56 protein-coding genes, 1 rRNA gene and 1 riboswitch (1 of these 58 only partly in view) are annotated in these 55482 nt (G+C 72.4%); of the genes, 36 read left to right on the plus strand and 21 right to left on the minus strand.

The genetic code is table 11. The features are described 5' to 3' along the window. The 11 genes from rrf to IG05_RS0135945 all read left to right on the plus strand — a co-directional run. A 5S ribosomal RNA gene (gene rrf / locus IG05_RS43945) occupies positions 1 to 99 on the plus strand; the annotation flags it as partial. A 107-nt stretch (positions 100 to 206) separates the two neighbouring features. Then, positions 207 to 815 carry a CDP-alcohol phosphatidyltransferase family protein gene (locus IG05_RS0135900; protein ID WP_030348285.1) on the plus strand — a complete coding sequence of 203 codons (609 nt, stop codon included), beginning with the start codon at positions 207 to 209 and terminating at the stop codon, positions 813 to 815. A 113-nt stretch (positions 816 to 928) separates the two neighbouring features. Further along, positions 929 to 3424, plus strand: a complete 2496-nt coding sequence (locus tag IG05_RS0135905) for a mannose-1-phosphate guanyltransferase (protein WP_030348286.1) — start codon at positions 929 to 931, stop codon at positions 3422 to 3424. 192 nt (positions 3425 to 3616) lie between these two features. Beyond that, positions 3617 to 4465: a DUF881 domain-containing protein gene (locus IG05_RS0135910; RefSeq protein ID WP_030348287.1), complete on the plus strand. Its 849-nt coding sequence runs from the start codon at positions 3617 to 3619 to the stop codon at positions 4463 to 4465. Beyond that, entirely contained in the window at positions 4462 to 4794 is a 333-nt protein-coding gene (locus IG05_RS0135915; RefSeq protein ID WP_003988855.1) for a small basic family protein, read from the plus strand. The genes IG05_RS0135910 and IG05_RS0135915 overlap by 4 nt, the downstream gene beginning before the upstream one ends. 5 nt (positions 4795 to 4799) lie before the next feature. Further along, positions 4800 to 5708 (plus strand): DUF881 domain-containing protein, encoded by a 909-nt coding sequence (locus IG05_RS0135920; RefSeq protein ID WP_030348288.1) that lies wholly within the window; start codon positions 4800 to 4802, stop codon positions 5706 to 5708. Positions 5709 to 5898: 190 nt separating this feature from the next. Next, complete coding sequence (locus IG05_RS46070; protein ID WP_199808440.1) at positions 5899 to 6729, plus strand: FHA domain-containing protein; 831 nt, start codon at positions 5899 to 5901, stop codon at positions 6727 to 6729. 45 nt (positions 6730 to 6774) lie between these two features. Beyond that, on the plus strand, positions 6775 to 7512 hold the full coding sequence (locus IG05_RS0135930) for a MerR family transcriptional regulator (RefSeq protein ID WP_030348290.1): 738 nt from the start codon (positions 6775 to 6777) through the stop codon (positions 7510 to 7512). 86 nt (positions 7513 to 7598) lie between these two features. Further along, positions 7599 to 8072, plus strand: a complete 474-nt coding sequence (locus IG05_RS0135935; RefSeq protein WP_026253112.1) for a bifunctional nuclease family protein — start codon at positions 7599 to 7601, stop codon at positions 8070 to 8072. 261 nt (positions 8073 to 8333) lie between these two features. Continuing rightward, complete coding sequence (locus IG05_RS0135940) at positions 8334 to 9017, plus strand: MerR family transcriptional regulator (RefSeq protein ID WP_199808441.1); 684 nt, start codon at positions 8334 to 8336, stop codon at positions 9015 to 9017. Between the two features lie 68 nt (positions 9018 to 9085). Continuing rightward, a complete protein-coding gene (locus IG05_RS0135945) occupies positions 9086 to 10570 on the plus strand; it encodes a DNA polymerase IV (protein ID WP_078894728.1) in 1485 nt (494 codons plus the stop codon). 476 nt (positions 10571 to 11046) lie between these two features. Here IG05_RS0135945 and IG05_RS0135950 read toward each other — a convergent pair whose 3' ends face one another. Next, positions 11047 to 11418 carry a PRC-barrel domain-containing protein gene (locus IG05_RS0135950; protein ID WP_030348293.1) on the minus strand — a complete coding sequence of 124 codons (372 nt, stop codon included), beginning with the start codon at positions 11416 to 11418 and terminating at the stop codon, positions 11047 to 11049. Between the two features lie 119 nt (positions 11419 to 11537). Then, positions 11538 to 11632: riboswitch (glycine riboswitch) on the plus strand. Positions 11633 to 11806: 174 nt separating this feature from the next. On the opposite strand from IG05_RS0135950, the gene gcvP reads away from it, so the two are divergent. Continuing rightward, on the plus strand, positions 11807 to 14692 hold the full coding sequence (gene gcvP / locus IG05_RS0135955) for an aminomethyl-transferring glycine dehydrogenase (RefSeq protein WP_030348294.1): 2886 nt from the start codon (positions 11807 to 11809) through the stop codon (positions 14690 to 14692). Positions 14693 to 14746: 54 nt separating this feature from the next. On the opposite strand, the gene IG05_RS0135960 is transcribed toward gcvP, so the two are convergent. The 8 genes from IG05_RS0135960 to IG05_RS0135995 form a co-directional block, all read right to left on the minus strand. Then, positions 14747 to 15166 carry a TOBE domain-containing protein gene (locus tag IG05_RS0135960; protein ID WP_030348295.1) on the minus strand — a complete coding sequence of 140 codons (420 nt, stop codon included), beginning with the start codon at positions 15164 to 15166 and terminating at the stop codon, positions 14747 to 14749. Positions 15167 to 15194: 28 nt separating this feature from the next. Then, on the minus strand, positions 15195 to 16322 hold the full coding sequence (locus IG05_RS0135965) for an ABC transporter ATP-binding protein (protein WP_078894732.1): 1128 nt from the start codon (positions 16320 to 16322) through the stop codon (positions 15195 to 15197). Continuing rightward, positions 16319 to 17179: a molybdate ABC transporter permease subunit gene (gene modB, locus IG05_RS0135970; RefSeq protein ID WP_030348297.1), complete on the minus strand. Its 861-nt coding sequence runs from the start codon at positions 17177 to 17179 to the stop codon at positions 16319 to 16321. Before modB ends, IG05_RS0135965 begins: the two co-directional genes overlap by 4 nt. Continuing rightward, positions 17176 to 17988: a molybdate ABC transporter substrate-binding protein gene (gene modA, locus IG05_RS0135975; protein WP_030348298.1), complete on the minus strand. Its 813-nt coding sequence runs from the start codon at positions 17986 to 17988 to the stop codon at positions 17176 to 17178. Before modA ends, modB begins: the two co-directional genes overlap by 4 nt. Positions 17989 to 18156: 168 nt before the next feature. Next, complete coding sequence (locus IG05_RS0135980) at positions 18157 to 18552, minus strand: TOBE domain-containing protein (protein ID WP_030348299.1); 396 nt, start codon at positions 18550 to 18552, stop codon at positions 18157 to 18159. A 44-nt stretch (positions 18553 to 18596) separates the two neighbouring features. Further along, complete coding sequence (locus IG05_RS0135985; protein WP_030348300.1) at positions 18597 to 20555, minus strand: APC family permease; 1959 nt, start codon at positions 20553 to 20555, stop codon at positions 18597 to 18599. A 242-nt stretch (positions 20556 to 20797) separates the two neighbouring features. Next, on the minus strand, positions 20798 to 21355 hold the full coding sequence (locus IG05_RS0135990) for a hypothetical protein (protein ID WP_030348301.1): 558 nt from the start codon (positions 21353 to 21355) through the stop codon (positions 20798 to 20800). 115 nt (positions 21356 to 21470) lie between these two features. Next, positions 21471 to 22001 carry a universal stress protein gene (locus IG05_RS0135995; RefSeq protein WP_030348302.1) on the minus strand — a complete coding sequence of 177 codons (531 nt, stop codon included), beginning with the start codon at positions 21999 to 22001 and terminating at the stop codon, positions 21471 to 21473. 375 nt (positions 22002 to 22376) lie between these two features. On the opposite strand from IG05_RS0135995, the gene IG05_RS0136000 reads away from it, so the two are divergent. Genes IG05_RS0136000 through IG05_RS0136015 form a run of 4 tightly spaced genes read left to right on the plus strand, consistent with a single transcriptional unit; the run spans position 22377 to position 26597 of the window. Then, a complete protein-coding gene (locus IG05_RS0136000; protein WP_030348303.1) occupies positions 22377 to 23672 on the plus strand; it encodes an extracellular solute-binding protein in 1296 nt (431 codons plus the stop codon). A gap of 6 nt (positions 23673 to 23678) precedes the next feature. After that, positions 23679 to 24677 (plus strand): carbohydrate ABC transporter permease, encoded by a 999-nt coding sequence (locus tag IG05_RS0136005; protein WP_030348304.1) that lies wholly within the window; start codon positions 23679 to 23681, stop codon positions 24675 to 24677. Then, entirely contained in the window at positions 24674 to 25507 is an 834-nt protein-coding gene (locus IG05_RS0136010; RefSeq protein WP_030348305.1) for a carbohydrate ABC transporter permease, read from the plus strand. The genes IG05_RS0136005 and IG05_RS0136010 overlap by 4 nt, the downstream gene beginning before the upstream one ends. A 37-nt stretch (positions 25508 to 25544) precedes the next feature. Continuing rightward, a complete protein-coding gene (locus IG05_RS0136015) occupies positions 25545 to 26597 on the plus strand; it encodes an endo-1,4-beta-xylanase (protein WP_030348306.1) in 1053 nt (350 codons plus the stop codon). 90 nt (positions 26598 to 26687) lie between these two features. Here the strand turns inward: IG05_RS0136015 and IG05_RS0136020 are convergent, their stop codons facing one another. Both IG05_RS0136020 and IG05_RS0136025 read right to left on the minus strand, forming a co-directional pair. Beyond that, a complete protein-coding gene (locus IG05_RS0136020; protein WP_030348307.1) occupies positions 26688 to 26894 on the minus strand; it encodes a DUF5999 family protein in 207 nt (68 codons plus the stop codon). 311 nt (positions 26895 to 27205) lie between these two features. Further along, on the minus strand, positions 27206 to 27805 hold the full coding sequence (locus IG05_RS0136025) for a hypothetical protein (RefSeq protein WP_030348308.1): 600 nt from the start codon (positions 27803 to 27805) through the stop codon (positions 27206 to 27208). A gap of 571 nt (positions 27806 to 28376) precedes the next feature. Here IG05_RS0136025 and IG05_RS0136030 point away from each other — a divergent pair. Continuing rightward, positions 28377 to 29894 (plus strand): glutamate--cysteine ligase, encoded by a 1518-nt coding sequence (locus IG05_RS0136030; RefSeq protein ID WP_030348309.1) that lies wholly within the window; start codon positions 28377 to 28379, stop codon positions 29892 to 29894. A gap of 475 nt (positions 29895 to 30369) precedes the next feature. Next, positions 30370 to 31170 (plus strand): CPBP family intramembrane glutamic endopeptidase, encoded by an 801-nt coding sequence (locus IG05_RS0136035; RefSeq protein ID WP_030348310.1) that lies wholly within the window; start codon positions 30370 to 30372, stop codon positions 31168 to 31170. A 7-nt stretch (positions 31171 to 31177) separates the two neighbouring features. Here the strand turns inward: IG05_RS0136035 and IG05_RS0136040 are convergent, their stop codons facing one another. Next, a complete protein-coding gene (locus IG05_RS0136040) occupies positions 31178 to 31990 on the minus strand; it encodes a PhzF family phenazine biosynthesis protein (RefSeq protein ID WP_030348311.1) in 813 nt (270 codons plus the stop codon). A 45-nt stretch (positions 31991 to 32035) separates the two neighbouring features. Beyond that, positions 32036 to 32491 carry a hypothetical protein gene (locus tag IG05_RS0136045; RefSeq protein WP_051790628.1) on the minus strand — a complete coding sequence of 152 codons (456 nt, stop codon included), beginning with the start codon at positions 32489 to 32491 and terminating at the stop codon, positions 32036 to 32038. A gap of 91 nt (positions 32492 to 32582) precedes the next feature. Between IG05_RS0136045 and IG05_RS0136050 the strand changes: the two genes are divergently transcribed. Continuing rightward, on the plus strand, positions 32583 to 32948 hold the full coding sequence (locus IG05_RS0136050) for a MerR family transcriptional regulator (protein ID WP_030348313.1): 366 nt from the start codon (positions 32583 to 32585) through the stop codon (positions 32946 to 32948). A gap of 126 nt (positions 32949 to 33074) precedes the next feature. After that, positions 33075 to 33701, plus strand: a complete 627-nt coding sequence (locus IG05_RS0136055) for a PadR family transcriptional regulator (RefSeq protein WP_030348314.1) — start codon at positions 33075 to 33077, stop codon at positions 33699 to 33701. Between the two features lie 82 nt (positions 33702 to 33783). Here IG05_RS0136055 and IG05_RS0136060 read toward each other — a convergent pair whose 3' ends face one another. Next, positions 33784 to 34212, minus strand: coding sequence for an SRPBCC family protein (locus IG05_RS0136060; RefSeq protein ID WP_030348315.1), 429 nt, complete (start codon positions 34210 to 34212; stop codon positions 33784 to 33786). A 243-nt stretch (positions 34213 to 34455) separates the two neighbouring features. Here IG05_RS0136060 and IG05_RS42780 point away from each other — a divergent pair, with 243 nt between their 5' ends. From IG05_RS42780 to IG05_RS0136080, 3 genes are all read left to right on the plus strand, one after another. Then, positions 34456 to 35199 carry a Clp protease N-terminal domain-containing protein gene (locus IG05_RS42780; RefSeq protein WP_420707649.1) on the plus strand — a complete coding sequence of 248 codons (744 nt, stop codon included), beginning with the start codon at positions 34456 to 34458 and terminating at the stop codon, positions 35197 to 35199. 46 nt (positions 35200 to 35245) lie between these two features. Continuing rightward, complete coding sequence (locus tag IG05_RS0136075; RefSeq protein WP_030348317.1) at positions 35246 to 36250, plus strand: EamA family transporter; 1005 nt, start codon at positions 35246 to 35248, stop codon at positions 36248 to 36250. A 194-nt stretch (positions 36251 to 36444) separates the two neighbouring features. After that, positions 36445 to 37392: a DMT family transporter gene (locus IG05_RS0136080; protein ID WP_030348318.1), complete on the plus strand. Its 948-nt coding sequence runs from the start codon at positions 36445 to 36447 to the stop codon at positions 37390 to 37392. A gap of 10 nt (positions 37393 to 37402) precedes the next feature. On the opposite strand, the gene IG05_RS0136085 is transcribed toward IG05_RS0136080, so the two are convergent. After that, on the minus strand, positions 37403 to 38083 hold the full coding sequence (locus IG05_RS0136085) for a pyridoxamine 5'-phosphate oxidase family protein (RefSeq protein WP_030348319.1): 681 nt from the start codon (positions 38081 to 38083) through the stop codon (positions 37403 to 37405). 50 nt (positions 38084 to 38133) lie between these two features. On the opposite strand from IG05_RS0136085, the gene IG05_RS0136090 reads away from it, so the two are divergent. Then, positions 38134 to 39465: an aminotransferase class I/II-fold pyridoxal phosphate-dependent enzyme gene (locus tag IG05_RS0136090; RefSeq protein ID WP_078894734.1), complete on the plus strand. Its 1332-nt coding sequence runs from the start codon at positions 38134 to 38136 to the stop codon at positions 39463 to 39465. Between the two features lie 92 nt (positions 39466 to 39557). On the opposite strand, the gene IG05_RS0136095 is transcribed toward IG05_RS0136090, so the two are convergent. Continuing rightward, entirely contained in the window at positions 39558 to 40493 is a 936-nt protein-coding gene (locus IG05_RS0136095) for a DMT family transporter (RefSeq protein WP_199808442.1), read from the minus strand. Positions 40494 to 40567: 74 nt separating this feature from the next. Here IG05_RS0136095 and IG05_RS0136100 point away from each other — a divergent pair, with 74 nt between their 5' ends. Then, on the plus strand, positions 40568 to 41470 hold the full coding sequence (locus tag IG05_RS0136100; RefSeq protein WP_030348322.1) for a LysR family transcriptional regulator: 903 nt from the start codon (positions 40568 to 40570) through the stop codon (positions 41468 to 41470). Between the two features lie 15 nt (positions 41471 to 41485). Here the strand turns inward: IG05_RS0136100 and IG05_RS0136105 are convergent, their stop codons facing one another. Then, positions 41486 to 41956, minus strand: a complete 471-nt coding sequence (locus IG05_RS0136105) for a pyridoxamine 5'-phosphate oxidase family protein (protein WP_030348323.1) — start codon at positions 41954 to 41956, stop codon at positions 41486 to 41488. Between the two features lie 98 nt (positions 41957 to 42054). On the opposite strand from IG05_RS0136105, the gene IG05_RS0136110 reads away from it, so the two are divergent. Beyond that, a complete protein-coding gene (locus tag IG05_RS0136110) occupies positions 42055 to 42699 on the plus strand; it encodes a cysteine hydrolase family protein (RefSeq protein ID WP_030348324.1) in 645 nt (214 codons plus the stop codon). Positions 42700 to 42705: 6 nt separating this feature from the next. Here IG05_RS0136110 and IG05_RS0136115 read toward each other — a convergent pair whose 3' ends face one another. After that, the gene (locus IG05_RS0136115; RefSeq protein WP_030348325.1) at positions 42706 to 43176 is read right to left on the minus strand and encodes a Rieske (2Fe-2S) protein; all 471 of its coding nucleotides are present in this window, start codon (positions 43174 to 43176) and stop codon (positions 42706 to 42708) included. Positions 43177 to 43301: 125 nt separating this feature from the next. Here IG05_RS0136115 and IG05_RS0136120 point away from each other — a divergent pair, with 125 nt between their 5' ends. The 7 genes from IG05_RS0136120 (at position 43302) to IG05_RS0136150 (ending at position 49503) form a co-directional block, all read left to right on the plus strand. Further along, a complete protein-coding gene (locus IG05_RS0136120) occupies positions 43302 to 44090 on the plus strand; it encodes a HipA family kinase (RefSeq protein ID WP_030348326.1) in 789 nt (262 codons plus the stop codon). Beyond that, complete coding sequence (locus tag IG05_RS0136125; RefSeq protein ID WP_030348327.1) at positions 44087 to 44536, plus strand: DUF3037 domain-containing protein; 450 nt, start codon at positions 44087 to 44089, stop codon at positions 44534 to 44536. The genes IG05_RS0136120 and IG05_RS0136125 overlap by 4 nt, the downstream gene beginning before the upstream one ends. Positions 44537 to 44697: 161 nt before the next feature. Then, a complete protein-coding gene (fabG, locus tag IG05_RS0136130) occupies positions 44698 to 45459 on the plus strand; it encodes a 3-oxoacyl-ACP reductase FabG (protein ID WP_030348328.1) in 762 nt (253 codons plus the stop codon). Between the two features lie 22 nt (positions 45460 to 45481). Continuing rightward, positions 45482 to 46243, plus strand: a complete 762-nt coding sequence (locus IG05_RS0136135; protein ID WP_030348329.1) for an SDR family oxidoreductase — start codon at positions 45482 to 45484, stop codon at positions 46241 to 46243. A 194-nt stretch (positions 46244 to 46437) separates the two neighbouring features. Further along, a complete protein-coding gene (locus tag IG05_RS0136140) occupies positions 46438 to 48015 on the plus strand; it encodes an ABC transporter substrate-binding protein (protein ID WP_030348330.1) in 1578 nt (525 codons plus the stop codon). A 106-nt stretch (positions 48016 to 48121) separates the two neighbouring features. Then, on the plus strand, positions 48122 to 48805 hold the full coding sequence (ung, locus tag IG05_RS0136145; protein WP_030348331.1) for a uracil-DNA glycosylase: 684 nt from the start codon (positions 48122 to 48124) through the stop codon (positions 48803 to 48805). A 185-nt stretch (positions 48806 to 48990) separates the two neighbouring features. Further along, positions 48991 to 49503 (plus strand): tetratricopeptide repeat protein, encoded by a 513-nt coding sequence (locus IG05_RS0136150; protein ID WP_030348332.1) that lies wholly within the window; start codon positions 48991 to 48993, stop codon positions 49501 to 49503. A gap of 548 nt (positions 49504 to 50051) precedes the next feature. On the opposite strand, the gene IG05_RS0136155 is transcribed toward IG05_RS0136150, so the two are convergent. Continuing rightward, on the minus strand, positions 50052 to 50657 hold the full coding sequence (locus tag IG05_RS0136155; protein WP_030348333.1) for a TetR/AcrR family transcriptional regulator: 606 nt from the start codon (positions 50655 to 50657) through the stop codon (positions 50052 to 50054). A gap of 73 nt (positions 50658 to 50730) precedes the next feature. Between IG05_RS0136155 and IG05_RS0136160 the strand changes: the two genes are divergently transcribed. Continuing rightward, a complete protein-coding gene (locus IG05_RS0136160; protein ID WP_030348334.1) occupies positions 50731 to 51906 on the plus strand; it encodes an FAD-dependent monooxygenase in 1176 nt (391 codons plus the stop codon). A gap of 10 nt (positions 51907 to 51916) precedes the next feature. Next, a complete protein-coding gene (locus tag IG05_RS0136165; protein ID WP_030348335.1) occupies positions 51917 to 52828 on the plus strand; it encodes a Gfo/Idh/MocA family protein in 912 nt (303 codons plus the stop codon). Here the strand turns inward: IG05_RS0136165 and lnt are convergent. Together lnt and IG05_RS0136175 are read right to left on the minus strand one after the other, a co-directional pair. Beyond that, the gene (lnt, locus tag IG05_RS0136170) at positions 52746 to 54320 is read right to left on the minus strand and encodes an apolipoprotein N-acyltransferase (RefSeq protein ID WP_030348336.1); all 1575 of its coding nucleotides are present in this window, start codon (positions 54318 to 54320) and stop codon (positions 52746 to 52748) included. The genes IG05_RS0136165 and lnt overlap by 83 nt on opposite strands. Before the next feature lie 69 nt (positions 54321 to 54389). Then, positions 54390 to 54866, minus strand: a complete 477-nt coding sequence (locus IG05_RS0136175) for a nuclear transport factor 2 family protein (protein ID WP_030348337.1) — start codon at positions 54864 to 54866, stop codon at positions 54390 to 54392. 95 nt (positions 54867 to 54961) lie between these two features. Here IG05_RS0136175 and IG05_RS0136180 point away from each other — a divergent pair, with 95 nt between their 5' ends. Beyond that, positions 54962 to 55482 carry the 5' portion of a DUF4291 domain-containing protein gene (locus tag IG05_RS0136180; RefSeq protein WP_030348338.1) on the plus strand. It continues 91 nt past the right edge of the window, so only the first 521 of its 612 coding nucleotides appear in the window; the start codon lies at positions 54962 to 54964; its stop codon lies beyond the right edge, outside the window.

Raw genomic sequence — 55482 nt, forward strand, 5'->3', positions numbered from 1 at the left:
AGGGAAACGCCCGGTTACATTCCGAACCCGGAAGCTAAGCCTCACAGCGCCGATGGTACTGCAGGGGGGACCCTGTGGGAGAGTAGGACACCGCCGAACTCCTTTTACAGCTCCGGCTCTTGGGCACTGCCCAGGGGCCGGAGCTTTTTTGCGTTGAGGTAAGGTCAGGGGGCATCGTCGGCTCGTTTCGCACAGGAGGCCCCCGGGTGGAGGTCCAGGAGACCCGTGTCCAGACAGACCGGGTCCTCACCATCCCCAACATCCTCAGCATGGCGCGGCTCGTCGGCGTACCCCTCTTCCTGTGGCTGATCCTCAGGCCGGAGTTCGGCGGCCCCAAGAGCGATGGCTGGGCCCTCCTCGTCCTCGCGTTCAGCGGGGTCAGCGACTACCTGGACGGCAAGCTCGCCCGGCGCTGGAACCAGATCAGCAGCCTCGGCCGGCTGCTCGACCCCGCCGCCGACCGGCTCTACGTCCTCTCCACGCTGCTCGGGCTGACCTGGCGGGGAATCCTCCCGCTCTGGCTCACCGCCCTCCTGCTGGCCCGCGAGCTGGTCCTCCTGGTCATGGTGGGCATCCTCCGCCGGCACGGCTATCCGCCGCCGCAGGTGAACTTCCTCGGCAAGGCCGCCACGTTCAACCTCATGTACGCCTTCCCGCTCCTGCTCCTCAGCGACGGAAACGGATGGATCGCGTCACTCGCCGCAGTTTTCGGGTGGGCTTTCGCCGGATGGGGTACAACCCTCTATTGGTGGGCAGGAGTGCTGTACGTAGTACAAGTCCGCCGTCTGGTGCGCGCGGACGCCGAGGCCGATTGAGCCCGTTCCTTGTCTGGACAAAGTCGTCCGATGGCCGCCCGCCACGAAATGCGGGACACTTTGGACGGGTGAAGTCGGCTAGACAGTCATCTCTTTAGGAGGACGCTTCCGACATGAAGGCCGTCGTGATGGCCGGCGGCGAAGGCACGCGCCTTCGCCCAATGACCTCCAGCATGCCCAAGCCGCTCCTGCCCGTGGCGAATCGCCCGATCATGGAGCACGTGCTGCGACTGCTCAAAAAGCACGGGCTCAACGAGACCGTGGTCACTGTGCAGTTCCTGGCGTCCCTCGTAAAGAACTACTTCGGTGACGGTGAAGAGCTCGGTATGGAGCTCACGTACGCCAACGAGGAGAAGCCACTCGGTACCGCCGGAAGCGTCAAGAACGCCGAGGAGGCGTTGAAGGACGATGCCTTCCTCGTCATCTCCGGCGATGCGCTGACCGACTTCGACCTCACCGAACTGATCAATTTCCACAAGGAGAAGGGTGCGCTGGTCACGGTCTGCCTGACCCGCGTGCCGAATCCGCTGGAGTTCGGTATCACCATCGTCGACGAGGAAGGCAAGGTCGAACGCTTCCTGGAGAAGCCGACCTGGGGACAGGTCTTCTCCGACACGGTCAACACGGGCATCTACGTCATGGAGCCCGAGGTCTTCAACTACGTCGAAGCCGACGTGCCCGTCGACTGGTCCGGTGACGTCTTCCCGCAGCTGATGAAGGAAGGCAAGCCGATCTACGGCTATGTCGCCGAGGGCTACTGGGAGGACGTCGGCACGCACGAGAGCTACGTGAAGGCCCAGGCGGACGTCCTCGAAGGCAAGGTCAACGTCGACATCGACGGCTTCGAGATCTCCCCGGGTGTGTGGGTCGCGGAGGGCGCCGAGGTGCACCCCGACGCCGAACTGCGCGGACCGCTGTACATCGGCGACTACGCGAAGGTCGAGGCCGGCGCGGAGATCCGCGAGCACACCGTCGTCGGGTCCAACGTGGTCGTCAAGAGCGGCGCCTTCCTGCACAGGGCCGTCGTGCACGACAACGTGTACGTCGGGCAGCACAGCAATCTGCGCGGCTGCGTCGTCGGCAAGAACACCGACATCATGCGGGCCGCCCGGATCGAGGACGGCGCGGTCATCGGCGACGAGTGCCTGATCGGTGAGGAATCGATCGTTCAGGGCAACGTCCGTGTGTACCCGTTCAAGACCATCGAGGCCGGCGCCTTCGTCAACACCTCGGTGATCTGGGAGTCCCGCGGGCAGGCCCATCTGTTCGGCGCCCGCGGTGTCACCGGCATCCTGAACGTGGAGATCACGCCGGAGCTGGCGGTGCGGCTCGCCGGCGCCTACGCGACGACGCTGAAGAAGGGCTCCACGGTCACCACGGCCCGTGACCACTCCCGCGGCGCCCGGGCGCTCAAGCGGGCGGTGATCTCCGCGCTCCAGGCCAGCGCCATCGACGTACGCGACCTGGAGAACGTGCCGCTGCCCGTGGCCCGGCAGCAGACCGCGCGCGGCAGTGCCGGCGGCATCATGATCCGGACCTCGCCGGGTGTGCCGGACTCGGTCGACATCATGTTCTTCGACGGTCAGGGCGCGGACCTCTCGCAGGGCAGCCAGCGCAAGCTGGACCGTGTCTTCGCGCGCCAGGAGTACCGCCGGGCGTTCCCGGGCGAGATCGGTGACCTGTACTTCCCGGCCAGCGTCTTCGACTCGTACACCGGATCCTTGCTGCGGAACGTCGACACGACCGGGATAGCGGAATCGGGTCTCAAGGTCGTCGTGGACGCCTCGAACGGCAGTGCCGGGCTCGTGCTGCCCAGCCTGCTCGGCAAGCTCGGTGTGGACTCGCTGACCATCAACCCCGGTCTCGACGAGTCCAGGCCGACGGAGACCGAGGAGATGCGTCGGAAGGGCCTGGTGCGCCTCGGTGAGATCGTGGCGTCCTCGGGTGCCGCGTTCGGTGTGCGGTTCGACCCCGTCGGCGAGCGGCTGTCGCTCGTGGACGAGAAGGGCCGGATCATCGAGGACGACCGGGCGCTGCTGGTGATGCTGGACCTGGTGGCCGCCGAGCGGCGCAGCGGACGGGTGGCGCTCCCCGTCACCACGACCCGGATCGCCGAGCAGGTGGCCGCCTACCACGGCACGCAGGTGGAGTGGACGACCACCTCGCCCGACGACCTCACGCGCGTGGGGCGCGAGGAAGGCACCATCTTCGGCGGCGACGGCAAGGGCGGCTTCATCGTCCCCGAGTTCAGCAGCGTCTACGACGGCACAGCGGCCTTCGTACGGCTCATCGGGCTGGTGGCGCGGACGCAGCTCACGCTCAGCCAGATCGACGCCCGGATTCCACGGGCGCACGTCCTCAAGCGCGACCTGGCGACGCCGTGGGCCGTCAAGGGCCTGGTCATGCGCCGGGTGGTCGAGGCCGCCGGGGACCGCTCCGTCGACACGACCGACGGTGTGCGGGTCGTGGAGGCCGACGGCCGCTGGGTGATGGTGCTGCCGGACCCGGCCGAGGCGGTGACCCACCTGTGGGCCGAGGGGCCCGACGACGCCTCCGCGCAGGCCCTGCTGGACGAGTGGGCGGCGGTCGTGGACAGCGCCGGCCGGTAGTCCCGGACGGCTGACAACGGCAGAAGCCGCCGCACGCGCGCGTGCCGGACGAGTGCCCCGCAGGGGGCCTGTCCGGCACGCGCGCGTGGGGCCGTTCGGAGGTACTGCGCGCGACGTGCGACGATGTGCGGCATGCCGCAGCAACCCCCCGTTCGGAGCAGCCCCACGAGGTCGCGGCGCCCGGACGCCTCCATGTCGTTGATCACCAACGTCATGGACCACAGCCTCGACGACGGCTATGCCGAGGCCGCAGCCCGGAGGAAGTCCCAGGGCGAGGGCGGCCTGCCGAAGACGCTCCGGGCCAAGCTGGTGCTGGCCGCGGGTCTCGTCCTGGCGGCGCTGGTCGTGACCGTGGGGGCGGCACAGACCAGGGTGACAGCGCCCGTCGTGGCCAAGGAGCGCCAGGAGCTGATCGACCGCATCGACGCCGAGACGGCGGACGCGGACAAGCTGGAGAGCACCGTCGACACCCTGCGCGACGACGTCAGCGCGCGCCAGCGGGCGGCCCTGAGGTCGAGCGGCGGCAGCGCCGAGGCGGACCTGGTGGGCCTGCTGTCGGGGGCCACCGCGGCGCACGGCCCCGGCGTCCGGCTCGTCGTGAACGACGCCAAGGAGGCCGCCGGCGGCGGGGACGGCACCAATCCCCGAGAGACCTCGGGCTTCTCCGACACCGGCCGGGTACGGGACCGCGACATGCAGCGCGTGGTCAACGGTCTGTGGGCCTCCGGGGCCGAGGCGATCTCCATCAACGGGCAGCGGCTGACCGCCCTGTCCGCGATCAGGGCCGCGGGTGACGCGATACTGGTCGACAACAGGCCGCTGGTGCCGCCGTACACGGTGCTGGCGGTAGGGGACGGAGAACGGTTGAGCACCAGGTTCCAGAACAGCGCCGACGGCCTGTATCTGCATGCCCTGGAGGAGAACTACGGCATCCGCGCCACCATCTCCACGGAGGGCGACGTCCGGTTGCCCGCCGCCCCCAGTGTGATCGTACGTACAGCACAGCCGAAGTCCGAGAAGACCGGGAAGGGCACATCGTGATCGCCGTACTGGGCCTCGTCGTGGGAGTCGTGGCCGGCCTGTTGGTCCGGCCCGAGGTTCCGGCGGTCGTCGAGCCTTATCTGCCGATCGCCGTCGTCGCGGCGCTGGACGCCGTCTTCGGCGGCCTGCGGGCCATGCTGGACGGCATCTTCGACGACAAGGTCTTCGTGGTGTCGTTCCTGTCGAACGTGGTCGTCGCCGCCCTCATCGTGTTCCTCGGCGACAAGTTGGGTGTGGGCGCGCAGCTGTCCACGGGGGTCGTCGTGGTCCTGGGCATCCGGATCTTCTCCAACGCCGCGGCGATCCGGCGGCACGTTTTCCGAGCGTGAGGCCGATGAGCGAGCAGAACGAGCAGAACGAGCAGAGCGACCGGAACGACCGGGACGACCGGGACCGCCGGGACGATCGGGACGGTCGGGACGGCCGGCCGGAGAACCCGTTGCGCAGGGAGCTGCCGGCCGAGGTGCCCGCGCCCGCGCCCCAGACGGTGCAGCAGGGCGAGGAGCAGCCCCAGCAGCCGCTGACGGGCAGGCAGCGGCTCGTCAAGGGCCTGTGGCCGCCGCGTTTCACGCGGGCCCAACTCATCGTCGCGCTGCTGCTGTTCGGCCTGGGCTTCGGCCTGGCCGTGCAGGTGGCGTCCAACAGCGACACCGACGGCGCACTGCGCGGCGCACGTCAAGAAGATCTTGTTCGTATCCTCGATGAACTGGATTCGCGTACTCAGCGTCTTGAGGACGAGAAGCAGGGACTCGAAAAGCAGCGTCAGGAGCTGCAGTCCAGTTCCGACCAGGCCGCCGAGGCCCGCCGGCAGACCGCCGAGAAGGAGAGGCAACTCGGCATCCTGGCGGGGACCGTGGCGGCGCAGGGTCCCGGCATCACCATGACGATCGAGGACACGAAGGGGACGGTCCAGGCGGACATGCTGCTCGACGCGATCCAGGAACTGCGCGCGGCCGGCGCGGAGGCGATCCAGGTCAACGGGGTGCGGGTGGTCGCCGGCACCTACGTCACCGATGCCGGCAAGAGCGTGAGCGTCGACGGGAACAAGATCAACACTCCCTATCGTTTCAAGGTCATCGGCAAGCCGCAGGACCTCGAGCCGGCGCTGAACATCCCGGGAGGCGTGGTGCAGACTCTGGAGAAGGAGCAGGCCACGGTGACCGTCGAGCGGTCGGACAAGATCGTCGTGGACGCCTTGCGACAGGCGAAGCGGCCTGACTACGCTCGGTCGTCCTCCCGGTGAACCGGTGGTGCATGGGGGTCGTCGCGCAGGGGCATGAGGTTGCGGGGGGTCGGCGCATCGAAGGGGTGGTGCGTGGTGGAAACTGTCTGGTGGATACGGACGTTGTGAGAATGTCCGGCTCGGCCGGTGTAGGCAATCAGGGTTCGTCCTGCCCCACGGGCGGGTCTGTTTCGGTCAAGGGGAATCGCCCGTGAAGTTGTTTGCGAAGTTGTTCGGCAAGAGCGCGCGAGAGGGCCGCGACAACGCGACCGCTCGTCATCGCGCACAGCCTGACGCGGAGGGCCAGCGCCCGCTGTTCCGGGACCAGGTCGCTGGTCCGGGCGGTGACATTTCCGGTGGTCAGGGCGCGGCGTCTGTTGACCCTGCCCAGTCCGGCGGCATAGGTTTCGGGCAACCGTCAACCTCAGGTACGGGTGGAGGGTTTGCCTCCGGCCCGTACGCGTCCAACGCCCCGGCGGGGCAGCCGCGGCAGGAGGATCCGTCGATGTCGGTCCTGGTGTGTACGAGGTGCGGTAACCGGAATGCGGAGAACGCCCGGTTCTGCTCCAACTGCGGGGCGCCGCTGCGCCCCGGGGTGGCGCCCGAGCGGGCTTCCGAGACGACGTCCACCATCTCTATCTCCGGCCTGGAGGCGTACGACTCCGAGGCGACGGGCCAGACGCCGCTGCCGATGCTCTCCCCGGAGGCACAGGCCGCGGTGGACGCCCTGCCGGTGGGCTCGGCGCTGCTGGTGGTGCGCCGCGGCCCGAACTCGGGCAGCCGCTTCCTGTTGGACAGCGACCTGACCACGGCCGGCCGCCACCCGCAGAGCGACATCTTCCTGGACGACGTGACGGTCTCCCGGCGGCACGTGGAGTTCCGGCGTTCCCCCGACGGCTCGTTCACCGTGGCCGACGTGGGCAGCCTGAACGGCACGTACGTCAACCGCGAGCGCATCGACCAGGTCGCCCTGTCGAACGGTGACGAGGTGCAGATCGGCAAGTACCGGCTGGTGTTCTACGCGAGCCGGCAGGGCATCTGACCCGCCCCCGGACCGACGTCCGGGGGGAACCCCCAGGGAAGGTCCATGCTTCAAACACCGAGCGGCGGTGCCGGAAGCGGTACCGCCGCCAGGGACAGTGGTCTGATGAGCATCGGCACGGTGCTGAACGTGCTGCGCGACGAGTTCCCCGAAGTCACCATCTCCAAGATCCGCTTCCTGGAGTCGGAGGGGCTCATCGAGCCGCAGCGGACCCCGTCGGGGTACCGCAAGTTCAGCGCCGCGGACGTCGAGCGCCTCGGCCACGTCCTGCGGATGCAGCGGGACCACTACCTGCCGCTCAAGGTGATCCGGGAGCACCTGGACGCCATGGAGCGGGGTGAGGCGGCCCCGCTGCCCGTGGTGGGGCGCCAGCGCACCCCGGACGACGCGCCCGGGCAGCCGGAGGGGCGCACGGTGGCCAGGATCGGCAGGGCCGAGCTGCTGGCCGCGGCGGACATCGGCGAGGACGCGCTCCAGGAGTGGGAGTCCTACGGGCTGCTCGCTCCCCTGGAGGACGGGGCGTACGACGCCGAGGCCGTGACCGTGGCCTCGCTCATCGCCGAACTGGGCCGGTTCGGGATCGAGCCGCGCCACCTCAGGGTGATGAAGGCCGCCGCGGACCGGGAGGCGGGGCTGGTCGACCAGGTGGTGGCCCCCCTCAGGCGCCACCGCAACCCGCAGACCAGGGCGCACGCCGAGGCCCGTACGAAGGAGCTGGCGGCCCTCACGGTCCGGCTGCACGCGGCCCTGGTGCAGACTGCTCTGGGCGTGCGGCTGCCTTGAGACGGCGGCCCCGCGGGACGGCCGGATCGGGCACCTGTTCCCGGCCCGACTACCCAAACGTCCCGGGCACGGCCTAGGGTTGCTGTGTGAACGAGCTCGATGTCGTAGGTGTCCGGGTCGAAATGCCCTCCAACCAGCCGATCGTGCTCCTGCGCGAAGTGGGGGGCGACCGTTACCTCCCCATCTGGATCGGGCCGGGGGAGGCGACGGCGATCGCCTTCGCCCAGCAGGGCATGGCCCCCGCGCGACCGCTGACCCACGACCTGTTCAAGGACGTGCTGGAGGCCGTCGGCCAGGAGCTGACCGAAGTACGCATCACCGATCTGCGGGAAGGCGTCTTCTATGCGGAGCTGGTGTTCGCCAGCGGGGTCGAGGTCAGTGCCCGCCCCTCCGACGCCATAGCGCTCGCCCTGCGCACCGGAACGCCGATCTACGGCAGTGACACGGTGCTGGACGACGCGGGTATCGCGATCCCGGACGAGCAGGAGGACGAGGTGGAGAAGTTCCGCGAGTTCCTCGACCAGATCTCGCCCGAGGACTTCGGCACCAGCAGCCAGTGAGCCGCGGCGCGCGGTCCGCCGGGCCCGGGTTCCACCGGGCCGGCCGGTGGCTCCGCGCGGGCGTCGCCCCGGCATTTGCCTCCGGCCAGTGAGAGCGTCCTACGGCCCGCCGCGAGCGCATTCGGCTAGCCTTTCCCCGCGGTGGGACACGGGAAACCACTCCTAGGGTGATTATCACTCGGCGTGCCGAGTGTGGCGATCGTTGACGCACCCCTGGTGACTGCCTACCGTCGAGAAGGCAGGTCAAGGACGGAGGTCGGCGTGAGAACCAGCGGCGACGGTACGGCTGGGGGTGCCCCCGGACGCAGTTTCGGGGAGAGCGGTCCGTACCCGCCCCCGAACCCGCGACTGCGCTCAGGCGGGGGGCACCCCCAACCGGGCAGCGCGGTGGATCACGCTCCGCAGCTGCCGACGGCGGTGCCGAACGGTGGAGGGGTGGCGGCCATGACGTCCGAAGAGATCGGCTACCGCGGGCCCACGGCCTGCGCCGCGGCCGGCATCACCTACCGGCAACTCGACTACTGGGCTCGCACCGGTCTGGTCGAGCCCAGCGTGCGGCCCGCCTACGGGTCGGGCACCCAGCGGTTGTACAGCTTCCGGGACGTCGTCGTCCTGAAGATCGTGAAGCGGTTCCTGGACACCGGGGTGTCGCTGCAGAACATCCGCACGGCCGTCCAGCACCTCAGGGAACGCGGTTTCCGTGACCTGGAGCGGATGACCCTGATGAGCGACGGCGCGACGGTGTACGAGTGCAGCTCGCCGGACGAGGTCCACGCCCTGCTCCAGGGCGGTCAGGGCATCTTCGGGATCGCCGTCGGCGTGGTGTGGCGCGACGTGGAAAGCGCACTCTCCCAGCTGCACGGCGAACGCATCGACACCGGCGAGACGCTCGTCGGGCACAACCCCGCGGACGAACTGGCGCGGCGCCGCAACCGGGCGGTCTGACCGACGAATCCCCCCAGGGGCGCTCCGGCACCACCGCGATGTCAGTGGCGTGGTGCAGCATCGGACATGTGAGAAACGCGCCCACGATCCTGCATCTCGACATGGATGCCTTCTTCGCCTCGGTGGAGCAGGCGTCCAAGCCGAGCCTGCGCGGGAAGGCGGTCGTCGTGGGCGGCCTCGGACCGCGCGGGGTGGTCGCCACGGCGTCGTACGAGGCACGTGTGTTCGGGGTCCACTCGGCGATGCCCATGGCCCAGGCGCGCCGGCTCGCACCCAACGCCGCGTACCTGGTGCCGCGCTTCGGTCTGTACCGGGCGGTCAGCGAGCAGGTGATGGCGCTGCTGCGGGAGCTGTCACCGCTGGTGGAGCCGCTCAGCCTGGACGAGGCTTTCGTGGATCTGGAGGCCGGGGGAGCGGCCCGGGACGAGGAGTCGGCGCGACGGGCCGGGGAGAGGCTGCGCGCGGACATACGGGCGGTCACCGGGCTCACCGGTTCCGTGGGGCTCGCCGCCTCGAAGATGCTGGCGAAGATCGCCTCCGAGCAGGCGAAGCCGGACGGCCTGGTGCTGATCGAGCCGGGCACCGAGCGGGCGCTGCTGGGGCCGATGTCGGTGCGGACCCTGCCGGGGGTGGGGCCGGCCACCGGGGACCATCTGCGCCGGGCCGGGATCAGCACGGTGCAGGAGCTGGCCGAGGCCGGTGAGGACGAGCTGGTGCGGCTGCTCGGCAAGGCGCACGGGCACGCGCTGTACGCCATGGCCCTGGCTCGGGACGAGCGGCCCGTCGTCGCCGAGCGGGAGACCAAGTCGGTGTCGGTGGAGGACACGTACGACGTGGACATCCACGACCGGCTGCGGGTCGGCCTTGAGGTGCAGCGGCTGGCCGACCGGTGTGTGCGGAGACTGCGCGAGGCGGGGCTGTCCGGGCGCACGATCGTGCTGAAGGTGCGGCGGTACGACTTCTCCACGCTGACCCGCTCCGAGACGCTCAGGGGGCCCACGGACGACCCCGCGGTCATCCGGGAGGCGGCAGCGCGGCTGCTGGACTCCGTGGACACCACGGGCGGGGTGCGGCTGCTCGGGGTGGGGGTGTCCGGGCTGGCCGACTACACGCAGGAGGACCTCTTCGCGCAGGCGATGCCCTCGCCGGCGGTCGCGGAGGTGCAGGAGGAGGCCGCGGCGGAGGGGATCGCGGAGCGGCCGGAGCCGGCGGAACGGCACTGGCGTGCCGGGCAGGACGTCCGGCACGCGGAGTACGGGCCCGGATGGGTGCAGGGGAGCGGGCTGGGGCGGGTCACTGTGCGGTTCGAGACGCCGCTGTCCGAGCCGGGGCGCGTGCGGACGTTCCTCGTCGACGACCCCGCGCTGGAGCCGGCCGAGCCGCTGCCGCTGGTGCCGGGCCCCTCGGACGGGGTTCCGCCCGAGGGACCGGGCGCGGCCCGGGGCGCGGAGCATTCGGGCGGCTTCCGGGCCGGGGGTGCGGGTCTGGAGGTGGAGATGGCTCGGGCCCCGGAGACAGGGCCGGGCTCGGAGGGCGCGGTGGCTCGGGCCTGAGCATGGCCGTGGACAGGGGCGATGGCGCGGGGAAGGGCGGGCCGTGGAGGCGCGGCGGTGTCCTGGGGTGCGGGGCGCAGGAGACGGTATGGGCCGCGCTCCGGACGGGCGCGGGCCGGGCACGCGGATCGAGCGTCGGGTGGCGGGCGGGCCGAGATGCGGGCGAGGGCGTGTAAGCCGGGTCCAGCCGGAGCGGCCAGCCGGCCCGGGGGGCAGGTCCGGAGACGGGGGGGAGCGGGCCCGGGCCTGGCAAGCGGATCGAGTCGCAGGCGTGGGCCGGGACGTGGGCGGGGTCGCGTGTGTGGGGTGGGTTCGCGGGTTCCGGGTCGTTGCCGTTCCCGGTGAAACCCGGCTCCCGCTCCACTACGAGCGCACCGGCTTCCGGGGAGGGGTGTGACGTCGGGTGGGTGCGGGTTGTGCGGGGGAGGTGAGCCGGATTTCGGAGGGGCGGGGATGGGCCGGACGGGGGGAGGCGGTCAGGGTTCTTCCGAGCCGGCCAGTTTGCCGAAGTCGTGGTCCGGGACCGTGGGGGGCGGGGCCACGTCGAGGCCGTAGTGGTGGTAGAGCTGGAGTTCCTGTTCGGGGGAGAGGTGGCGGCCCACGCCGAAGTCGGGAGCGTCCTTGATCAGGGCGCGGTCGAAGGGGACGTGCAGGGTGCCGCCGACGAGTTCGCTGGGCTCCAGGGGCACGAAGGCGTCCCGGGAGAACAGGCCGGTGCGTATGGCCGCCCACTCGGGTACTCCGGTGGCGTCGTCCAGGTACACCTCGTCGATGGTGCCGATCTTGATGCCCTTGCGGTCGAACGCCTTGCGGCCGATCAGGTTGCGCGGATCGATGTCGGTCTGCACGGTCCCTCTCCCTCCACGTGGTCGCAACTCATCCGTAAGCACTACAAAAGAGCACATTGAGTGAGGCGGCCACTCGAAGGCTCCGGCGTTGACCTCGCTGGTAGGCTGACAGCGGCTGCTGACCCCGTGCGGGAGAGTCCTCCGACCACCTCGGAGGCGCCGAAGGAGCAACTCCTCCCCGGAATCTCTCAGGCTCACGTACCGCTCGGACGAGGTCACTCTGGAAAGCAGGGCGGGTGTCGACGGCTCCCGCCCTCACCGACGGTGAAAGCCGGCGCCCTCGGGTGGCCGGTGAAGCTCTCAGGTTGAGATGACAGAGGGGGAGGCCGTCGGGGTATCCGTACCGGGGTGCCCCTCGAAGGTCGTGTCAGACCAGGAGGCCTCCGCAATGACCGCCCATCGCATTCCGCTCTCCGAGCTCGAAGCGGGCATTCCGTTCGAGCAGCGCCACATCGGACCCGACCAGGAGGCGCGGGCCAAGATGCTCGCGCAGGTCGGCTACGGCTCGCTCGACGAGCTGACCGCCGCCGCGGTCCCGGATGTGATCAAGAACGCCGACGCCCTGGACCTGCCGGGCGCCCGCACCGAGGCGGAGGTGCTCGCCGAACTGCGCTCGCTCGCCGACCGCAACCAGGTGCTGGGCTCCATGATCGGCCTCGGGTACTACGGCACGTTCACCCCGCCCGTCATCCTGCGCAACGTCATGGAGAACCCGGCCTGGTACACGGCCTACACGCCGTACCAGCCGGAGATCTCCCAGGGGCGGCTGGAGGCCCTGCTGAACTTCCAGACCGTGGTCGCCGACCTCACCGGGCTGCCCACCTCCGGCGCCTCCCTGCTGGACGAGGGCACGGCCGCGGCCGAGGCCATGGCGCTGTCCCGGCGGATGGGCAAGAACAAGAAGGGCCTGTTCCTGGTCGACGCGGACGTGCTGCCGCAGACCATCGCCGTCATCGAGACCCGCGCCGAACCGACCGGCGTCGAGGTGGTCGTCGCCGACCTCGGCGACGGCATCCCGGCCGAGCTCGCCGGGCGCGAGATCAACGGCGTACTGATCCAGTACCCGGGCGCCTCCGGAGCCGTACGCGACATCAAGCCGGTCATCGACCAGGCGCACGAGCTGGGCGCGCTCGTCACCGTCGCCGCCGACCTGCTGGCACTGACCCTGCTCACCTCGCCCGGCGAGCTCGGCGCGGACATCGCCATCGGCACCACCCAGCGCTTCGGTGTGCCGATGGGCTTCGGCGGCCCGCACGCCGGCTACATGGCCGTACGCGAGAAGTTCGCCCGCAGCCTGCCCGGGCGCCTGGTGGGCGTCTCCGTGGACGCCGACGGGAACAAGGCCTACCGGCTCGCGCTGCAGACCCGTGAGCAGCACATCCGCCGCGAGAAGGCCACCAGCAACATCTGCACCGCGCAGGTGCTGCTCGCCGTGATGGCCGGCATGTACGCCGTCTACCACGGCCCGGAGGGGCTGCGGACCATCGCCCGGCGGACGCACCGGTACGCCACGATCCTCGCCGAGGGGCTGAAGGCCGGCGGCGTGGAGATCGTCCACGGCGCCTACTTCGACACGGTCACCGCGCGCGTGCCCGGCAAGGCCGCCGAGGTCGTCGCCGCCGCCCGGGAGAACGGGGTCAACCTGCGGCTCGTCGACGCCGACCACGTCTCGGCGGCCTGCGACGAGACCACCAACCGGGCGCAGCTGGTCGCCGTCTTCGCCGCCTTCCGCGTGGCGGGCGACATCGAGGCGCTCGACGCGAGCGCCGAGGACACCCTGCCCGAGACGCTGCTGCGCACCGACACCTACCTGGCCCACCCGGTCTTCCACCAGTACCGTTCCGAGACCGCCATGCTGCGCTACCTGCGCAAGCTGGCCGACCGCGACTACGCGCTCGACCGCGGCATGATCCCGCTGGGCTCCTGCACCATGAAGCTCAACGCGACCACCGAGATGGAGCCGGTCACCTGGCCCGAGTTCGGGCAGCTGCACCCGTTCGCCCCCGCCGAGCAGGCGCAGGGCTACCTCACGCTCATCCGCGAGCTGGAGGAACGTCTCGCCGAGGTCACCGGCTACGACAAGGTCTCGCTCCAGCCGAACGCCGGTTCACAGGGCGAGCTGGCCGGTCTGCTCGCCGTACGCGGTTACCACCGGGCCAACGGCGACGAGCAGCGCACCGTGTGTCTCATCCCGTCCTCCGCGCACGGCACCAACGCGGCGAGCGCCGTGATGGCCGGCATGAAGGTCGTCGTCGTGAAGACCGCCGAGGACGGCGAGATCGACGTCGAGGACCTGCGCGCCAAGATCGAGCAGTACCGCGACGAGCTGGCGGTGCTGATGATCACCTACCCGTCGACGCACGGTGTGTTCGAGGAGCACGTCGCCGACATCTGCGCGCAGGTGCACGAGGCCGGCGGCCAGGTGTACGTCGACGGTGCCAACCTCAACGCCCTGGTCGGCCTCGCCAAGCCGGGTCACTTCGGCGGTGACGTCTCCCACCTGAACCTGCACAAGACGTTCTGCATCCCGCACGGCGGCGGCGGTCCCGGCGTCGGCCCGGTCGCGGTCCGCTCGCACCTGGCGCCGTACCTGCCGAACCACCCGCTCCAGCCGGAGGCCGGTCCGGAGACGGGCGTGGGTCCCATCTCGGCGGCCCCGTGGGGCAGCGCGGGCATCCTGCCGATCTCGTGGGCGTACGTCCGCCTGATGGGCGGCGAGGGCCTGAAGCGGGCCACCCAGGTGGCCGTGCTCTCCGCCAACTACGTCGCCAAGCGCCTGGAGCCGCACTACCCGGTGCTGTACACCGGCCCCGGCAACCTGGTCGCGCACGAGTGCATCATCGACCTGCGCCCGCTGACCAAGGCGACGGGCGTGAGCGTGGACGACGTGGCCAAGCGCCTGATCGACTACGGCTTCCACGCGCCGACCATGTCGTTCCCGGTGGCCGGCACGCTGATGATCGAGCCGACCGAGTCGGAGGACCTCACCGAGCTGGACCGTTTCTGCGATGCGATGATCGCCATCCGCGCGGAGATCGAGAAGGTCGGCTCCGGCGAGTGGCCCGCCGAGGACAACCCGCTGCGCAACGCCCCGCACACGTCCGCCGCGCTCGGCGGTGAGTGGACGCACGCCTACGGCCGCGACGAGGCGGTCTTCCCGGCCGGTGTCTCGGCCGCCGACAAGTACTGGCCGCCGGTGCGCCGGATCGACCAGGCCTTCGGCGACCGCAACCTGGTGTGCTCCTGCCCGCCGCTGGACGCGTACGAGGACTGAGCGAGCGCCGGTTCCCAAGGGCCCCGTCCGGTTTCCGGGCGGGGCCCCGCCGTGTCACGCCGTCGCCAGGGACACCTCGGTCGCCTTGATGAGCGCGACCACGTCGGAGCCCACGAAGAGACCCAGGTCGGCGGCGGCGTCCTGGGTGATGACGGCGGTCAGTTCACCGCCGGGCACGGAGATCCGCACGCAGGCCATCGCGGCGCCGGCGGTGAGACCGATGATCGCACCGGGGAGCTGGTTGCGGATCGACAGGCCCTCGACGCGCTGGGTGGCGAGGGAGACCTCGGTCGACTTCACCAGGGCCCGCACGGGCGAGCCGGGAGCCAGGGCCAGGTCCTCGGCGGCCTCCCTGGTGACGGCCGCGGTGAGGTCCTGCCCGCCGTCCAGGCGCAGCTTGACGGTGGCCATGACCTCGCCCGGCTGGATCGCGGTGACCGTGCCGGCGAGCTGGTTGCGGATGCTGAGGGTCATGGGCATCCACGGTAGAGCGCCCGTCCGATCAGGCGGGGTATGCGTGTGTCTGCGCCGCTTTGACCGTCGCCCAGACGGATGCGCCGGGGTGCAGGTCCAGGTCGGCGGCGGCGAGTGTCGTGAGGTCGGCGGCGAGAGCGAGTTCCCCGCCGAGGTCGGCGCGGATCTGGTCGCCGTGCGTCTCCAGCCCGGCCACCTCGCAGCGCCACAGGTTGCGGGCGCTGGCGCCGGAGGGCCGGTCCCGGAACAGGGTCACGGCGGACGGCGGGAACGCCACGAAGACCGGGCCGGACAGCTCCTCCGTGGTCGTGATCGCGGGCCCGGCCTCCAGCCGTACGGTGTGCCCGGCGGCCTGTCCGCGGTAGAGGTTGAGGCCGACGAGCCGGGCGATGTAGTCCGTGCGCGGGTGGCGGGCGATGTCGGCGGGCGTGCCCTGCTGGACGACCCGGCCGTGCTCCACGACCACCAGCCGGTCCGCGAGCACCATGGCGTCCAGCGGGTCGTGGGTGACCAGTACGGAGACGGCCTCGAACTCGGCCAGGTGGCGGCGGAGCTGGACGCGGACCTCCAGCCGGGTACGGGCGTCCAGGGCCGCGAGCGGCTCGTCCAGCAGGAGCAGCCGGGGCCGGGTGGCCAGGGCGCGGGCGAGGGCCACGCGCTGGGCCTGGCCGCCGGAGAGGTGGCGGGGCTTGGCCGCGGCGTGCGGGGTGAGGCCCATGCGCTCCAGCCAGGCCGCCGCCCGGGCGCGGGCCTCGGCCTTGCCCGCGCCCCGGCAGCGGGGGCCGAACGCGACGTTGTCCAGGGCGGACAGGTGCGGGAAGAGCAGGTAGTCCTGGAAGACCACGCCGACCGGGCGGGACTCCGGGGGTGCGTCCTCCAGGGGGGTGCCGTCCAGGCGGAGGTGGCCGTCCGTGAGGGGGGTGAGGCCGGCGAGGGCGCGCAGGGCGGTGGTCTTGCCGGCGCCGTTGGGGCCGAGCAGGGCGACGACGTCGCCGGGGGCGGCGGTGAGGGCCACGTCCAGCCGGAAGCCGGGGCGGTCGACCACGAGACGGGCGTCCAGGCCGGCGGGTGCGGGCGGCCCGGGCGGGGGCTGCGCGGGGCCGGCGGACGCGGCTGTTCCCCGCGTGTTCCGGGTGGATTCGGCGTTGCTCGTCATGACGGTGTCATCCAGCGGTCCCGGAGTCCGGCCAGGACCGTGATCGAGACGGCCAGGAGGACCAGGCTCAGGGAGATGGCTGCCTCGGGGTCGTTCTGGAGGGCGAGGTAGACCGCGAGCGGCATGGTCTGGGTGCGGCCGGGGAAGTTGCCCGCGAACGTGATCGTCGCGCCGAACTCGCCGAGCGCCCGGGCCCAGGCCAGCACCGCGCCGGCCGCGACGCCCGGCGCGATGAGCGGCAGCGTGACCCGGCGGAACGCGGTGAAGCGGGAGGCGCCGAGGGTGGCCGCCGCCTCCTCGTAGCGCGGGTCGGCGGCGCGCAGGGTGCCCTCGACGCTGATGACCAGGAAGGGCATCGCGACGAACGCCTCCGCGACCACGACCCCGGTGGTGGTGAACGGCAGGGTGATCCCGAACCAGGAGTCCAGCCACTGGCCGATGACGCCGTTGCGGCCGAGGGCCAGCAGCAGTGCCACACCGCCGACGACCGGGGGCAGGACGAGGGGCAGGGTGACCAGGGCCCGTACGAACCCCCGCCCGGGGAACTCCGTACGGGCCAGCAGCCAGGCGAGCGGCACGCCCAGGACGAGGCTCACGGCCGTCGCCGCGGTCGCGCTGACCAGGGACAGCTGCAGCGCCTGCCATACCTCGGTACTGGTCAGCTGGTCCGGCAGGCTGCGCCAGGGCGCGCGGATCAGCAGCGCGAGCAGCGGCAGCAGCAGGAACGCCAGGGCCAGCACGCCCGGCAGCAGCAGCGGCAGCGGCACCCCGCGCCGGGCCCCCGTGCCGGCGCGGCGGCGCCGCGGCCGGCCCGTGCGGGGGGCGGTCGCGGCGCCGGGTTCACCGAGCGGGGTCACGGCTTGAGGAACCCGGCCCCGCTCAGCACCCGCTGACCCTCGGCGGACCGCACGAGGGCGATGAACGCCTTGGCGGCCTCGGCGTTCCGGGAGTTCTTCAGCAGGGCGATCGGGTAGTCGTTGATCGCGTGGGCGGACTCGGGGAACTCCACGCCCTGCACCTTGTCACCTGCGGCCTTCACATCGGTCCGGTAGACCACCGCCGCGTCGGCCTCCTTCAGCGCCACCTTGGTCAGGGCGCCCTTGACGTCCTGCTCGTAGGAGACGGGGGTGAGCGTCAGCTTGCCGGCGTCCAGCGCCTTCCGGGCGGCGGCGCCGCAGGGCACGGTCTCGTCGCACAGGACGACCTTGAGACCGGACTTGGTGAGGTCCTTCAGGGAGGCCACCCCATGCGGGTTGCCCGGCACGGTGGCGATCTCCAGCTGGTTGCGGACGAAGGTGGCCGGGGTGCCGGCCGCGTCCTTCTTGTCCGTCACGAGCGCCATGGTCTTGGGGCTGGCCGCGGCGAACACGTCCGCCGGGGCGCCGCCGGTGATGCTCGCGGCGAGGCTGTCGCTGCCGCCGAAGTTGAAGCTGACCTTGGTGCCCGGGTGGTCCCGCTCGAACGTCCGGCCCAGGCTCGTGAAGCTCTCCTTCAGGGAGGCCGCCGCGAACACGGTGACCGTGCCGGAGAGCTTCGGGGACGCCGGCGTGCCGGAGTTGCCGGCGGAGTCCGACGAGGAGGAGCAGGCGCTCAGCGCCATCAGGGCGGCGGCTCCCGCACCGGCCAGCTGCCACATCCGCCGGGTCCGGCGCACGGAACGGGTCATCACGGATCTACTCCTCGGGGTCGGTCACACCAGCGTCGCGCCCTGCGACGATGATACTGCCGCATCTGCGAGGTGTAAGTCCCTTGTCGTATCGCATGAGCCGTGCATTCGCGACTTGTAGCTTGCATGTGCGGTCACGTGACGGCTGCCCGTGAACCGGCGTCCGGGTCAGGTGCGGTCGATGTGCACGTTGGTGGACTTCACGCGGGCGGTGGCCTCCATGCCGACCTCCAGGCCCAGCTCCTCCACGGCCTCGCGGGTCAGCAGTGACACGAGCCGGTGCGGGCCGGCCTGGATCTCCACCTGGGCGGCGACGTCGCCGAGCTTGATCGCGGTGACGATGCCGGGGAAGGCGTTGCGGACGGAGGTGTGCGAGGCCTCCTCCTCGGCGCCGCCGCCCTTGGCCAGTTCGACGGAGAACGCGGCGAGGTCCCTGCCGTCGACGAGCCGGCGCCCGGACTCGTCGCGGTGGGTGGCCACCCGGCCGGCGTCGGCCCAGCGGCGGGCGGTGTCCGGGCTGACGCCGAGCAGCCGCGCGGCCTGGCCGATCGTGTAGGACTGCATGCCGGTCACGATAGGGCCACCCGCCGGGAACCGGGGACCAGGGGTCAGCCCACGTGGACGCGGGGACGGCGGGTGCGGTCGGGTTCCGCCTCGCGGAGTACCTCGCGGGTGACCGGTGCGACCTCGCCCTGTCCGAAGAGGAAGAAGCGCAGGAAGTTGGCGAACGGACTGCCCTCGGTCCACTCGAAGTAGATGTGCGGGATGCAGCCCGTGAGGTCGCGGACGTGCAGCAGCAGCGCGGCCAGGGCGTTCGGGATGGAGGCGGACTCCAGCGTCAGCACCCGGTAGCGGCCGTGCAGCACCTCACCGTGCGCGGTCAGGCCCGCCTCGAACTCGGACGGGTCCGTGACCGTGACCTCCAGGAAGATGAAGTCCTCCTGCTCGGGCAAGTCGTGGTCGGTGCGGATCTGCTCGATCTTGTCGCGGTACTCGGCGTGGTCACGCCGGTCGGGCTCGTTGGCGATGAACCGCATCTTACGGCTGGCCATGTCCCGGACGAATCGTTCCGCCATGGGGTCGAGCGACACACTGGTCACCCGCAGCTCGAAGGCACGGGCCAGCCGGGACAGCAGCGAGACCAGCATGATGCCGGCGATGAAACAGGCACCGATCTTCACACCGTCCGGGCGCTCGATGACGTTCACTACGGTGGTGTAGAGGAACACCGCGGAGATCACCGCGAACACGACGGTCCAGCCGTGCTGCCCCGCCTTGCGCGCGGCGATGGTCACCGCGATCGCGGCCGAGCTGATCAGTACCAGCACACCGGTGGCGTAGGCGCCGCCCTGTTTGTCGACGTTGGCGTCGAAGAGCCAGGTCACCAGGAAGGCGATCAGCGTGAAGACGAGGACCATCGGGCGCACGGCCCGGGCCCAGTGCGGGGCCATGCCGTAGCGGGGCAGGTAGCGCGGCATCAGGTTGAGCAGGCCGGCCATGGCGGAGGCGCCGGCGAACCACAGGATGGCGATGGTCGAGACGTCGTACACCGTGCCGAAGGCGTTGCCCAGGTACTCGTGCGCGAGGTAGGCGAGCGCGCGGCCGTTGGCCTGGCCGCCCGTCCGGAACTCCTTCTCCGGGATCAGCAGCGTGGTGATGAAGCTGGTGGCGATCAGGAAGCAGCTCATGATGAGCGCGGCGGTGGTCAGGAGCTTCTTGGTGTCCCGGATCCGGCCGGCGGGCCGCTGTTCGGTGTCACCCGGGTCGCCCTGGACGTGCGGCATGACGGCGACACCGGTCTCGAAGCCGGACAGGCCCAGGGCGAGCTTCGGGAAGACGATGAGCGCCACGCCGATCATCATGAAGACGTTGCCGTGCTGCGCGGTCAGCGCCGTGCCCCAGTCGGTGATCACGTGCCCGGCGGTGAAGACGTGCCACAGGCCGGTGATCACGACGACCAGGTTGAGGGCGAGGTACACGCCCACCAGGACGACCGCCACCCCGATGGCCTCCAGGAAGCCCTTGAGGAAGACCGCGCCGAGCAGCGCCACGAGGATCAGCGTGATCAGCATCTGCTTGCCCTCCAGGGCCTGCGTCAGATGCGGGTTCTCCACCAGGTGGGTGGAGGCGTCGGCGGCGGAGAGCGTGATGGTGATCAGGAAGTCGGTCGCCGCGAAGCCCAGCAGGGTGAGCACGAAGAGCTTGCCCTGCCAGAACGACAGCAGGCGCTCCAGCATCGCGATCGAGCCCTCGCCGTGCGGGCTCTCCTCGGCCACCCGGCGGTAGACCGGCAGGGCGCCGGCCAGGGTCACGAGGACGAGCACGATGGTCGCCACGGGTGAGAGCAGACCGGCCGCCAGGGCCGCGATGCCGGGCTGGTAGCCGAGGGTGGAGAAGTAGTCGACACCGGTCAGGCACATCACGCGCCACCAGCGCTGTCCCTGGTGCGGCGGCTCCGGCTCGGCGTGCGGTCCGGTGTGGCCGCCGTTCTTGCCCATGTCGGACAGTCCCTCCAGCATCCAGGCGCGCAGGCGGCTGGTACTGGGAGGGCGCTCGGTCGTGGCCATCGGCGTGCTCCTGGGGTACGGCTCGGCTGTTCTGGGCCATCACGCGGACGGCGGCACCAGCGTAAGCAGAGCGTGACGCCCGGGCCTATGGATCAGGGCTCCGGCGGCGTCAATCTTGCGTTAAGAATGGCCTCCGGAAAGGGCGCCCGCCGGAAGAACAGGAGGCCGGAGGCGGTGTACCGGGGCGCAGCCGGGCGGGTGACCCCCGGCCGGTGGCCGGCTCGGGCGGCGGCCACCGAGCGTCACTCCAGTCCGGATGCCCGGAACACGCCGAGGGCCGTCTCGCTGTCCACGCGGCGGGCCAGGCGGTGCAGGGCGGCCGTGCCGCACAGCAGCGTGCCGGCCGCCTCGGAGGCGCGGGCGCCCTCGTCGAGCCGGTACCACAGCTCCGGGTTGCGGATGAGGACGTCGGGGTCGATCTCGACCCGGTTGCCGAGGGTGTCGCGAAGCACCAGGCGCTGGGCGACACCGTCCAGCGGGCTCGCGGCGGCCAGCAGATCGGTGCGGACGCGGCGGGTGCGCAGCAGCCGGCGGCTCGCCAGCCAGCCCGGACCGGCCGACACGCGCACCGGGACCAGCACGAGGAGCAGGAGCAGGGCCAGCAGGAGCCACAGGGCGGCGCGCCCCCAGGTCAGTGAGCCGGCGGTCCGGTCCACGCCCAGCAGCAGCCCGAACAGCGCACCGGCACACCGGCCCGCGCTGCGTACCTCCCCGGCCCAGCTCCGGTCGTACACGACGGTCCCGGCGCCGGACGGGTACGAGCCGGTCGCCCGGGGGAGGATGCGGTCGCGGTGCTCCATGAGGACGACGGTAGACCGCCGGCGGCGAGGCGCACCTCCCCTTGACGGCGCCCTGACGGCGGAGCGGGCGTTCTTGACGGGATGGCAGCGCGGCGACCGCCGGCCGCCGCCCGGTTCACAGTCCCCGCGTGTCCAGCCGCAGGTGCCAGGTGTTGCGGCGGTGGACGGAGAGCAGCTCCGACTCCAGGGGGGACGGGGGGACCGCCAGGACCGGACAGCGGGCGTGGGACACGCAGTGGCGGGAGACGCGGGCCGCGAAGGGGCGTTGCAGTCCGCGCCGGCCCGTGCCGACGACCAGGACGTCGGTCTCCCGGTCGGCGGTCGCCACCAGGGCCGGGCCCGGGGCGCCGCGCACGACGACGGCGTGCACCGGTACGCCGGGACCGTCCGGGCCGAGGATCTCGTGGAGGACCGAGGCCAGCCGCTGCTTGGCCAGGCGCCGCCACTCCTGGAGCAGCGGGCCGGCGGCGGGGGCGCGGCGCGCGGCGGGATCGCCGCCCGGCGGCTCCCAGGCCAGCACCGGCCACAGCTCGGCTCCCAGCCGCCGGGCCAGCGCGGTGGCCCGGCGCAGGGCCGTGACGCTGTTCAGGGAACCGCTCACGCCGACCACCACGCGGGCGACCGCCGAGGCGTCGTTACCGGACATGGCTCCACCGTCCCGGGCAAGCTCTCGCTCCCTTCCATCCCACTCCCGCGCCGGCGATCCGACCAGCCGGAGGGCCGGTCCGCCCCGCCGGGTCCCCTCGGGCCGGGCCGGATGCGGCGCCGTGGCCGAAACATTCGGCCTTCGCGGGGGACCGCGCCGCCTCCGGCGGGTTCGGTCGTGTGCCCGCCACCTCGTGCAGACACCTTGACGCTCCCAACGCGCCTTCCTAGAGTCGCCGTTCGGAACGTTCGAGGAATAACTCGAATGTTTCGGCCCGCCGGTGGTCGACGAGTGCGTCGGCGGCTCTCGGTGGTGCCCGATCTTCTCAGTCGGGACCCTCTCCGATGCAACTCGAAAGTTTCGAAGGAGCGCATGATGGGCGACCCTGCACTGTCCCGCCGCGGATTTCTGGCGGCCTCCGTCGGCGCCGGCCTGGGGGTGACCGCACTCAGCGGCTGCGGCGGCGACTCGGACGGAGGGTCGTCCTCGGGGACGACCACGATCGAGTGGTGGAACATCTCGACCACGCAACCCACCAAGACCGTGTGGGCGGCCCTGGCCAAGAAGTTCGAGGCCGACAACCCCACGGTCAAGGTGAAGATCGTCCAGCTGGAGAACGACGCCTACAAGTCGAAGATGACCGCGCTGATCGCCTCCGGGAAACTGCCGGACGTCTTCCACACCTGGGGCGGCGGCGTGCTGCGGCAGCAGGTCGACGCCGGACTGGTCGAGGACCTCACCGACCGCACCAAGGGCTGGGCCGACGGCCTGCTGCCGGTGGCGAAGGAGCCGTACCTCCTGGACGGCAAGGCGTACGGCATCCCGTTCGACATCGGCATGATCGGCTTCTGGTACAACAAGGCGCTCTTCAAGAAGGCCGGGATCAGCACACCCCCGACCACCTGGAGCGGCTTCCTGGACGCCGTACGGAAGCTGAAAGCTGCCGGCGTCACGCCGCTCGCCCTGGCGGGCAAGGAGAAGTGGCCCGGCATGTACTACTGGGCGTACCTGGCGATGCGCACCGCCGGTGTCGACGCGCTCCGCGCGGCCAGCGAGAGCAAGGACTTCACCGGTCCCGGCTTCGTCCAGGCCGGACAGCACCTGAAGGAGCTGGTGGACCTCCAGCCGTTCCAGAAGGGCTTCCTCGGCGCCGCCTACTCCACCCCGACGGGTCAGGCCGCCGGCGTCGGCAACGGCAAGGCGGCGATGGAACTCATGGGCCAGTGGGCCCCGGTCGTGGAGGCCGACGCCGGCAAGGGCCTCGGCGCGAACCTGGGCTTCTTCCCGTTCCCGGAGGTCGAGGGCGGCAACGGCAAGATCACCGAAGTGTTCGGCGGAGGCGGCGGACACGCCCTGCGCCGGGGAGCCCCGCAGGCCGCCGTCGACTTCCTGAAGTTCTTCGCCTCACAGACCACCGACTCGGAACTGGTGAAGAAGACCGGGGTGCTGCCGGTCGTCCCGGCCGCCGAGTCCGCGCTCACCGACCCCAACCTCAAGGCCGTGCAAGCCCAGTTGAAGGCCGCCACCGGCTTCCAGCTCTACCTCGACCAGGCCTACGCGCCCGCCGTCGGCCAGGAGATCAACGACAGCGTGGCCGCGCTCATCGCCGGCTCCAAGTCGGCCGAGCAGGTCACGCAGTCGATCACCCGGACCGCCAAGGAAGAGCAGTAGCCGGCGATGACCTCCACCTTCCTCCCGGACCAGCGCAGCGGTCCCGCCGCGGGCCCCCCGGTCCCGGCCGCCGGCGCGGACCGCGCCCGGACCCGGCGGCGCGCGCTGAACTGGCTCACCGCGGTCGGCTTCCAGCTGCCCGCGCTGGTGCTGTTCATCGGGCTGGTGCTGCTGCCGGTGCTGTTCGCGCTGTACGCCGCCTTCTTCCGCTGGGGCGGCTTCGGCATGCCCTCCGACTACGTCGGCGCCGACAACTTCACCCGCCTCTTCCAGGACGACGTCTTCCTCGGCGACCTGTGGCGCTGCCTGGTACTGGTGCTGTTCTCGCTCGTGCTCCAGCTGCCGTTCGCGCTGGCCATGGCGGTGCTGCTGAACCAGCGGCTGCGCGGCCGGGCGGTGTACCGGATGCTGTTCTTCGCGCCGTACGTGCTCTCCGAGGCCATCACCGGCGTGTTGTTCGGCATGGTCTTCGCCCCGGACGACGGACTCGCCGACCATGTCCTGGGCGCCGTCGGCCTGGACGGCCTGGGCGGGGAGTGGTTCGCCGACCCCTCCTCCGTCATGGCGGCCCTCTTCCTCGTCATGACCTGGAAGTACTTCGGCTTCCACATGATGCTGTACCTGGCCGGACTCCAGTCGATCCCGGCCGAGTTGACGGAGGCGGCGCTGATCGACGGCGCCGGGCCCTGGCAGCGGTTCCGCAACGTCACCCTGCCGCTGCTCGCGCCCACCCTGCGCATCAGCGTCTTCCTGTCCGTGATCGGGGCCATCCAGCTGTTCGACCTGGTGTGGGTGATCACCCAGGGCGGCCCCGACCACCACTCCGAGACGATGGCCGTGACCATGTTCCAGTACGGCTTCAAGCGCTACCAGGTCGGCTACGCCAGCGCGATCAGCGTGGTCATGTTCGGCATCTGCCTCGTCTTCGCCCTCGCCTACCAGCGGTTCGTGCTCCGCCGCGACCTCCAGGGAGCCACCACGACGATGAGGGGGGACGGCACGTGACCCGCAGAACCAGGGGCGTCCGCGCGCTGCCGCTGCACCTGATCCTCCTGGTGGTCGGCGCGGTGATGGTCGTGCCGCTGCTGTACGCCGTCCTGTCCGGTTTCAAGTCCACCGACGAGCTGTCCCGCAACCCGTTCGGACTGCCCGAGCACTGGCTGACCGGCAACTACACCGGCATCCTCGGCTCGGGCGGGTTCTGGCGGCTGGTCGGCAACAGCACGCTGATCGCGGTGGGCACGACCGTGCTCGTGGTCGCGGTGTCCGCGCTCGCGGCCTTCTCCTTCGCGCGGTTCGCCTTCCGAGGCCGGGAGGTGCTGTTCACCGTCTTCACGATGGGACTGATGTTCCCCTTCGCGGTGGCCGCCCTGCCGCTGTTCCTGCTGCTGCGCTCCCTGGGCCTGCTGGACAACCCGCTCGGTGTGATCCTCCCGCAGGCCGCGTTCGGACTGCCGATGACGATCATCATCCTGCGCGGCTTCTTCCGGCAGATCCCCGGCGAACTGGAGGAGGCCGCCACGCTCGACGGCTGCAGCGCCTTCGGGTTCTTCTGGCGGGTCCTGCTGCCCATGGCGCGGCCGGCGCTCGGCACCGTCTCCGTCCTCGCGGTGGTCACCAGCTGGAACAACTTCTTCCTGCCGCTGCTGGTGTTCACCGACAGCACCTGGTGGACCCTGCCCATCGGCGTCCAGCAGTTCCAGGGGCAGTACTCGGCCGAGTACGCCCGGGTCTTCGCCTATCTCGTCCTCGCCATGGTCCCCGCCCTCGCCTTCTACTCGGTCGCCGAACGCCAGCTCGTCGGCGGTCTCACCGCCGGCGCCACCAAGGGCTGAACCGCACCTTCCCCGACATCCGGACAGGAGCCCCACCATGCGTTTGAGACTCGCCGGCGCCCTCGCGGCCGTGCTGATGACCGCCGGCCTGGCCACCGGCCCCGCCGCGCAGGCCGCCCCCGACCCGGTACACCGGCCCGCCCCGCCGACCCTCGCCGGCCTCGCCGAGCGCCACGGCCGCTACTTCGGCAGCGCCACCGACAACCCGGAACTCACCGACACCGCCTACACCGGCGTCCTCGGCGGCGAGTTCGACATGATCACGCCCGGCAACGGCATGAAGTGGTACGCCACCGAGCCGCAGCAGGGCGTTTTCGACTGGACCGACGGCGACCAGATCGTCGGCCTGGCCCGCCGCAACCACCAGAAGGTCCGCGCGCACACCCTCGTCTGGCACAGCCAGCTGCCCGACTGGCTCACCTCGAAGCAGTGGACGGCGAGCGAACTGCGCGCCGTGCTGAAGAAGCACATCACCACCGAGGTACGGCACTACCGGGGCAAGGTGTACTCCTGGGACGTCGTCAACGAGGCCTTCAACGAGGACGGCAGCTACCGCGACACCCTCTGGTACCGGACCCTGGGCCCCGGCTACATCGCCGACGCGCTGCGCTGGGCCCACCAGGCCGATCCGCACGCCAGGCTCTACCTGAACGACTACAACATCGAGGCCATCGGCCCCAAGAGCGACGCCTACCACCGGCTGGCCCAGGACCTGCTGGCCCGGGGCGTGCCCCTCGACGGCATCGGCTTCCAGACGCACCTGGCCCTCCAGTACGGCTATCCCACCACTCTGGAGGACAACCTCCGCCGCTTCTCCCGGCTGGGCCTGGACACCGCGCTCACCGAGGTCGACGTACGGATGCAGCTGCCCGCGACCGGGGAGAAGCTCGCCGAGCAGGCGGCCTGGTACCGGGACCTCACCGCTGCCTGTCTGGCCGTGCGGCGCTGTGTGGGCGTGACCATCTGGGACTACACGGACAAGTACTCCTGGATACCGGCGTTCTTCCCGGGGGAGGGCGCGGCCCTGCCGTGGGACGAGGAGCTGCGTCCCAAGCCGGCCTACCGGGCGCTGCGGGAAGCGCTGCGTTAACACCCCGCTGCCCTTCGTAGCCGCCTCCGGACACGCGTCGGGGCCGGTGCGCACCGGGTGCGTGCGGCCGGCCCCTCGGTTCCGTGCCGCTCAGGCGGCGGTCATCACCCGATCCGCACCGAGCGGACGGTGCGGGGCGATGATGCGGCCGTCGGGCAGCAGTTCGCCGGTGTCCTCGAAAAGCAGGACGCCGTTGCACAGCAGGCTCCACCCCTGCTCCGGGTGGTGCGCCACGAGGCGGGCGGACTCCCGGTCGGCGGATTCGGCTGGCGGGCACGACGGCTGGTGCTGGCACATGGGCGGGATCTTTCGCTCTGACGTGATCATGTCCGTCCCCCGTGGTGATGAGTCGGTCGGAGTCCAGTGTTGTCCTCTGGGCGTCTTTCCGCAGGGATTTCACGGCACCGCTTCTCACAGGTTCATGACGCGTCACCCGCGTGGACGGTTCAGTCCAACTGCACGGTCTCTTCGGGTGGTTCGCGGTGACTCTCCGGGTGGTCGGCGGTGGCCGAATGGGACTAGTCCGGATGGCCCGGGACGGAGAAGTCCCCGCACACGACCGTACCCCGCTTCCCTTCCGGGGAGCGGGGTACGCGTGCGGGCGGGGGTCAGGCGGGTGAGCCGAGCACCGGCGAGCCGAGCAGCGGGAGAGGAGTCGCCCGATGGGTCAGCACCGGAAGCAGCTCGGCGACCCGGAACGGACGGTGTGCCGGGATGCCGGGCGGCGCCGGCGCCAGCGGGACGAGCAGGTCGGTGGCGGCCGGATGGCCCTCGGTGCCGTCGCCCGAGCAGTCGCCGTGCAGCCACAGGGTGAGCATGTACAGACCGGGCACGGACAACAGCCGCGCCTGGTACGGCTGTTGCAGCGTCTCGGCCTGTTGCAGGGCGCGCTCGGTGGAGGCGACGTAGGGGCCCTCGAAGAAATGGGAGAAGGCCCAGCCGTCGGGGGTGAGCATGGTCTCGGCCGCGGCCACCGCGCGGTCGCCGCACCGGATCAAAAAGCGCCAGCCGGTCAGCCGCGTCGCGGACAGGCCTTGCGCGGTGATCCGGTCCAGCACGTGGACCGGCAGCGGGAGTTCCGCGGTGGCGGGCCCTTGCGCGGCACACAGGGAGGGGGTGCGGGCCTCACGGACCGCGGTCGGGGAGCCGAGGGCGGTCAGGACGGAGCGCAGGGCAGGCGCGGGGGCAGGGGGTACGTGCAGCGGCATGTGGGTCGCCTCTCGTTCGACAGGCGCGGCGGCGCGAGGAGGGTGGGGCGGACGGCGCTGTCTGCTCACGGGGAAGGCCGGAGAGGTGGGGGCCCTGTTCGGTGTGGAAGAGAGTGCGGCTCGGTCCGCCGCCCGTCAACCGGGACGGCGGGAACACCGCGGAAACCAGGACCGAGGGCGCCAACCTTCCGCCTTGTAGACGGAGTTTATACGACGCGTGTTCAGCCGGTGTTTCGGCTATCCGATTCCGTTCGGCCCGGCAAGGCCGAATTAAGGCGTCGTTTTGCGGAAATAATCCCGATTTCCGGACCGGCCTCGGGGCCCTGACCTCGCCATACGCGCCAGTAGCGGTCGGCCGAATGCCATCGGCGTTTTTCACGAGGCGTTCGGGGCACCCGGAGATGCACCGTGCGGCATGCCCCGTGAATGTGCCGCCGGGAACATTCGTAAGAGTAGCGGGCGACGCGCCCGCGCGGGACGTTATCGATCGCTTCGGCTGGGCATCATCCCACCTGACCCGGGAGCCCGGCGGCCGGATCGTCGGCCCGCCCATCCGAGGAGGGAAGCTTCGATGGGGGAAAAGGTCGCGGCAGGGCAGTTCGACCTGTCCGATCGCCAGCGCTACCGAGAAAAGCTCCAGATGTGCCTGACGGGGCTGGAGCGGCTGCTGCGCGAGAAGCGATTCGATCGGCCGAAGAACCTCATGGGAGTCGAGATCGAACTGAATCTCGCGGGGTCCGACGGTATGCCGAAGATGTTGAACGGGCAGGTACTGGAGCGCATCGCGAGCCGCGACTTCCAGACCGAACTCGCCATGTTCAACCTGGAAGTCAACATAGCCCCGCACCGGTTGGGCGGCCGGGTGTTCGACCGGCTCGCCGAGGAGCTGCGCACCTCGCTCGCCTACGCCGACCGCAAGGCCGGGGAGGTGGACGCGGGCATCGTGATGATCGGCATCCTGCCCACGCTGGACCGGGACGACCTGGTCTCCTCCAACCTCTCCGAGGCAGACCGCTACACCCTGCTCAACAACCAGATCGTCGCGGCGCGCGGGGAGGACTTCCGGCTCGACATCGACGGCGTGGAGCACCTCGTCTGCACCTCCAAGTCGATCGTGCCCGAGGCCGCGTGCACCTCCGTCCAGCTGCACCTGCAGGTCACGCCGGGCCGGTTCGCCGACGTGTGGAACGCGGCGCAGGCGGCCTCCGCCGCGCAGATCGCCGTCGGGGCGAACTCACCGTTCCTCTTCGGTCACGAACTGTGGCGCGAGTCCCGGCCCCCGCTGTTCCTCCAGTCCACCGACACCCGGCCGCCCGAACTCCAGGCCCAGGGCGTACGGCCGCGCACCTGGTTCGGCGAGCGGTGGATCTCCTCCGCGTACGACCTGTTCGAGGAGAACCTGCGCTACTTCCCGGCCCTGCTGCCGATCTGCGACGACGAGGAGCCGCTGGAGGTCGTCGAGGCCGGCGGGGTGCCGACGCTCGCCGAACTCGTCCTGCACAACGGCACGATCTACCGCTGGAACCGGCCGGTGTACGGCATCGCGGACGGTGTCCCGCACCTCCGGGTGGAGAACCGGGTGCTGCCGGCCGGGCCGACCATCACCGACGTGATCGCGAACGCCGCCTTCTACTACGGCCTCGTCCGCGCCCTCGCCGAGGAGCCCCGGCCGGTGTGGACGCGGCTGCCGTTCGCCGCGGCCGAGGCCAACTTCGACGCGGCGTGCCGGTACGGCATCGACGCCCGCTTCGTCTGGCCCCGGCGGGGACGGTACGGCGGCACCGGCGAGGTCGACGCGGTCACGCTGGTCCGCGACGAACTGCTGCCGCTCGCGGCGGCCGGGCTCGACGCGTGGGGCGTGGAGGCCGCCGACCGGGACCTCTACCTGGGTGTGATCGAGGAGCGCTGCCGGCGCCGGGTGAACGGGGCGTCCTGGCAGGCGGCCACCTTCCACCGGGCACTGGAGCAGGGCATGTCCCGCGAGGCAGCCCTGGCGGCGACCACCCGCCGGTACGCCGAGCTGATGCACGTCGGCGAGCCGGTGCACACCTGGCCCGTGGGCCTGCCGGACCCGGTACCCCTGGGCTGACGGTCTCCGGCGACTGCCCCGCGGGCTGAGCACCTGCCCCCGCGGGGCCGGCACCTGCCCGGCGGGGCTGCTCACCTGCCCCAGGGGGCCGGCACCCGACCGGCGGGGCTGAGCATCGAGGGGCCCACCGGAGCGGGCCGCCCGGCTGAGCGCCGTCGCGGTGGGGCGGCCCTGGCCGGCGGAGCGGGAACGGCCGGTGGAGTGGGAACGGCCGGTGGAGCCGGAATGGCCGGTGGGCAGGCAACGGGCGGCGGTAAGGCGGGCGCCGGCGCCGGCGCCCGGTGGGCAAGTAACCGCCCGGTGGGAAAGCGAGGTGCCGGCCGAGGGGTGACGGGCCGGCGGAGGGGAAGAGGCCGGCGCGGAGCAGAAGGAGGCGCCGCAGGGGAAGGGGCCGGTCCGCGGGGGGCGGGACTCTGTCTGCGATCCTTGCCGGGCGAAGGTGGGCCAGGGGCCCGTGAGCCGGCTGGAGGCAGGGGTGCAGGTGGAGGCTGACTCGGTGGCCGATTCCTCGGCGCGGGACCGCGACCCGCGGCGGATCCTGCGGGACGAGACACTGCTCGTCCTCGCGCTCTCGCTCGGCGCGAGCGGGGTCTCCGCGCTGATCAGCTTCATCGGCTCGGTCACCAAGCCGGGCGGTCTCAAGGACCAGGCGGCCACCCTGAACGCCTCGGCCGCCCCGGGCCGCCCCTGGCTGGACCTCGCCTGGCAGCTCTTCGGCATCGCCACCGCGCTGGTCCCCGTCGCGCTCGTCGCCCACCTGCTGCTGCGCGAGGGCGGCAGCCTGCGCACCCTCGGCTTCGACCGCACCCGGCCCTGGCCCGACCTGGCCCGGGGCGCGGGTGTCGCGGCCGTGATCGGCAGCACCGGCATCGCCTTCTACCTCGCCGCCCGCGGCCTCGGCTTCAACCTCACCGTCGTCCCCGAGGCGCTGCCGGACGTCTGGTGGAAGTACCCCGTGCTGGTCCTGTCCGCGCTGCAGAACGCGATCCTCGAAGAGGTGATCGTCGTCGGCTACCTGCTGCGCAGGCTGGGCCAACTGGGCTGGACCCCGGGGACCGCACTGGTGGCCAGCGCGGTCCTGCGCGGGTCGTACCACCTCTACCAGGGCATCGGCGGCTTCCTCGGCAACATGGTGATGGGCGTGGTCTTCGTGTACCTCTACCGCCGCTGGGGCCGGGTCGGGCCGCTGGTCGTCGCGCACTCCCTGCTCGACATCGGCGCCTTCGTCGGGTACGCCCTCCTCGCCGGCAAGGTGGGCTGGCTGCCGACCGCCTAGGCGGGCCTCAGGCGCGCAGCTCGCCGTCGATGACGGTCACCGCGCGGCCCGTCAGCAGGGTCCGCTCGCCCCGCAGCCGGGTGCGGACCAGACCGGTGCGGCGGGAGGCCTGGAGTCCGGTGAGGTCGTCGCGGCCGAGGCGGGCGGACCAGTGCGGGGCGAGCGCGGTGTGGGCGCTGCCGGTGACCGGGTCCTCGTCGATGCCGACGTTCGGGAAGAAGCCGCGGGAGACGAAGTCGTAGCCGCGGGACGGGTCGTCGGCGCGGGCGGTGGCGATGACGCCGCGGGAGGAGTGGGCGCGCAGGGCCCGGTGGTCGGGGGAGAGGCCGAGGACGGTCTTCTCGTCGGCCAGCTCCACCAGCAGGTCGCCGATGTGGGGGCCGGTGTCGAAGACGGCGACCGGCTCCGCTCCCAGCGCCGCGGCGACCCCGTCCGGGATCTCGACCGGGGTGAGCGGGGCGGTCGGGAAGTCCAGGGTGATCGAGCCGTCCGCGGCGGGCGTGGCGATCAGCACCCCGCTGCGGGTGGCGAACCGCACCGGGCCCTCGTGCGCGCCGGTGGTGTGCAGGACGTGGGCCGTGGCGAGGGTGGCGTGCCCGCACATCGCGACCTCGGTGACGGGCGTGAACCAGCGCAGGGCCCAGTCCGCCTCCCCGCCCGCGGGCAGCCGGTGCGCGAACGCCGTCTCGGCGTGGTTGACCTCCATGGCGACGTTCTGGAGCCAGTCGTCGTCGGGGAAGACGTCGTCCAGGAGCAGCACGCCGGCCGGGTTGCCGGCGAAGGGGCGTTCGGCGAAGGCGTCCACGATTCGAATGCGCATGACGCCGACGCTAGCGGCTGCGACGGCCGCCGGCCCAAGGCCAATTCACGAGTGCCGGACTGATTCGGGACGCCGGAGGGATTCCCGGCCGGCCGTGGTCGCCCACGCCCGCAGCCACGGGGCGAGCTGGACGACGCCGAAGGAGACCTCCAGGAGCAGGAAGGGCCAGAGCACCCGGGGCCCGCCGTGGGCCAGCGCGTACGCCTGCCACAGCGAGAACAGCGCGCGTGCGCCCCCGTCGAGGAGACCGTGCAGCGGGAGCGGCCGTATGACGCGCAGGACGGACCAGACCACGACGACCGAGCCCATGAGGTTGGCGTACAGGGTCTGCACCGGGGTGAGCGCGGGCATGGTGCCGAGACCGGCCGCGTCGCCTCCGGCGGACAGGAGACGGTGGAGCAGCGCGTAGGTCCAGGGCGACGCGAAACCGGCGGTGACGACCAGGTCGTACCAGCCGCTGGTCCGGACGACGCGCAGATAGGCGGGGGCGGCGGGGTGCACAGGGCCTCCTCGGAAGGGCTCTCTCGGGCGCCGCCCACGCTAGACAGCGGAGTACGCTCCAAGGTCAAGTCGACCGAGCCGCGGGGGAGCCATGCGCATCGGAGAACTGGCCGCGCGTACCGGGGTGTCCAAGGACACGCTGCGCTTCTACGAGAAGTTCGGCCTGATCGAGGGCGACCGGCTGCCCAACGGCTACCGGGACTTCCCGCCCGAGACGGTGACCTGGCTGGAGTACGTGCGCACCGCGCAGGCGCTCGGGTTCACCCTGGCCGAGATCGGCCGGCACGGCGCGGAACTCCGGGACGCGCCGGACAGCGCCGAGGCCCTGTCCGCCCTGTTCGAGGACAAGATCCGGATCGTCGACGCACGCATGGACGCGCTGGCGGCACTCCGCGCCGACCTCACCGCCCGCGTCGGCACCGGCTGCCCCCTGCGGGCGGCCGAGCGGACCGGCTGACCGGCCACATGCCTCCCCACCCGGGGAAGGGGATTGTCATGCGATCGGTTCCGATATATCGTTGAGGCATCGCGAACGATACGCGATACGAACATGACAGATCGGCGATGAAATGGAGTGATCGCTATGCGCAGCCACGGATTCGAGCGCGGGCACCGGCACGAGGGCCCCGGCCGGCGGGGCATGGGCGGTTTCGAGGGGCGGCGGGCCGCCTTCGGGCCCTTCGGGCCGGGCGGCCCGGGGTTCGGGCCCGGCGGGCCCGGTTTCGGACCGGGGCCCTGGGGGCCGCGCGGCCGGGGAGGTCCGCGGGGGCGGGCGCGGCGGGGTGACGTACGCGCCTCGATCCTGGCCCTGCTCAAGGAACGGCCGATGCACGGCTACGAGATGATCCAGGAGATCGCCGAACGCAGCGGCGGCGCCTGGAAGCCCAGTCCCGGCTCCGTCTACCCGACCCTCCAACTGCTGGAGGACGAGGGTCTGATCGCCAGCGAGAGCGAGGGCGGCAAGAAGCTGTTCGCCCTCACCGAAGGCGGACGCGCCGCCGCCGAGGAGGGCGCCGACGCCCCCTGGGAAGAGGCCTCGCGCGGGGTCGACTGGGAGGCCCTCACCGAGATCCGCCAGGCCGGCTTCGGTCTGATGGAGGCGTTCGGCCAGGTGTGGAAGACCGGCAGCAAGGAACAGCGGGAGAAGGCGCTGGCCGTCATCAACGACGCCCGCAAGAAGCTGTACCTCATCCTCGCCGACGAGCACTGAGCCGTAAGGCGGCCGTCGTCCCGTGCACGACGGCCCGGGCGCCCCGCGTGACCACCGCGCGGGGCGCTTCCGTGCGCCCGGGTCAGCTCACCAGACCGCCCAGCCTGCGCAGCGACTCGTTCAGCGCGGCCGTCGCCGAATCCTTCAGCTTGCCCGCCATCAGCGACACCGCGGCGCCGGTGAACTCGCCGTCGATCCGGACCGTCGTGGCGTCCCCGTCCGGGATCAGCGTGTAGCGGGTGGCGACGGTCACCGCCATCGGCCCCTTGCCCCGGACGGCGAGGACCCGGGCCGGCTCCAGCTCCTCGATGGTCCAGTCGACCTCCGCCGGAAAGCCCATCAGCTTCATGTTCTCCTGGAACGTCCCGCCCACGGCCAGTTCCTCGGGCCCGCCCCGGGGGAAGCTGGTGTGGGTCGCGTTCCACGCCCCGTACGACGGCCAGTCGGTGAGCTGCGCCCACACCTTCCCGGCCGGTGCCTGGATGCGTGCCTCCGCGCTGACTTCGGCCATGCGACCACCCCTTCGGATCGGGCGTACCGGGCTGCGGTGTCGCGGAACGTAGCCCCAGGGGCGTGAACATTCAATACTGATGAACCGTCAGGAACGGTCGGAGTGTGCGCATTCTTGCGCAGGTCGGCCCGGATCTCCTCCGTAAGGATGAGATCCGGGCCGGCGATGTCCACTCCGTGTGGGACGCGAAGATGGTTCCCCTCGTGGATGCCCCGCTCCGCTGGGCCTGATGAGGTAGGGGATGTGCAACCCCGTACAGCCCACCGGACCGCCGATGACGGAGCGGTTCCGCACGCGGACGGCGCTGCCGGGCTCGGTGCCGAGCTGGCGGCGGTGGTCGCCGCTGCCCGCCGCAGGGCCGTCCGGGACAGGGACCGCCAGACCGACACCGCCCATCTGCTCCATGCCCTGCTGGAACACGACCCCGAGGCCCGCGCGGCCGTCGGCGGCCCGCGGCTGGCCCGGCTCCTCGGCTACCTCGTGCAGCGCAGCATCGGCTACGGACTGCGCTGGCAGACGGGCGTGGAGAACTCCGGCGCGCTCCCCCGCGTACCCTCGCCCGCCGGTCCGGCCGACCCGGGCACACAGCTTGCCCTCGGCGCACGGTCCGGCCCCGGCGCAAGGCCCGACCCGAACGCACGGCCCGACCCGGACGCACAGGCCGACCCGGGTGAGTGGTCCGCCCTCGGCGCGCGCCCGGTTCCGGCTGTCGGTCAGGACGGGCCGGCCCGCGGCGTCGAGGGCTGGTCGCCCGCTGCGTCCGCCGCGCTCGCGGACGCCCGGGCGCGGGCCCAGCAGCGGGGCGCGCCGCACGTCAGCGGCACCGACCTGCTCGCGGCGCTCGCCGCGGACCCGGCGTCCCGGGCCGTCGAGGTCCTGGAGCACGCCGGCATCCCCGCGCACGAGCTGTCGGCGCGGATCGAGGCCGGCGCCGCCGGGCGGCCCGAGGGGTCCGGCCCGCCGCCCGCCGTGCCGTCCATCAGCTGAGACAGGTGTCATCCGGAGTGACGCTCCTGTCGGCTCCTGTCATCATGTGCCGGTGCATACGTCTGTGAGCAGTCACCACAACCCCGGCAAGGGCGCCGGGCTCGGCCTCGCACTCGCCTCGGCGCTGGCCTTCGGCGGGTCCGGAGTGGCGGCCAAGCCGCTGATCGAGGCCGGGCTGGATCCGCTGCACGTGGTGTGGCTGCGGGTCGCCGGAGCCGCCCTGGTGATGCTGCCCGTAGCGGTACGGCACCGGGCCCTGCCGCGCCGCCGGCCCGCCCTGCTCGCCGGGTTCGGACTGCTCGCCGTCGCCGGTGTCCAGGCCTGCTACTTCGCCGCGCTCTCCCGGATACCCGTCGGCGTGGCCCTGCTGATCGAGTACCTGGCGCCCGCCCTGGTGCTGGGCTGGGTGCGGTTCGTGCAGCGGCGGCCCGTCACGCGCGCCGCCGCTCTCGGTGTGATCCTCGCGGCCGGCGGCCTCGCCTGCGTGGTCGAGATCTGGTCCGGGCTGAGCTTCGACGCGCTCGGCCTGGTGCTCGCCCTCGGCGCCGCCTGCTGCCAGGTCGGCTACTTCGTCCTGTCCGACCAGGGCAGCGACGCGGGGAAGGCGGCCCCGGACCCGCTCGGCGTCATCGCCTACGGCCTGCTCGTCGGCGCCGCCGTGCTCACCGTCCTGTCCCGCCCCTGGACCATGGACTGGTCGGTGCTGGCGGGCTCCGCACGGCTGAACGGCACCGCCGTACCGGCCGTCGCCCTGCTCGCCTGGATCGTGCTGGTCGCCACGGTGATCGCGTACGTGACCGGCGTGCTGTCGGTGCGCCGGCTGTCGCCGCAGGTCGCCGGCGTGGTCGCCTGTCTGGAGGCGGTCATAGCGACCGTGCTGGCCTGGGTGCTGCTCGGCGAGCACCTGTCCGCGCCGCAGGTCGCCGGAGGCGCGGTCGTCCTGGTCGGTGCCTTCATCGCCCAGTCCGCCACCCCGGCCGAGGGCTCCCCGCAACCGGTCGCCTCCGGCGGCCCGGAAAGGGAGTTGTCCGCCCGGCGCACCGCCGCCTAGAGTACGGATCATGCCGCACCACGCACTCGTCCTTCCGCCCCCGGCCGCCTGAGGCGGGCCTCCGGGTCATCGCCCGGCGCGTCACGCGCCCGGGCTGGACGGTGCTGCCCGCAGATGAAGTCCGCGCGCCCCGCTCGCAGCGGGACGCCCTCGAACTTCCGCACCGTCGTGTGCGCTTCTGCGGAGAGATCCCCTTGCCGACTTCGTCGCATCCCACTGCCGGCCTGCCCGTCGGGCGTGGCCTGCTCTGCCTGATCGTCACCGGTGCCGCCTGGGGCACCGCGGGCGCCGTCGCCTCGCTGGTCTACCGGACCAGCGACATGGGCGCCTTCACCCTGTCCTTCTGGCGCTGCGCCCTGGGCCTCGCCTTCCTGCTGGCCGGCCGTCCGCTGCGCCCGCGCGCCCGCCGTACGGCCCCGGGCCGGCCGGTGCGGCGCAGCCTCGCGCGGGCCCTGGCCACGGGGCTGGCGCTCGCCGTCTTCCAGACCGCGTACTTCGCGGCCGTGGCGTCGACGGGGCTGGCGGTGGCCACCGTCGTGACCCTCGGCGCGGGCCCGGTCCTCATCGCGCTCGGCGCCCGGCTGCTGCTCGGCGAGCGGCTCGGCGCGGGCGGTGCCGCCGCGGTCGCCGGTGCGCTCGCCGGACTGGCCGTGCTCACCTTCGGCGGCTCGGCCGCGACCGTCCGTCCGGCGGGCGTGCTGCTCGCGCTGACCTCGGCCGCGGGCTACGGCGTCATGACCCTGCTCACCCGCTGGTGGGGCAGGAGCGGCGGCACCGGCACCACGGTGGGCGCCTTCGCCGTGACCAGCCTGTGCCTGCTGCCCTTCGCGGTGCACGAGGGGCTGCTCCCGCACACCGCCCACCCGGCCCGGCTGCTGTGGCTGCTGCTCTACATCGCCGCCGTGCCCACCGCCCTCGCGTACGCCCTCTACTTCGCGGGAGCCGCCGTGGTCCGCTCCGCCACCGTCTCCGTGATCATGCTGCTGGAGCCGGTGACCGCGGCCGTGCTCGCCGTCGTCCTGCTCGGCGAGCGGCTCACCGCGACCACCGTGGCCGGCACCCTGCTGATGCTCGGGGCCGTCGCGGGCCTCGCCGTCGGCGAGGCCCGCGGGGCCGGCCGGCCGGAGCCGGTTCCGGTGTGACCCGGTGCCGTCACCGCGCCGCCAGGTACTCCGGCAGGTCGATGCCGGGCGCCAGGTCGGCGTTGCGGACCGGTGCGTCGTAGCCCTTGCGGAGCGGGACGACCCCGGCCCAGTGCGGCAGGGAGAGGTCCTCCGGCTCGTCGTTGGCGTCGCCGGTGCGGACCTTGGCGGAGACCTCCTCCAGGTCCAGGCGGATGACCGCGGTGGCGGCCAGCTCCTTCTTGTTCGCGGGCCGGGAGTCGGCGGCCCGGCCCGGGACGACGTGCTCGACCAGCGCGTCCAGGGCGATGCGCCGCTCCTCGGGGTCGGTGACCTCGTACGCGGTGCCGTGCACCACGACCGAGCGGTAGTTGATCGAGTGGTGGAAGGCGGAGCGGGCCAGCACCAGTCCGTCGATGTGGGTGACCGTCAGGCACACCGGCAGTCCGGGGTCGGCGGTGCCGGCCATCCGCAGCGGCCGGGATCCGGTGGAGCCGTGGACGTAGAGCCGCTCGCCGACCCTGCCGTACAGCGTCGGCAGCACCACCGGGGCGCCGTCGCGGACGAAGCCGAGGTGGCAGACGTACCCCTCGTCGAGGATCGCGTGCACCAGCTCCTTGTCGTACGACGCCCGTTCCGCGGAGCGCGTCGGCACGGTCCGGTCGGTCGGTGAGTAGGCGGCGGTCCCGGTGTCCTCGGTCGTGCGCTGCACGGCGATCCCCTCCACTTGCGGCACGTTTGTACTAGTGCATAATTGGCTTTGTGCTAGGAGAGTATCGGATCGAAGGGCGGGGCGCAGCCGAGATCGCGGCCGGCGTCGAGCGGGCGGTCGGCGCGGGGGAGCTGCGACCGGGCCGGCCCCTGCCGCCCATGCGGGAGCTGGCGGCCCAGCTGGGCGTGAACCCGAACACGGTGGCCGCCGCCTACCGCATCCTGCGCGAACGCGGGGTGATCGAGACGGCCGGCCGCCGGGGCAGCCGGGTGCGCCCCAAGCCGGCCACCACCGGCCGCGAGGAGCTGCGCGTGGAGGTGCCGCCGGGGGGCATCGACCTGTCCACGGGCAACCCCGACCCGGCCCTGCTGCCCCGGCTGGCCCCGGCCCTCGCCGCGGCGGCCGGGCAGGGCGACCGCCGGCCCGTCCGCTACGGCGACGACCCGGTGGACGCGGACCTCGCGCGCATCGCCCGCGCCGAACTCGACGCCGACGGGGTCCCGGCCGGCCCGCTCACCGTGACCTCCGGCTCCCTCGACGCCATCGAACGCGTCCTCACCGCGCACCTCAGGCCCGGTGACACGGTCGCCGTCGAGGACCCGGGCTGGGGCAGCCTCCTCGACCTCGTCCCCGCCCTGGGCCTGCACACGGCCCCGGTCGGCGTGGACGACGACGGACCGCGCGCCGACGACCTGCGCCGCGCCCTGGAAGCCGGGGCCCGCGCCCTGGTCGTCACCGGCCGGGCGCAGAACCCGACCGGCGCCTCGGTGACCGCCACGCGCGCGGGTGCCCTGCGCGCGGTGCTGCGCGACCACCCGGAAACCCTGCTCATCGAGGACGACCACGGCCACGGCATCGTCGAGCTGCCCCTGCACCCCCTCGCGGGGGTCACCCGGCACTGGGCCTTCGTCCGCTCCGCCGCCAAGGCCTACGGCCCCGACCTGCGCCTCGCCGTCCTCGCCGGGGACCCCGTCACCGTCGACCGGGTGCGGGGCCGGCTGCGCCTGGGTCCCGGCTGGGTCAGCCTCCTGCTGCAGCGGGCCGTGGCCCACCTGTGGGCGCACGGCGCGGTGGACCGGGCGGCGGTGGCGCGGTCGTACCGCGACCGCAGGACCGGGCTGGTCGACGCGCTGGCGGAGCGGGGGGTCGACGCCCACGGCCGCAGCGGCATGAACGTCTGGGTGCCGGTGCCCGACGAGACGGGCGCCATCGCCCGCCTGCTCCAGCGGGGCTGGGCGGTGGCCCCGGGAGCCCGGTTCCGTCTGGCCTCCCGGCAGGCGGTCCGCATCACGGTCTCACCGCTCGCCGAGGAGGACATCGCACCGCTGGCGGACGCGGTGGCGGAGGCGGTACGCCCGTCCCCGGCCCGCGTCTACGGCTGACGGCGCCCCGAGGAAGCGACGGGGTCGCGGCACCGTGCGCGTCCGCCACGACCCGGCTCCGCCACACCCGTGCGACGCGCACCGCCGCCCGCTCAGGCGCGCTTGCCCCGGACCTGGGTGAGCGCGGCCCCCGCCAGCACGATCACCGCGCCCACCGGCGTCGTCCACCGGAGCGACTCCCCGAGGATCGCCACCCCCGCGGCCGTGGCGATGACGGGAATGAAGTACGTGACCATCTGGGCGGTGGTGGGCCCGACCTCGGCGACCAGCCCGTACTGGATCAGGACCGCCAGTCCCGTCCCCAGCACGCCCAGCCCGGCGACGGCCAGCAGCGGAACGAGGGCGAAGTGCTCGGGCACACCGGTGAACAGTGGCGTGACCACGGCGAGCTGCACCGTGGCGAGCAGCAGCTGGCCGCCGGTCATCGACAGGTGGGAGTTGCCCGTGCCGGCCAGCGTCCGCCGCACGTAGATCCACCCCACCGGATAGCTCAGCGAGGCCAGCAGCGCCATCGCCGTGCCCGTCGCGTCCAGCCCGTGGAAACCCTGCCAGGCGCCCAGCACGGTCAGGACGCCCAGGAATCCCAGCCCGAGCCCGGCCACGCGCACCCGGGTCGGCCGGTCCTCGGACAGGGCGACCAGGGACAGGGCCATCCCCCACAGGGGAGAGGTCGCGTTGCAGATGCCGGCCAGGGTGGACGGGATCGTCAGCTCGGAGTAGGCGAACAAGGAGAACGGCAGGGCGTTCAGCAGGAACGCGGCCACCGCCATGTGTCCCCACGGCCGGGCCCCGCGCGGCAGCCGCTCACGCTTGACCGCCATCGCCGTCACCAGGACCGCCGTACCGAACACCAGCCGGCCGAGGGTGACCTGGAAGGGGGCGTACCCCTCGGTCCCCACCTTGATCAGCAGGAAGCTGAACCCCCAGATCAGGGACAGGGCGCCGAAGCGGAGCCGCCAGTCGAGGCGGGCCCGGGGGCGGGCGGGTGCGGCGGGCCGGGTGCGGGACGAGGTGGTGAGCGTGCTCATGCCCACCACTGTGCGGGACCGGACTTCGTAGCACAATCGAGATTTCTCGCCTGGTACCTCTTAGTATCACTTACATGTTGAATCTGGAGCGCCTGCGCACCCTCGACGCCCTGGCCCGGCACGGCTCGGTCAGCGCCGCCGCCGAGGCGCTGCACGTCACCACGTCCGCGGTCTCGCAGCAGCTCGGCAAGCTGGAACGGGAGATCGGCCAGCAGCTCCTGGCCAAGAACGGCCGGGGCGTGCGGCTCACCGACGCCGGCCGGCTGCTGTCGGAGCACGCGGGCCGCATCCTGTCACAGGTCGAGCTGGCCGAGTCCGACCTGGAGGCGCACCGCGGACAGGTCGTCGGCGAGCTCCGGCTGTCGGCGTTCCCGACCGCCGCCCGCGGCCTCTTCCCCGCCGCGCTCGGCGCGCTGCGCACCGAGCACCCGGGGCTGCGCGTGCGCTCCAGCGAGCTGGAGCCGGAGAACGGCATCGCCGGGGTCGTCCGCGGCGATCTCGACCTCGCGGTGGTCCTGGACTGGTACAACAAGCCGATGCCCGTGCCCGACGGCCTCGTCAAGGCGCCGCTGCTCGACGACCCGGCCGATGTCGCGATGCCCGTCGGGCACCGGCTCGCGGACCGGGACGAGGTGGAGCTCACCGAGTTCGCCGAGGACGAGTGGATCACCTGGGGCGAGGGCGAGTTCTGCCACGAGTGGCTGATGTTCACCCTGCGGTCCAGGGGCGTCGAGCCGATCGTCGGCCACCGGGCGGGCGAGACCCACACCCAACTCGGCCTGGTCGCCGCCGGGCTGGGCGTGTGCATCGCGCCGCTGCTGGGCCGGCACCCGGTGCCCGAGGGCGTGGTCCTGGTGCCGCTCACGCAGCGCGTGCGCCGCCACGTGTACGTGGTCTGGCGGGCGGACGCGGACCGCCGGCCCTCGATCCGCGCGGCGGTGGAGGCGCTGCGGACGGCCGCGCGGAAGCTGGGCTGAGCCCCGCGGCGGGCGTCACGCCCCGCCCAGCTTCCGGAAGTCCCACGAGACGATCTTGTCCGGGGTCAGCCGGGCCCAGGCGTGCCGGCCGTCGTGCGGCATCTCGTCCAGGCCGAAGTTCTTGCGGGCGAACAGCGTCTCGGCCGTGTCGAGTTCGGCGCACAACTCGCCCCGGCGGGGCACCTCGCCCACGAACTCCACCCGGCCGGACAGCTCGGCCCCGCGCAACTGGTCGTACTCCTCGCCGGAGTCGACCACGACGGCCACCCGCGGGTCGCGGCTCAGCTGCGCCCAGCGCCGGCTGCGCACCACCGAGTACAGCCACAGCGAGGTGCCGTCCCAGGCGAACCACAGCGCGCTGACGTGCGGTGTGCCGTCGCCGGACACGGTCGCCACCCGGCAGGTGCGCTGGGTGGTCAGGAACTCGTCCAGCTCACCGGGCGTCATCATGATCTTCCGGCCCCGGCGCTGCTGAGTGACGGACATGCGGCCCCCTCTTCTCCCACGTCGTGTCAGAAAACTATCGTGATCCTCTGACATCACGTCAGAAAAGAGAAGCCGTCGTCTTCAAGGGGGCACCTGCCATGCCGTCGTACGAGCGACTCGGCGAACTCCTCGACCCCGCCGGCACCGTCCTGCTCACCGTGGAGTGCCAGCAGGGGGTCGTCGGACCGGACAGCGCCCTGCCCGAACTCGCCCGCGAGGCACGCTCCTCCGGAGCCCTGCGCAATGTGGCCCGACTGGTCGCCGGCGCCCACGAGAGCGGGGTGCAGGTGATCCACGCGGTCGCCGAGCGCCGGCCCGACGGCCGTGGCGCGAACCGCAACGCCCGGCTGTTCCGGGCCGCGGAACGGCTCCCCGTGCACCAGCTGGCCGGCAGCACGGCGGTCCGGGTCGCGCCCCCGATCGAGGTCGCCGAGGAGGACTTCGTCGTACGGCGGCTGCACGGGCTGTCCCCGATCCACGGCACCGGCGTCGACGCCCTGCTGCGCAACCTCGGCTGCCGCACGCTGATCGTCACCGGGGTCTCGGCGAACGTCGCCGTCCCCAACGCCGTGTTCGACGCCGTCAACCTCGGCTACACCGCCGTGGTCCCGGCCGACGCCATCGCCGGGGTGCCCGCCGAGTACACCCCCGCGATGATCCGCAACACCCTCGCCCTGGTCGCCACGATCACGGCCACCGACGAGGTGCTCGGCTGCCTGGCCCGGGCGCGGGGGCGGCGCTGAGCCGGCTCAGGCCAGCTTGATCTCGTCGCCGGCGACGGTGATCTTCGCCGCGGGCAGTGCCTGGGTGGCGGGCCCCTTCTTCACGCTGCCGTCCGCCGCCGAGAACTCGCTGTTGTGGCAGGGGCACAGGATCACACCGTTCGCCACGCTGCCCACCGAGCAGCCCCGGTGCGTGCACTTGGCGGAGAACGCCTTGTAGGTGCCCGCCGTCGGCTGGGTGACCACGACGCCCTGGTCCTTGAAGATCTTGCCGCCGCCCTCGGGGATGTCCGCGGTCCTGGCGAGCGCCGAGCCGCCGGCCGCGGCACCGCCGCCCTGCGCCGACCCGGTGGAGCCGCCGGATCCCGATCCGGTGTCCGAGGAGTCGTCGCCCGAGCCACAGGCGGTCAGCGCGGCGGCGAGCCCCGCCGCTCCGGCCGCCGCCACGACGGTACGGCGGCCGGGTCCGGTTGCGGGGTGGAGCGGTGCGCTGGTCATGTGGGAATTCCCTTCCGCGGAGCTTCTCCTGGTCCGTCATGGGGTACGGCCCGGGGAGCGCGGCCGTTCAGACGGGCACCCGGATCCTTGCCGGACGCCCGGCCGCACCCCAGTAACCTGGGGCGATGCTCAAGGAAGTCACCGCGACCCGCTACATCACGCCGTTGCGCGAGGGGGGCTCGCTGCCGGGGCTCGTCGAGGCCGACGACTTCGGGACCTACGTCATGAAGTTCACCGGCGCCGGGCAGGGCCGCAAGACCCTCGTCGCCGAGGTGGTGTGCGGTGAACTCGCCCGCCGCCTCGGACTGCGCGTGCCCCGGCTGGTCACCGTCCGGCTGGACCCCGTCCTCGGGCTCGGCGAACCCGAGCAGCAGGTGCAGGACCTGCTCCGGGCCAGCGGCGGCACCAACCTCGGCATGGACTTCCTGTCCGGTGCCCTCGGCTACGACCCGCTCGCCTTCCCGGTGGGCGCGGCGGAGGCCGGCCGGATCGTCTGGTTCGACGCGCTGATCAACAACGTCGACCGCTCCTGGCGCAACCCCAACCTGCTGGTGCGCCAGGGCGAGCTGTGGCTCATCGACCACGGCGCCACCATGATCTGGCACCACAACTGGCCCGCGGCCGAGGCCTCGGCCGCGCGCCCCTACGACGCCTCCGACCACGCCCTCGCCCGCTTCGCCCCGGACGTCCGCGCCGCCGCGGCCGAGCTGGCACCCCGGGTCACCGAGGACCTGCTCGCCGAGGTCACCGCCGAGATCCCCGACGCCTGGCTCGCCGACGAGCCCGGCTTCGGCACCCCGGACGAGCTGCGCCGGGCCTACGCGCGGCCGCTGCTCGCCCGGGCGGCCGTCATCGCCGGGCGGATCACCGGCATCGGCACCGGTGACGGCTCCGCGACCGAGGAGGACAAGTGAGCGAGCGCCACATCCACATGGCCGGTCATGTGACCGAGCGGCACATCACCCGGGCCGGCCAGGGCGGCGACCGGGACGTGTTCGAGTACGCGCTGCTGCGGGTCGTACCCCGGGTGGAGCGCGGGGAGTGCATCAACGCGGGCGTGGTCGTGTACTGCCGCGCCCGGGGCTACGTCGGCGCCCTCACCCACCTGGACGAGTCCCGGCTGCTCGCGCTGGACCCGGCCGCCGACGTGGCCGGGGTGCGCGCCGCGCTCGCCGCGGTCGAGCGGCACTGCGCGGGCGGCGAGCAGGCGGGACAGGCGGCCGGTGACGACGCGGGCCGCCGCTACCGCTGGCTGGTCGCGCCGCGCTCCACGGTGGTCCAGCCCGGCCCCGTGCACACCGGTCTGACCGCCGACCCGGCCGCCGAGACGGAGCGGTTGCTGGACCTCCTGGTGAGGTAATGGATCACACCGGGCCGATGTGCCGTTGACACCGCGTGCCAGGGCTTCTAGCGTCACGGGTGCTGAAGGTACTAAGCGGTCGCTCACCGCATCAGGGGGTCCTCCCGAGGGCCCCGACAGGTTCTCTCAAGAGGTTCTCTCAAGGGCGAGGAGAAGCAGCAATGTCCACCACTGAACAGCGGGTCGCGGTCGTCACCGGCGCGGCGCGCGGAATCGGCGCCGCCACCGCCGTACGACTGGCCGCCGAAGGCCGTGCGGTCGCCGTGATCGACCTGGACGAGGCCGCCTGCAAGGACACCGTCGAGAAGATCACCGCGGCCGGCGGCAAGGCCATCGCCGTCGGCGCGGACGTCTCCGACGAGGCGCAGGTCCAGGCCGCCGTCGCCCGGATCACCGAGGAGCTGGGCGCGCCGACGATCCTGGTCAACAACGCGGGCGTGCTGCGCGACAACCTGCTGTTCAAGATGAGCGTCTCCGACTGGGACACCGTCCTGAACGTGCACCTGCGCGGCTCCTTCCTGATGACCAAGGCCGTGCAGAAGCACATGGTGGACGCGGGCTTCGGCCGGATCGTCAACCTGTCCTCCTCCTCGGCGCTCGGCAACCGCGGCCAGGCCAACTACTCCGCCGCCAAGGCCGGACTCCAGGGCTTCACCAAGACCCTCGCCATCGAGCTGGGCAAGTTCGGCATCACCGCCAACGCGGTCGCCCCCGGCTTCATCGCCACCGAGATGACCAAGGCCACCGCCGACCGCGTCGGCATGGGCTTCGACGACTTCAAGAAGGCCGCCGCCACCCAGATCCCGGTGCAGCGCGTCGGCGAGCCCGAGGACATCGCCAACGCCATCGCCTTCTTCACCGGCGAGGCGGCCGGCTTCGTCTCCGGCCAGGTGCTGTACGTCGCCGGCGGACCGCTCAACTAAGGGACTCAGAGGTAACACAGCCATGACTGAACTCCCGGAGCTGTCCGGCAAGGTCGCGATCGTCACCGGCGCCAGCCGCGGCATCGGCTACGGCGTCGCCGAGGCGCTGGTCGCCCGCGGCGACCGCGTGTGCATCACCGGCCGGGGCGAGGACGCCCTGAAGGAGGCCGTCGAGCGGCTCGGCACCGAGCGCGTCATCGGCGTCGCCGGCAAGGCGCACGACCTGGACCACCAGACCGAGGTCGTCGAGCGCACCATGGAGGCCTTCGGCAGGGTCGACTTCCTGGTCAACAACGCGGGCACCAACCCGGTGTTCGGCCCCATCGCGGACCTCGACCTGAACGTCGCCCGCAAGGTCTTCGAGACCAACGTGGTCTCCGCGCTCGGCTTCGCCCAGAAGACCTGGCACGCCTGGCAGAAGGACAACGGCGGCGCGATCGTCAACATCGCCTCGGTCGCCGGCCTCGCGCCCTCGCCGTTCATCGGCGCCTACGGCGTCAGCAAGGCCGCGATGATCAACCTGACCCAGCAGCTGGCGCACGAGTTCGCGCCCGGGGTCCGGGTCAACGCCATCGCCCCGGCCGTGGTCAAGACGAAGTTCGCGCAGGCCCTGTACGAGGGCCGGGAGGAGGAGGCGGCCGCCGCCTACCCGCTCGGCCGGCTGGGTGTGCCCTCCGACATCGGCGGGGCGGCCGCGTTCCTCACCTCCGAGCAGTCCGACTGGATCACCGGTCAGACCCTCGTCGTGGACGGCGGCATCTTCCTCAACGCCGGCGTCGGCTGAGGCTGAGCATCTCTTCCGGGCGCCGATTTCCGGACGGATCGGCGCCCGGGAGGCCGTACGGAATCCGCCCAGCGCGATGACAACGTCGTCATGGTCCAGACGATCAAGAATGCCGGTCGCGGGGGAGGTTCGGGGCTCCGGACGCTGCGGTATGGTCTGCCGACCCTTGGTATGGCAGATCGAGGAGCGTGCGCGTGTTCAACCGGAACCGATTCCTGCGGAGAGTCGCGGCGATCGCGTCCATATCGCTGGTGGCCGGATGCAGTCTGCTGTCCGACGGCGACCCCGACAGCCAGGGGCCGATCGTCGTGGGTACCACCAGCGCCCCCAGCACGCTGGACCCGGCCGGGGCCTGGGACGGCTCCTGGGAGCTGTACCGGAACATCTTCCAGACGCTCCTCGCCTACCCGAGCGGTGCCACCACCCCCCAGCCCGACGCCGCCGAGAGCTGCTCCTTCACCGACTCCACGAGCCGCACCTACCGCTGCAAGCTGCGCTCCGGCATGAAGTTCGCCGACGGCGACCCGCTGACCGCCGAGGCGGTCCGGCACTCGATCGACCGCATCCGCACCATCAACGCCCCCGGCGGCCCCGCCGGGCTGCTCGGCAGCCTGGACCGCGTCGAGACCTCCGGCGACCGCGAGGTCGTCTTCCACCTCAACCAGCCGGACGCCACCTTCCCGTTCGTGCTGGCCACGCCCGCCATGTCGATCGTCGACCCGGACGACTACCCCGCCAACTCGCTGCGCAAGGACACCTCGGTGTACGGCTCCGGACCGTACAAGCTGCAGTCCTACGAGGAGGGCTCCCAGGCCGTCCTGGTCCGCAACGGCAACTACCAGGGCTTCGCCAAGCCGCAGAACGACGCGGTGACCATCCGCTACTTCAAGGACTCCGCGGGGATGGTCAAGGCGCTCAAGGACAAGCGGATCGACGTCACCTACCGGGGTCTGGCCGCCGACGACATCCTCGCGCTGCAGGAGCACGACAGCGAGAACCTGCAACTGGTCGACGGGGCCGGCACCGACATCAGCTACCTGGTGTTCAACCCCAAGGACCCCTGGGCCAAGCAGCCCGCCGTGCGCAAGGCCGTCGCGCAGATCGTCGACCGGGGCGCGATCGCGCACAAGGTCTACAAGGACACCGTCGACCCGCTGTACTCCATGGTCCCCAAGGGCCTGACCGGCCACGCCACGGGCTTCTTCGACGACTACGGCGACCCGAGCGTCCCCAAGGCCCGCAAGATCCTCTCCGACGCCGGCATCACCGGGCCCGTCCCGCTCACCCTCTGGTACACCAGCGACCGCTACGGCTCCGAGACGGCCCTGATGTTCCAGGAGCTGAAGCGGCAGCTGGAGGCCTCCGGCCTGTTCACCATCACCCTCAAGAGCCGCCCCTGGAAGTCCTACGTGGTCGGCTACCAGAAGGGCGAGTACCCGGTGTTCGGACGCGGCTGGTTCCCGGACTTCCCGGACGCGGACAACTTCATCGCCCCGTTCGTCGGCGAGCACAACGCCCTCGGCACGCCCTACCCGGCCAAGGAGATCACCGGCAGGCTGCTGCCCCACTCGCGCGCGGAGAGCGACCGGGCCCGGACCGTCAAGGACGTCGAGGCGGCCCAGCAGATCATGGTCGACGACGCCCGGCTGGTCCCGCTGTGGCAGGGCCGGCAGTTCGTGGCGGCCAGCGTCGACATCTCCGGCGGCGAGCAGGCCCTCGACCCGTCGACGATCATGATGATGTGGGCACTGCACCGCAAGACCAGCTGGTGAGACCGGCGAACGGCCTCGCGGCACCGGTTGTCAGTGGTCGCCTGTAGGTTCGGGAACCTGGAAGTGACCGCACGCCGTAGTTGATCGACATCGTGAGGACGTTGACGTGACCGACATCGCCATGCTGCCCGAGTCCTGGCGCGGGGTTCTGGGCGACGAACTGCAGCAGCCCTACTTCAAGGAGCTGACCGAGTTCGTCGAGGAGGAGCGGGCGAAGGGTCCCGTCTACCCGCCGCGCGAGGAGGTCTTCGCCGCGCTGGACGCGACGCCGTACGAGCGGGTGAAGGTCCTCGTCCTCGGCCAGGACCCGTACCACGGCGAGGGCCAGGGCCACGGCCTGTGCTTCTCGGTCCGCCCGGGGGTGAAGACCCCGCCCTCGCTGCGGAACATCTACAAGGAGATGCAGCAGGAGCTGGGCCTGCCCGTCCCCGACAACGGTTACCTGATGCCGTGGGCCCGGCAGGGCGTGCTGCTGCTCAACGCGGTCCTCACCGTCCGGGCCGGCGAGGCCAACTCGCACAAGGGCAAGGGCTGGGAGAAGTTCACGGACGCGGTGATCCGCGCGGTGGCCTCCCGTCCCGACCCGGCGGTGTTCGTCCTGTGGGGCAACTACGCGCAGAAGAAGCTCCCGCTGATCGACGAGACCCGGCACGTGGTGGTCAAGGGCGCGCACCCCTCGCCGCTGTCCGCGAAGAAGTTCTTCGGTTCGCGTCCCTTCACGCAGATCAACGAGGCGATCGCCGCGCAGGGTCACGAGCCGGTCGACTGGCGGATCCCGGACCTGGGCTGACCGCCGCCGGCGGCCGGGGGAGCGCCGCGGAGGAGCGCGGGACCGGTACCGCCCCGCGGCCCCGCCGCACGGGCGCGACTGGCCACGGCGGCCCCGCAGTTGCCCACCGGCCCCGCCTGGCGGGGAATCCTCCCGGTGCCGGTTAGCGTCAGGACCGAACCATTGCCGACGGCCCGGAGGCACCCGTGGCGGAGCGACAGGAACAGGCGGCGCCGGACGCCGTGCTGACGCGGATCGGGCAGGTCGTGATGCTGCACCACGGGGGTGACCGCGAGGAGGCCCGCAGCCGCTTCCTGGACCTGTGGGCGGAGATCGGCGAGGAGGGCGACCCGCTGCACCGCTGCACCCTCGCCCACTACCTGGCCGACACCCAGGACGACCCGGCGGACGAACTCGCCTGGGACCTGCGGGCGCTGTCGGCGGCGGAGGAGCTGGCCGACGGCCGGGCGGGCGGCGACCCGTCGAGCGTCCAGGGCTTCCTCCCCTCCCTCCATCTCAACCTGGCCGCGGACTACGACAGGCTGGGCCGCGCCGAGGCCGCCCGCAGCCACCTGCGCCGGGCCCGCAGCACCGCGGGGGTCCTCGCGGACGACGGCTACGGCGCGGGGGTGCGGTCGGCGATCAGCCGGCTGGCGTCGCGGCTGGGGGAGGACGCCGGCCGGGGGGACGAGGGCTGGACGCCGCCGCGTCAGCGGTAGTCTCCGGCGGGCCGGGCGGGGGTGCTCGGTGCGGTGCGGGGCCGTGCGGTGTCCCGCGGGGCTTCTCGCGGATGATGGTGACGGCGCGGGGGTGCGGTCGGCGATCAGCCGGCTGGCGTTGCGGCTGGGGGAGGACGCCGGCCGGGGGGACGAGGGCTGGGTGCCGCCGCGTCAGCGGTAGCCTCCGGCGGGCCGGGCGGGAGCGCTCGGTGCGGTGCGGGGCCGTGCGGTCGGCCAGCTGCGCCGGGCGGCAGTCCCGCGGGGCTTCTCGCGGATGACGGTGACGGCGCGGGGGTGCGGTCGGCGATCAGCCGGCTGGCGTTGCGGCTGGGGGAGGAGGCCGGCCCGGGGGGGGCGAGGGCTGGACGCCGCCGCGCCGGCGGTAGTCTCCGGCGGGCCGGACGGGGGTGCTCGGTGCGGTGCGGGGCCGGCCGTGTCGTCGGCCACCTGCAGTGCTGTCGGCCAGCTGGGCGGTGTCGGGGCGAGGGCTGGGTGCCGCCGCGTCAGCGGTATGGCTCCGGTGGCCGGCTTCGTGCCGGGGCGGGACGTCAGCCGCCGCCGGGTCGCGATCCCAGCAGGCTCACGAGCAGTTCCCGCAGCCCCGTGCGGATCTCCTCCAGGTCCGGCGTCCGGCTGTTGAAGGAACCGGCCGCGCAGGAGAACAACAGCCCTTCCGCCCAGGCGGCCAGGGACAGCACGTGGCGGTCCGGCTCGGGTGAGCCCGCGGCCGTGAGCAGCGCGGTCAGCTGCTCCCTGAAGACGGCGCCGGTACGGTCGTAATAGGCGCGCAGTTCCGGGCGGCGGGTGGCCTCCAGAGCCAGTTCGTACCGGGCGATCAGCAACGCGCGGTGGCGGGTCAGGGAGCGGTGGACCGCGAGCGCCAGCCCGTCCGCCAGCGCCTCGGGACCGCCGCGCGGGTCCGGCAGCTCCGTCAGAGCCAGCACCCGTGCCTCCCGCTCCGCGTGCCGCCGCACCGCCAGTTCCAGCAGCGCCTGCCGGGTGCGCGCCACGTTCGACGTCGAGCCCGGCGGCAGCCCGGCCGCCTCGTCCACCGCACGGTGCGTCAGTCCGCGCATGCCGCGCTCGGCGAGCAGGGCGAGGGCGGCGTCGGCGACGAGATCGGCGCGGGAGACGCCGGGGGAGTGTGCGGCCATGGGGGAACCCTATCCGTCTCACTACGGCTGTAGTACAGTGACGCGTACTACAGCTGTAGTCGGAGGAGGAGTCATGGCAGAGGATGCCCGCGTGATCGTCATCGGCGGCGGGATCGGAGGACTCGCCGCGGCGGCCGCCCTGCACCAGCGGGGCCGGGCGGTGACCGTGCTGGAGCGCGCTCCCGCCCTCAAGCCCGTGGGCGCGGCCATCTCCCTCGCCCCGAACGCCCTGCGGGCCCTGGACGTCCTCGGCATCGGCGAGGAGATCCGCGACCTGGCGGCGTGGCAGGGCGACGGCGGACTGCGCACCCCCGGGGGACGCTGGCTGTCCCGTTCGAACGCCGAGGCCGCGGCGGCCCGCTTCGGCGGCCCCCTGGTCCTGCTGCCCCGGGCCGTCCTCGTCGACCGGCTCGCCGCCCTGCTCCCGCCCGGCGCCGTCCGCACCGGGACGCCCGCCACCCTCACCGACCCCGGCGACCGCGACCGCCCCGCCCGCGTGAGGGCCGGCGCGGAGGAGCTGGAGGCCGGCCTGGTCGTCGGCGCGGACGGCGTCGGCTCCCGGGTCCGTGCCGCCCTGTTCCCCGCGCACCCGGGACCGGCGTACGCCGGATTCACCACCTGGCGCGTCCTGGTCCCCCTGCCGGGCACCGACTTCGCCCCGCACGAGACCTGGGGCCGCGGCCACATCTGGGGCACCCAGCCCCTCCGGGACGGCCGGGTGTACGCCTACGGGGCGGCCAGGGTCCCGGCGGGCGAGCACGCCCCGGACGACGAGAAGGCCGAACTCCTGCGCCGCTACGGCGACTGGCACCACCCCGTCCCCGCCGTGCTGGCCGCCGCCCGCCCCGAGGACGTGCTCCGGCACGACGTGCACCACCTCGGCCGGCCCCTGCCGGCCTACCACGCGGGCCGGACCGCCCTCCTCGGCGACGCCGCCCACGCCATGCCCCCGACCCTCGGGCAGGGCGGCAACCAGGCCATCGAGGACGCCGTCGTCCTCGCCCACCACGGCGGCGACCTGCCCTCCTACACCGCGGACCGCCTCCCGCGCACGACCGCCCTCGCCCGCCGGGCCGTCCGGGTCGCCCGCCTCAACATGGCCGGCAGCCGGGCCGTCGTGGCCGTACGGAACACCGCCGTCACGGCCCTGTCGCTGGCCGGGCCCGCGCTCCTCCTGCGCGGCTTCGACGGCATCGCCGACTGGCGGCCCCCGTATGCTTCCGGCAGGCACCACGCAGGCAAGCCGTAGGGGAGAGCACGTGAAGGTCGGCTGCATCGGACTCGGGGACATCGCGCAGAAGGCGTACCTGCCGGTGCTCGGCAGCCAGCCGGGAATCGACCTGCACCTGCAGACCCGCACGCCCGCCACCCTGGACCGGGTCGGCGACCTTTTGCACCTGCCCGGCGAGCAGCGGCACACCACCCTGGACTCGCTGCTCGCCGCCGGCCTCGACGCCGCCTTCGTGCACGCGCCGACCGCCGTCCACCCCGAGATCGTCGCCCGGCTGCTGGAGGCCGGCGTACCGACGTACGTGGACAAGCCGCTCGCCTACCGGCTCGCCGACTCCGAGCGGCTGGTCGCCCTGGCCGAGCGGCGGGGCGTCTCGCTGTTCGTCGGCTTCAACCGCCGGTACGCCCCCGGGTACACCCAGTGCCGGGACCACCCGCGCGAGCTGATCCTCATGCAGAAGAACCGGATCGGCCTGCCCGAGGAACCCCGCTCGATGATCCTGGACGACTTCATCCACGTCGTCGACACCCTGCGGTTCCTGGCGCCCGGACCGGTCGACGACGTGACGGTGCGCGCCCGCGTCGAGGACGGGCTGGTCCAGCACGTCGTGCTCCAGCTCGGCGGGGACGGCTTCACCGCGCTCGGGCTGATGAACCGGCTCAGCGGCTCCACCGAGGAGCTCCTGGAGGTGTCCGGCCAGGACACCAAGCGCCAGGTCGTCAACCTCGCCGAGGTGATCGACCACAAGGGGCAGCCGACCGTGCGCCGGCGCGGCGACTGGGTGCCGGTGGCCCGGCAGCGCGGCATCGAGCAGGCGGTCCTCGCGTTCCTGGACGCCGTACGGGCCGGGAAGGTGCTCAGCGCCCGTGACGCACTGGCGACCCATGAACTGTGCGAGCGGGTGGTCCAAGCGGTTCAGGACCGCTGCGGCGCAGCCTGAGCGCCCGCACCCCCTCCGTCACGCCCAGCGCCGCCAGCACCAGCAGTGCGCCGTGCACCGGCCAGTCGCCGTAGCGGACGTACGGCGTGACGCCGTGCGCGAGCGGTACGTCGTACACGCGCGCCGTGCTCGTGTCGGTGCCGAGCCACGGGCCGAGGCGCCGCCCGTCCGGGCCGTAGACCGCTGAGACACCGGTGAGCGTGGCGTGCACCATCGGGCGGCCGGTCTCGGCGGCACGCAGCGCGGCCAGCGAGGCGTGCTGCTCCGGCGCCCAGCTGCGCTGGAAGGACGAGGTGGACGACTGGCCGAGGAGGACGTCCGCGCCGTCCTCGGCGAGATGCCGGCTCATGTCGGGGAACGCGGTCTCGAAGCAGACCAGCGGGCCGATCCGCAGCCCGTGCCCGACGTTCATCACGGTCTGCGCGGAGCCGCGCCGCCGGTCCTCGCCCGCGGCCCGGCCCACCGAGGTGGCCCAGCCCAGCAGTGAACGGGCCGGTATGTACTCGCCGAACGGGACCAGCCGCATCTTGTCGTACCGGTCACCGGTCAGGCCGTGCGGGCCGGCCAGCACCGAGCTCTTGTAGATGCCGGGCCGGTCGGAGCGGCGGGCGTCCACGTTCACCAGCAGGTCGGCGCCGGTCTCGCGGGACAGGGCGGCCAGCCGCCGGGCCAGGTCGGGACGGTCGTCGAGGTCGAAGCCGACGCTGGACTCGCCCCACACCACCAGGTCGACGCCCTGCCCGGCGAGCCGCCGGGTCAGCTGCTCCTCCCGGACGAACCGCTTGTCGCCGCTGTCCCGCCCGGCCACGATGCCCGGCTGGACCACGGCGATCCGCACCCGTCCGCCGGTGTCGGGGCGCGGCGCCCACACCCACGCGGCCGAGGTCACCACGGCCGTGGCGACCAGCGAGGCCACGGCCGGCGCCCGCGACCCGGGCACGGTGAGCAGCATGGCCACCGCCACGTTGACGGCCACCACCAGGAAGCTGAGCAGCCACACCCCGCCGACCGAGGCCAGCCGCAGCGCCGGGCCCACCTGCCACTGGCTGGCGCCCAGCATGCCCCACGGTCCGCCGAGGCCCTGCCAGGACCGGACCAGTTCCACCGCCAGCCACGCCGACGGCAGCACCAGCAGCGCGGCGGCGGCCCGGCCCGGAGTCGGCGCCCCGCCCAGGAACCGGCGCACCAGCCGGCCCCAGGGCATCCAGAGCAGGCCCAGCAGCGCGGCGATCAGGAAGATGAACACGTGCAGGCTCGGCAGCAGCCAGTGGTGGACGGCCACCAGGAAGCCGATGCCGCCCCACCAGCCGTCGTACCCGGCCCGGCGTCCGGTCGGCGCGGAGCGGGCCAGCAGGATCCACGGCACCAGGGCGACGTACGCGAACCACCACAAGGACGGCGCCGGGAACGCGAGCACGGGAAGGGCACCGGCGAGGGCGGCGGCGGCCGAGCGGCGCCAGGGGGAGGCCGGCCAGTGGTAGATCATCCTCATAAGGACCCTCCCTACCCACCGATGGCTCCAGTGTGCGTGGTGAGCGTACGGCGGTGCGCGTCGCCGTCCCTACGGCCTGCTTTCCCGGGGGGCGCCCCCGCGGCGCCACTTCTCGTGGACGACGACCTCGCTCAGGCGCCAGCCGTCCGGTGTGCGCAGGACCCCGAAGTCGTACCGGCCGCCGCACACCAGGTCCGGCGCGGCGGAGCCGTCCGCGTCGGTGAGGCGCAGCGGGTTGACGTAGTCGGCGCGGACCCGGGCGGTGTCGCCGGTGTCCTGGTCGAGGGCCCCGAAGCGCACTTGCCGGTTGACGATCAGGTGCTGGCGCATGGCGAACAGGGCCAGGCTCTCGGCGAGCCAGGCCGCGACCCGGTCCGCGTCGCCCTCGATGCCGCCCGCCGAGCGGTAGTCGGCGCGCCCGTCCGCCGTGAACAGGCCTCGGTAGCCCCTCCAGTCGCCGTCGTCCACCGCCACCGCGTACGCGGTGACCAGGTCGTCCACGGCCAGTCGGTCCCTCACGGTCGCGAACTCCGCACGCTGCGTCATCGGGCCAGTCTTGGGTACGCCGGGCGTGGATCCAAGTGTTGTGCGTGGTGAATATTCGGTGGTGCGGGGCGCGTGCGGCGGCGGAGTCTGTACCCGTGCATGAGGAAACGACCGTCACCGAGCCCAAGTTCCGTATCCGCGCCCGGCATACGCAGACCACCGTCACCGTGTACCAGGCCTACCACCCGCGGATAGGCGGTCCGGCCGCCCGCACCGGACGGTTCCCGTCCGCCTGGAAGCGGGACCGGATGACCTGGATCAAGCCGTCCTTCCTGTGGATGATGTACCGCTGCGGCTGGGGCACCAAGGAGGGGCAGGAGACCGTCCTCGCCGTCGACATCAGCCGCGAGGGCTTCGAGTGGGCCCTGCGCCACGCCTGCCTGTCCCACTACGTGCCCGCCCTGCACCCCGGCCAGGCCGCCTGGAAGCGGGAGCTGGCGCGCAGCCCGGCCCGTGTCCAGTGGGACCCGGAGCGGGACCTGCACCTGAACCCGCTGCCGCACCGGTCGCTGCAACTCGGCCTCGCGGGCGAGGCGGCGGCGCGGTACGCCGACGAGTGGATCGTCGGCATCGAGGACGTCACCCCGCTGGCCACGGAGATCCACGCGCTGGTGCG

Origin of the sequence: Streptomyces sp. NRRL S-1022, assembly GCF_000720135.1 — a bacterium.
In the GTDB taxonomy this organism is placed as follows: Bacteria; Actinomycetota; Actinomycetes; order Streptomycetales; family Streptomycetaceae; genus Streptomyces.

What these genes read in the sequence shown, in the direction of transcription:
- modA (WP_030348298.1), bottom strand. Translation starts at nt 17,988, where the DNA reads ATGACCCGTTCCGTGCGCCGGACCCGGCGGATGTGGCAGCTGGCCGGT.
- IG05_RS0135980 (WP_030348299.1), bottom strand. Translation starts at nt 18,552, where the DNA reads ATGCAGTCCTACACGATCGGCCAGGCCGCGCGGCTGCTCGGCGTCAGC.
- IG05_RS0135985 (WP_030348300.1), bottom strand. Translation starts at nt 20,555, where the DNA reads ATGGCCACGACCGAGCGCCCTCCCAGTACCAGCCGCCTGCGCGCCTGG.
- IG05_RS0136055 (WP_030348314.1), top strand. Translation starts at nt 33,075, where the DNA reads ATGCGCAGCCACGGATTCGAGCGCGGGCACCGGCACGAGGGCCCCGGC.
- IG05_RS0136100 (WP_030348322.1), top strand. Translation starts at nt 40,568, where the DNA reads ATGTTGAATCTGGAGCGCCTGCGCACCCTCGACGCCCTGGCCCGGCAC.
- IG05_RS0136060 (WP_030348315.1), bottom strand. Translation starts at nt 34,212, where the DNA reads ATGGCCGAAGTCAGCGCGGAGGCACGCATCCAGGCACCGGCCGGGAAG.
- IG05_RS0136015 (WP_030348306.1), top strand. Translation starts at nt 25,545, where the DNA reads ATGCGTTTGAGACTCGCCGGCGCCCTCGCGGCCGTGCTGATGACCGCC.
- IG05_RS0136050 (WP_030348313.1), top strand. Translation starts at nt 32,583, where the DNA reads ATGCGCATCGGAGAACTGGCCGCGCGTACCGGGGTGTCCAAGGACACG.
- IG05_RS0136040 (WP_030348311.1), bottom strand. Translation starts at nt 31,990, where the DNA reads ATGCGCATTCGAATCGTGGACGCCTTCGCCGAACGCCCCTTCGCCGGC.
- IG05_RS0136135 (WP_030348329.1), top strand. Translation starts at nt 45,482, where the DNA reads ATGACTGAACTCCCGGAGCTGTCCGGCAAGGTCGCGATCGTCACCGGC.
- IG05_RS0136030 (WP_030348309.1), top strand. Translation starts at nt 28,377, where the DNA reads ATGGGGGAAAAGGTCGCGGCAGGGCAGTTCGACCTGTCCGATCGCCAG.
- gcvP (WP_030348294.1), top strand. Translation starts at nt 11,807, where the DNA reads ATGACCGCCCATCGCATTCCGCTCTCCGAGCTCGAAGCGGGCATTCCG.
- IG05_RS0135965 (WP_078894732.1), bottom strand. Translation starts at nt 16,322, where the DNA reads ATGACGAGCAACGCCGAATCCACCCGGAACACGCGGGGAACAGCCGCG.
- IG05_RS0136160 (WP_030348334.1), top strand. Translation starts at nt 50,731, where the DNA reads ATGGCAGAGGATGCCCGCGTGATCGTCATCGGCGGCGGGATCGGAGGA.
- IG05_RS0136115 (WP_030348325.1), bottom strand. Translation starts at nt 43,176, where the DNA reads ATGACCAGCGCACCGCTCCACCCCGCAACCGGACCCGGCCGCCGTACC.
- IG05_RS0136020 (WP_030348307.1), bottom strand. Translation starts at nt 26,894, where the DNA reads ATGTGCCAGCACCAGCCGTCGTGCCCGCCAGCCGAATCCGCCGACCGG.
- IG05_RS0136110 (WP_030348324.1), top strand. Translation starts at nt 42,055, where the DNA reads ATGCCGTCGTACGAGCGACTCGGCGAACTCCTCGACCCCGCCGGCACC.
- IG05_RS0135960 (WP_030348295.1), bottom strand. Translation starts at nt 15,166, where the DNA reads ATGACCCTCAGCATCCGCAACCAGCTCGCCGGCACGGTCACCGCGATC.
- IG05_RS0136175 (WP_030348337.1), bottom strand. Translation starts at nt 54,866, where the DNA reads ATGACGCAGCGTGCGGAGTTCGCGACCGTGAGGGACCGACTGGCCGTG.
- fabG (WP_030348328.1), top strand. Translation starts at nt 44,698, where the DNA reads ATGTCCACCACTGAACAGCGGGTCGCGGTCGTCACCGGCGCGGCGCGC.
- IG05_RS0135905 (WP_030348286.1), top strand. Translation starts at nt 929, where the DNA reads ATGAAGGCCGTCGTGATGGCCGGCGGCGAAGGCACGCGCCTTCGCCCA.
- IG05_RS0136000 (WP_030348303.1), top strand. Translation starts at nt 22,377, where the DNA reads ATGGGCGACCCTGCACTGTCCCGCCGCGGATTTCTGGCGGCCTCCGTC.
- IG05_RS0136155 (WP_030348333.1), bottom strand. Translation starts at nt 50,657, where the DNA reads ATGGCCGCACACTCCCCCGGCGTCTCCCGCGCCGATCTCGTCGCCGAC.
- IG05_RS0136105 (WP_030348323.1), bottom strand. Translation starts at nt 41,956, where the DNA reads ATGTCCGTCACTCAGCAGCGCCGGGGCCGGAAGATCATGATGACGCCC.
- IG05_RS0136120 (WP_030348326.1), top strand. Translation starts at nt 43,302, where the DNA reads ATGCTCAAGGAAGTCACCGCGACCCGCTACATCACGCCGTTGCGCGAG.
- IG05_RS0135995 (WP_030348302.1), bottom strand. Translation starts at nt 22,001, where the DNA reads ATGTCCGGTAACGACGCCTCGGCGGTCGCCCGCGTGGTGGTCGGCGTG.
- IG05_RS0136005 (WP_030348304.1), top strand. Translation starts at nt 23,679, where the DNA reads ATGACCTCCACCTTCCTCCCGGACCAGCGCAGCGGTCCCGCCGCGGGC.
- IG05_RS0135920 (WP_030348288.1), top strand. Translation starts at nt 4,800, where the DNA reads ATGAGCGAGCAGAACGAGCAGAACGAGCAGAGCGACCGGAACGACCGG.
- IG05_RS0135930 (WP_030348290.1), top strand. Translation starts at nt 6,775, where the DNA reads ATGCTTCAAACACCGAGCGGCGGTGCCGGAAGCGGTACCGCCGCCAGG.
- IG05_RS0135990 (WP_030348301.1), bottom strand. Translation starts at nt 21,355, where the DNA reads ATGGAGCACCGCGACCGCATCCTCCCCCGGGCGACCGGCTCGTACCCG.
- IG05_RS0135910 (WP_030348287.1), top strand. Translation starts at nt 3,617, where the DNA reads ATGTCGTTGATCACCAACGTCATGGACCACAGCCTCGACGACGGCTAT.
- IG05_RS0136095 (WP_199808442.1), bottom strand. Translation starts at nt 40,493, where the DNA reads ATGAGCACGCTCACCACCTCGTCCCGCACCCGGCCCGCCGCACCCGCC.
- lnt (WP_030348336.1), bottom strand. Translation starts at nt 54,320, where the DNA reads ATGAGGATGATCTACCACTGGCCGGCCTCCCCCTGGCGCCGCTCGGCC.
- IG05_RS0136025 (WP_030348308.1), bottom strand. Translation starts at nt 27,805, where the DNA reads ATGCCGCTGCACGTACCCCCTGCCCCCGCGCCTGCCCTGCGCTCCGTC.